This window comes from Streptomyces sp. Tu 3180, assembly GCF_009852415.1.
GTDB lineage: Bacteria > Actinomycetota > Actinomycetes > Streptomycetales > Streptomycetaceae > Streptomyces.
Genome location: NZ_WOXS01000002.1, coordinates 5501038 through 5558050, shown reverse-complemented (window position 1 = coordinate 5558050; position 57013 = coordinate 5501038). Strand labels below are relative to the sequence as shown.

Here is a 57013-nt window from a genome sequence, read left to right as displayed (position 1 = left end):
CGGGTCTCCGCCTTCGCCTCGCGGGCTTCGGCGTTGCGGGCGTGGTCGGAGGAGAGGAGCAGCAGGCCGTCCGAGGAGACCACCGCGACCGAGAGGATGCCGGGCACCTCCTCGACGAGGTTGGTCAGCAGCCAGTGCAGATTGCGGGCCTCACTGCTCAGTCCGAAGGTACTGGGCGCGGTCAACTGCTTGCCTCCTCGACTGTGCCCCCCGTGGCTTCTTCTGTTGTGCCGGTCGCGGCGGACGGGGCCTCGTGCCGGCCCGTCTGCTCGGCGATCTCCGCCTCGACGTCCCGGCGACCGGCCTCCGCCCCCGGCGGAAGCCGCCGAGACGGCGGCGCAGTGCCTCGGCGTCCACGGAACCGGTGCGCGGCCGTGGTGCCTGGGCGGGTGTGGTGATCTTCGGTGTGCGCTTGGGCAGCCCCTTGGCGGTGACCGGCTCGTCCTCCACCGGCCCGTCGGGCACGCGCGTGTGCTCGGCCCCGGCCTCGCGGGCGGTGCCGGACCCGGGTTCGGGTGCGGCCTCGTCCCCGGCGGCCGTGTGCTCGATCTCGTCGGGGAGGGGGGCGGCCCTGGTCTCCCCGGCGGCCGGCGGCGTGCCCGGCGGTGCCGTCGCGTCGTCGGCCGCGTCCGCCGGGGACGGGATCAGCAGCTCCATCGTGGTCTCGGCGGGCCGCTGGGACGGCGCCTGCGCGCCCTCCCCGTCCGTCTCCCCGTCCGTCTTCCCCGTCGGTCCCGCCGCGGGCTCCGTCCCGGCGTCCCCGGCGGGCTCCCCGCCGCGGTCCGCCGTGGAATCCGTGCCGCGGCCGCCCGCGGGCTCCTCCGCGACTTCCCCTGCGTCGCCGCCCTCGGGCTCCGCGGCGGTTCCCTCCGGGGCGTCCGCCTCCGCGGCCTTCGCCTCAGCGGACTCCTGGTGGCGTACGGCCTTCTCCGCGAGGGCGACCAGCGGGTCGCCGCTCTCCCTGCGGCCGGGCAGCACGTTGGAGTTGGCCTCGGCGTCGGCGCCCGGGAGGGAGAAGGTGTGCGTGCCGCCGGAGACGGGCCCCGAAGCGGGGACCGCGGCGGGCTCGGCGGGCGCGAGCAGGGACTTGGGCAGCACCACGACCGCGGCGACGCCGCCCTGCTTCTGCTTCCGCAGCTGGACCCGCACCCCGTGCCGGTGGGCGAGCCGGGCCACGACGTACAGGCCGAGGCCGAGACCGTCCTCGCCCTCCTGGTCGTAGCCGGCCTCCGGGTCGAACTCGGACAGGCGGGAGTTGAGCCGTTCCAGCCGGTCCGCGGTCATGCCGATGCCCTCGTCCTGCACGGAGAGCATGACCTCGCCGTTCTCCAGCAGCCAGCCGGAGATCTCGACGGGCAGGTCGGGCGGGGAGAACGAGGTGGCGTTCTCCAGGAGTTCGGCCAGCAGGTGGGACAGGTCGTCCGCGGCGAACCCGGCGATGTGCGCGTGCGGCGGCAGCGCGGCGATCCGGACCCGCTCGTACCGCTCGATCTCGCTGACCGCGGCCCGTACGACGTCGACGAGCGGGACGGGGCCCGCCGTGTGCTGGACGTGTTCGGTGCCGGCGAGGACGAGGAGGTTCTCGCTGTGCCGGCGCATGACCGTGGCGAAGTGGTCGAGCTTGAACAGGGTGGCCAGGCGGTCCGGGTCGTCCTCGCGCTCCTCCAGGCTCTCGATCACGCCGAGCTGCCGCTCGACCAGTCCGAGGGTGCGCAGCGCCAGGTTGACGAAGGTGCCGCCGATGCCGGTGCGCAGCCGCTCCAGCTGCGCGGCGGCCCCGTCGAGTTCGGCGCGCAGTTCCTCGCGGGCGTCGGCCATCTTCTGGCGCTGGCCGACGAGGTGCTTGCGGTCGGCCTCCAGGGTGGCGATCCGCTCGGCGAGGCCCGCCGCGTGCGCGCGCAGGGCGTTGACGGAGCGGACGACCTGGGCGAACTCGTCGTTGCGGCCGGTGAAGGTGATCGGCTCCTCGGCGGCCGGGTCCTCCGCCTCGGCGAGGCGGGCGGAACCGCGGCGCAGTACGGAGAGCGGGCGGGTGAGGGTGCGGGCCATCGCGGTGGCGATGCCGACGGCCAGCAGCATCAGGGCGCCGAGGACGGCGATGCGGATCTCCAGTGCGGTGACGTCGTCGTCGCGCAGCTGGGCGAGGTCCTTGGTGCGCTGGTCGAACAGCGCCGACTCCACCCCGCGCATCATCTCGACGCGCGCGGTGAGGGCGGCCCGGAGCTTCTTGACGTCGGTGCCGAGTTCGTCGTCGGAGAGCGTCGGCTCGTCGGCGAGCTTCGCGAGGTACTCGTCGGCGGAGTCGACCTCGGGGCCGGTGACCGTGGAGTCGTAGGAGGTGCGGGCGCTCTTGGGCGCGGTGTCGCGGAAGTCGGCCAGGGCGGCGTCGGAGCGCACCCGGGCCTGGAGCGCGGCGGCGCTCAGCGCGTCGCGCCGCTTGGCCTCGGCGCCCGAGGACGCGGTGGACGTGGACGGCAGGCCGGTGACCGGGTCGATCACGGTCTGCGTGGTGCGCGGCACGCTCAGCGCGGCGAGCAGCAGTCCGCGGGCGGCGGCGGCCTGCTGGACGGCGGAGTCCAGCTCGGCGAGCGCGTGGGCTCCGGAGCCCGCGCGGGACGGGGTCTGCTGGGCGAGCCGCTCGGCGATCCGGTGCAGCTGGGTGATGGCGGTGGAGTACGCCTGGTGCGCCTCGAGCGCGCTGCTCTTGCCGGTGAGCGCGGCGCGGCGGACGGCCGCGATGGCCTCGAGGTCGTCGCGCAGGGCGTCCGAGGTGTCGGTGTCGGCGCGCAGTTCCTCGACCTGCCGGTCGACGCGGGCGCTGTGCTCCTCCGACGGGGCCTTGGACTTGGCACGGCCGGCCGCGATGTAGGAGGTGACGTCGTCGCGCTCGTCGGCGAGGGAGTGGGCCAGGGCGAGGGCGTCCTGGGTCTGCTCGGCGAGCGTCACCAGGTCCTGGGAGTCCTTGAGCTCACCGGAGGCCGTCAGCACGGACGGCGCTCCGGCGCCGGCGATCGCGGCGGCCACCACCACCACGGCCACGATCAGCCGGTTGCGTACGTGAGTGGGGCGGCCCCTGCCGACGGTGGGCGCCTGCTCCGCGTCCCCCGCGGGGGGCGTCTGCTTGGCTGTGCGACGAGGCCGCGACTTCTGCACCGGTGCTCGCATTCCTGACTCGTGTACCCCTGGGTCCGGGTGACGCTCCGTCAACGTGCGCGGACGCTCGCCCCGAGCCGTGGACCGCGCTCGGACAGCAAGGCGCCCCCGTCGCTCCCCGACCCTCCCAGCGCACGTGGGCAGTGGATGCGCATCACCTGACCCGCCACCCGAAGGAGTGAACATCGGACGTGAGTTGGGGAGCAAGTCCCGCCACTTCGCGCGGCGGCCGCGCACGGCACGCCGGTTGGACGTCTGCGGCGGGCGGTGGCAGTATTCGCCGCCACGCGTTCCCGGAGCCCTGCATTCCCTCCCAAACCAGGCACCTGACCTGCACGGCTGCGGCGATCCGGCAACCGGCACCGGTCCTTTGCGGCCCTTGTGAAGGGCTCGTGCAGACTGGCCGGATGCGTACGGAACTTGTTTCGGAGCCCAGCGATCCGGGCCACCCCAACGAGGACTTCGCGAGTGTCGGTCTTCCGGCCTCCGGACAGGGCGGTTCGCTCGTCGTGCTGGACGGGGTCACACCGCCGGCGGACGGGGGCGGCTGTCTGCATTCCGTTCCCTGGTTCACCGCGCGCCTCGGCGGAGCCCTGACCGAACTGACCGTTTCACTCCCGGATGTTCCCCTGGCCGAGCTGCTGTCCCGCGCCCTCATCCGTACCGCCGGGAGCCACGCGGCAACCTGTGACCTTTCTCACCCTCGTACGCCCCAGGCCACGGTGGTGCTGGCCCGTTGGTCACCGGCCTCGGTCGAGTACCTGGTCCTGTCCGACTCGGCCCTGCTGGTCGAGTCCCCCGACGGCACGGTGACCGCGGTGCTGGACGACCGGCTGGCCCGGCTGCCCCCCTCGGCCCTGGCGACGGACGCCCTGGTGGACTCCACGGTGCGCAACAGGGAGGGCGGTTTCTTCACGGCGGCGGCGGATCCCTCGGTGGCGGACCGCGCGGTCACCGGCACCCTGCCGCGCGACGGGGTGCGCGCCCTGGCCGCCCTGACGGACGGGGCGGCGCGCTGGGTGGAGCGGTTCCACGAGGGCGGCTGGGCGGACTGCCTCGCCCTCGTCCGCAAGGAGGGGCCGCGCTCCCTGGTGGACCGCGTACGGACCCTGGAGCGGGCGGACGCGGACCGGCTGCCGCCGCGGCGGGGCAAGACCCACGACGACGCGACGGTGGTCTACGTGGAGCTGTGATCCGGGGGCCCCGGTGACCCCGGGGTTCTGGGCCCCGGGGTTCTGGGCCCCGGGGTTCTGGGCCCCGGGCGCCTGAAACCCTGATTGCCTTTCGGGGCCCCGAGGTCCCGGAGACTTCGGTGGCCCCGGTGGCCCCGGTGGCCCCGGTGGCCCCGGTGGCCCCGGTGGCCCCGGTGGCCCCGGTGGCCCCGGTGGCCCCGGTGGCCCCGGTGGCCCCGGTGGCCCCGGTGGCCCCGGTGGCCCCGGTGGCCCCGGTGGCCCCGGTGGCCTCACCGGTCCGGGCGGCTCCCGAGGCTTCAGCGGCCGTGGCGACTCAGGTGACTCCGGTGGCCTTCGCGGCTCCGGTGGCGGTGCGCGCCCGGGCCCGTCCGGGTCACTTCTCCATTCCGCGGTTCAGCTGGTTCAGCAGCCGGGCGAGTTCCGCGACTTCGGCGGGGTCCCAGTCGGCGAGGCGGCCGGCGTAGCGCGCGCGGCGGGCCTCGCGGACCCTGCTCACCCGTTCGCGCCCCTCCCGGGTGAGGGCGACCAGCCAGGCGCGGCCGTCGGCCGGGTCCGGCTCGCGGGCGACGAGCCCGAGGTCCTCCAGCGCGCGCAACTGGCGCGACATCGTGGCCTTGCCGACACCGATGTAGGCGGCGAGCTCGGTGGCCCGCTGCTTGCCGTACTCATCCAGACGGACGAGCAATCCGTAGGCGGACGACTCCAGGTCGGGGTGGACCTCGCGGGCCATCTCCCCCTGGTTGGCCCGGGCGCGCCGCAGCAGCACCGTCAACTCCCGCTCCAGCGCGAGGAGTCCGGGCTGGTTGGGACCGCTTCCGGGCCCAGGGGTGGCGGCGTGTCCCCCGCCGCCGTTTCCGTCTTCGTGCACGTGAGGCCTGCCTCGGTCTTCCCGGTCCTGAAGGTTTTCGCCAAGTGGCGACGTCGCCGCAGCTCCGCCAGTATTTCGCAGGCGTGGACCAACGGCAGCTTCCGGACGAAACCCTCCCCGTGCCGCGGTCCGCGCGCGCAGTCTCTCTACCAGGCGACTGCGTGGCATGCCCACTACATGCGATGTGGGTCACACACCGGATCCCCCTCGACCAGCCCTTCGGAGACACGCCATGCCCGTGCACAGACCCGGCGTCACCCGTTTACACGTGTACACCGCCGTCGCGGCGGTCCTGCTCGCTCTCTTCTCCCTCCCCCGTACGGCCGCGGCGGACGAGCCCGCCCCCGGCGGTCCCCCGCGCGGCTCCGCCCGCATGGGGATGGGCGTCGTCGCCCACGACGGCCGCGGCGGCGTCCCGACCCGGCGCTCCACCCAGACGGAGGGCGTGGACGTCTCCAGCCACCAGGGCGACGTCGCCTGGCCGGCCCTGTGGAACAGCGGGGTGCGATGGGCCTATGTGAAGGCCACGGAGGGGACGTACTACACCAACCCGTACCACCCCCAGCAGTACGACGGCTCGTACGACGTCGGGATGGTCCGCGGCGCCTACCACTTCGCGACCCCCGACACCGCGAGCGGCGCCGCCCAGGCGGACTACTTCGTCGACCGCGGCGGTGCCTGGTCCGCGGACGGAGGGACCCTGCCGGGCGCGCTCGACATCGAGTGGAACCCCTACGGGGACGCCTGCTACGGCAAGTCGCAGAGCGCGATGGTGAGCTGGATCCACGACTTCCTGGACCAGTACCGGGCGCGCACCGGCCGCAACGCCGTCATCTACACGGCGACCAGCTGGTGGAAGCAGTGCACCGGGAACTACGCCGGCTTCGCCTCCGTCCACCCGCTGTGGATCGCCCGGTACGCCTCCACCGCGGGCGAGCTCCCCGCCGGCTGGGAGACCTACACGATGTGGCAGTACACCTCGACCGGACCGATCGTCGGGGACCACAACCGCTTCAACGGCACGCCCGACCGGCTGCGGTCCCTCGCGCTGGGCTGAGCCGGCCCTCCCCCGGGACGGCGAAGGCCCGGGCCTCCCTCACGGGACCCGGGCCTTCCCTCGTCCGGCCGCCTCCGTCACGCGGCGACCGGAACCTCCGGCGCCGCGCCGTTCACGGCCGGCGACAGCGCCAGTTCGAGCACCTGGCGGACGTCGGTGACGGCGTGGACGTCGAGCTTGTCCAGCACCTGGGCCGGGACGTCGTCCAGGTCGGGCTCGTTGCGCTTGGGGATGATCACGGTGGTGATGCCCGCCCGGTGCGCGGCGAGCAGCTTCTGCTTCACCCCGCCGATCGGCAGCACCCGCCCGGTCAGCGAGACCTCGCCGGTCATCGCCACGTCCGTGCGGACCAGCCGTCCGGAGAGCAGCGAGGCCAGCGCGGTGGTCATCGTGATGCCGGCGCTCGGACCGTCCTTGGGCACCGCGCCCGCCGGGAAGTGGATGTGCACGCCCCGGTCCTTCAGGTCGGCCACCGGCAGTTCCAGCTCGGCGCCGTGGCTGCGCAGGAAGCTCAGCGCGATCTGCGCCGACTCCTTCATCACGTCACCCAGCTGGCCGGTCAGGGTCAGCCCCGCCGCGCCCGTCTCCGGGTCGGCCAGCGACGCCTCCACGTAGAGGACGTCACCGCCGGCGCCGGTCACCGCGAGCCCGGTGGCGACACCGGGGACGGAGGTGCGGCGCTCGGCCGGGTCCTGGGCGGACTCGGGCACGTGGTGCGGCCGGCCGAGCAGGCCCTGCAGGTCGTCCTCGGTCACGGTGAACGGCAGCTCGCGCTCGCCCAGTTCGTGCTGGGCCGCGATCTTGCGCAGCAGCCGGGCGACGGACCGCTCCAGGGTGCGCACGCCCGCCTCGCGCGTGTACTCGCCGGCGAGCCTGCGCAGCGCGCCCTCCTCGATCGTCACCTCGTCCGCGCCGAGCCCGGCGCGCTCCAGCTGGCGCGGGAGCAGGTGGTCCCGGGCGATGACGATCTTCTCGTCCTCGGTGTAGCCGTCCAGGCGGACGACGTCCATGCGGTCCGCCAGCGCCTCCGGGATGGCCTCCAGGACGTTGGCGGTGGCGAGGAAGACCACGTCGGACAGGTCCAGCTCGACCTCCAGGTAGTGGTCCCGGAAGGTGTGGTTCTGGGCCGGGTCGAGGACCTCGAGCAGGGCGGCGGCCGGGTCGCCCCGGAAGTCCGACCCCACCTTGTCGATCTCGTCGAGCAGCACCACCGGGTTCATCGACCCGGCCTCCTTGACGGCGCGGACGATCCGGCCGGGCAGCGCGCCCACGTAGGTGCGCCGGTGGCCGCGGATCTCGGCCTCGTCGCGGACGCCGCCGAGGGCGACCCGGACGAACTTCCGGCCCATCGCGTGGGCGACGGACTCGCCGAGGCTCGTCTTGCCGACGCCGGGCGGTCCGACGAGGGCGAGCACGGCGCCGCCGCGCCGGCCTCCGACCACACCCATGCCCCGCTCCGCGCGCCGCTTGCGCACGGCCAGGTACTCGGTGATGCGCTCCTTCACGTCCTGCAGGCCGGCGTGCTCCGCGTCGAGCACGGCCCGGGCCCCCTGGATGTCGTAGGCGTCCTCGGTGCGCTCGTTCCACGGCATCTCGAGGACCGTGTCGAGCCAGGTGCGGATCCAGGAGCCCTCGGGGGACTGGTCGGAGGCGCGCTCCAGCTTGTCGACCTCCTTGAGCGCGGCCTCACGGACCTTCTCCGGCAGGTCGGCGGCCTCGACGCGGGCGCGGTAGTCGTCGGACTCCTCGCCCTCCTGCTCGCCGTTCAGCTCGCGCAGCTCCTTGCGGACGGCCTCCAGCTGGCGGCGCAGCAGGAACTCGCGCTGCTGCTTGTCGACGCCCTCCTGGACGTCCTTGGCGATGGACTCGGCCACGTCCTGTTCGGCGAGGTGGTCGCGCAGCTGCTGGGTGGCGAGCTTCAGCCGGGCCACCGGGTCGGCGGTCTCCAGCAGGGCCACCTTCTGCTCGGTGGTCAGGAAGGGCGAGTAGCCGGAGTTGTCGGCGAGCGCGGAGACGTCGTCGATGGCCTGGACGCGGTCGACGACCTGCCAGGCGCCGCGCTTGCGCAGCCAGGCGGTGGCGAGCGCCTTGTACTCCTTGACCAGTTCGGCCACCTGTCCCGGCAGCGGATCCGGCACGCTCCCGCCGATCCGGGTGCCCTCGACCCACAGCGCCGCGCCCGGTCCGGTGGTGCCGGCGCCGATCCGCACCCGGTCCCGGCCGCGGATCAGGGCGCCCGGGTCGCCGTCGGCCAGTCTGCCGACCTGCTCGACCGTGCCCAGCACGCCGGTGCCGGCGTAGGTCCCGTCGATCCGTGGCACGAGGAGCACCCGGGGCTTGCCGGGCTCGTTCTTGGCGGCGGCCTGCGCGGCCTCGACCGCGGCGCGCACCTCCGTGTCGCTCAGGTCCAGCGGAACCACCATTCCGGGCAGCACGACCTCGTCGTCCAGCGGCAGCACGGGCAGGGCGAGCGGTGTGGACTCAGTAGCCATGATCTCCCTTTCGGCAGTCAAGTTGAGTTATGCAGACTCAATGCTGCTGAGCCGCCGGATGTTCCCGGGGCCGCGTTCGCTCTCAGCGATCATCGGCCGGCCGCGGCGGGGAGCCGTGCGCCCGAACCCCTGAACCGGGGCGGGGCAACTGCCAAGATGAACGGGTGCCCACCCCGTACGACATTCCCGAAGCCCCCGAAGTCCTGGACCGCCGTGAGGGTCCGTACGGCGAGGTCGTGCTGCGCCGGCACGGCGACCTGCTGCAGATCATCGCGAACGGCTGCTTCCTGATGGACACCTCCGACGGCCGCTCGGAGCGCCGGCTCGTCGACGCCGCCCTGGCCGCGCTGGACGCCGCCGACGCGCACGGGGGCCACGACCCGCGCCCCGGCCCGCGCGTCCTCATCGGCGGGCTCGGCGTCGGCTTCTCGCTCGCACACGCCGCCGCCCAGCCCCGCTGGGGGCGGATCACCGTGGTGGAGCGCGAGCCGGCCATCATCGGCTGGCACCGCGAGGGGCCCCTGGCCGCGCTCTCCGCCGCGGCCCTCGCCGACCCGCGCACGGAGGTCGTCGAGGCGGATCTCGTCACCTACGTCAATGAGACATCCGACACGTTCGACGCGCTGTGCCTCGACATCGACAACGGCCCCGACTGGACCGTCACCGAGGGCAACGACGGGCTCTATTCACCGGCCGGACTGGCCCACTGCGCAAGGGCGTTGAGGCCCCGCGGGGTGCTCGCCGTGTGGTCGGCCAAGCCCTCCCCGGAATTCGAGGGAACCTTGCGGAATGCCGGGTTCCAGCAGGTGCGTACCGAAGAGATCCCCGTTGCCCGGGGCGTTCCGGACGCCGTGCACCTCGGCATCCGCCCTGGATAGCAAACACGCGGTAACTCCCCGTACGCTGCTGCCCTGACGCAGATCATTCAAGCGTCAATCGCAGTCATGCGCAGATGACGGATCACCCCACGGATTCCGGAAAGCACACATCAGGGGCGGGCGATGGAGCAGACACACACCTCCCACAACGGCACGGCGGCGACCACTCCCGGCGCACAGCGACGGGTCCTCGTGGTCGAGGACGACGCGACGATCGTGGACGCCATCGCGACCCGCCTTCGCGCCGAGGGATTCCTCGTGCAAACGGCGGGCGACGGCCCGTCCGCGGTCGACACGGCGGAGGCCTGGCAGCCCGACCTGCTGATCCTCGACATCATGCTGCCGGGCTTCGACGGCCTGGAGGTCTGCCGGCGCGTGCAGGCCCAGCGGCCCGTGCCGGTGCTGATGCTCACCGCGCGCGACGACGAGACCGACATGCTGGTCGGACTGGGCGTCGGCGCCGACGACTACATGACGAAGCCCTTCTCCATGCGGGAGCTGGCGGCCCGCGTGCACGTGCTGCTGCGCCGCATGGAGCGGGCGGCCCTCGCGGCCACGACCCCGCGCAGCGGCATCCTGCGCCTGGGCGAACTGGAGATCGACCACGCGCAGCGCCGGGTGCGGGTGCGCAGCGAGGACGTCCACCTGACGCCCACCGAGTTCGACCTCCTGGTGTGCCTGGCGAACACCCCCCGCGCGGTGCTCTCCCGCGAGCAGCTGCTGGCCGAGGTCTGGGACTGGGCGGACGCCTCCGGCACCCGGACCGTCGACAGCCACATCAAGGCGCTGCGCCGCAAGATCGGCGCCGAGCGCATCCGCACCGTGCACGGCGTGGGCTACGCCCTGGAGACGCCGACGCCATGAGCGACGGGCCGGCCGGACGCACGGACCCCGGGAGACACCCCTGGGGCGGTGTACGCCCGTTCTCGATCAAGACCAAACTGGGCGCGCTGGTCGTCATATCGGTGCTGATCACCACCGGGCTGTCGGTGGTCGCCGTGCACACCGAGACGGAACTGCGCTTCATCACGGTCTTCTCGATGATCGCCACCCTGCTCATCACGCAGTTCGTGGCGCACTCGCTCACCGCGCCGCTGGACGACATGAACGCGGTGGCCCGGTCCATCTCGCACGGCGACTACACCCGCCGGGTGCGCGAGAACCGCCGCGACGAGCTGGGCGACCTGGCCCAGACGATCAACGCCATGGCCGACGAGCTGGAGGCCCAGGACCGCCAGCGCAAGGAACTGGTGGCCAACGTCTCGCACGAGCTGCGCACCCCCATCGCGGGCCTGCGCGCGGTGCTGGAGAACATCGTCGACGGGGTCACCGAGGCCGACCCCGAGACGATGCGCACGGCCCTGAAGCAGACCGAGCGGCTGGGACGCCTGGTGGAGACCCTCCTCGACCTGTCCCGCCTGGACAGCGGCGTCGTCCCGCTGAAGAAGCGGCGGTTCGAGGTGTGGCCGTACCTGTCCGGCGTGCTGAAGGAGGCCAACATGGTCGCCTCCGCCCGTGCGGGCATGGCCACGGGATCCGGCAGCCACACGCGCACGGACGTCCATCTGCACCTCGACGTGACGCCGCCCGAGCTGACCGCGCACGCCGACCCGGAGCGCATCCACCAGGTCGTCGCCAACCTCATCGACAACGCGGTCAAGCACAGCCCGCCGCACGGACGCGTGACGGTCAGGGCGCGGCGCGGGCCGCAGCCGGAGTCGCTGGAGCTGGAGGTCCTGGACGAGGGGCCCGGCATCCCGCGGACCGAGTGGCACCGCGTCTTCGAGCGGTTCAACCGCGGCAACGCCGACCGGCCGCACGGTCCGGGCAGCGACGGCGGCACCGGTCTGGGCCTGGCGATCGCCCGTTGGGCCGTCGATCTGCACGGCGGCCGGATCAGGGTGGCCGAATCCGAGCGGGGTTGCCGAATTCTTGTCACTCTTCCAGGGGCTGCACCCGCGTCAAGTTGACGTACAGTTCGAAGCGGAGCCACAAGATCCACTCGCGTCCGCGCTGACGGACACGTGTGATCAGGCACAGGCCCCGCGCCAGGTGCGCGCCGGGTCCGATCGAGCGATCCCTGAAGTGGCCCGAAGAAGTGGAACCAGGCTTGTTTCCCGCCATTTCCAGCGCCGAAACACCCTCTGAGATGTGACTTACGCGACGATGAACGGGCCCGGCCTGACCTTCTCGCACTCGGGGGCGTAGCCTTGATTCCCGCTGTCCATCACCTTGTGAAGCGGAAGAGGGCGGTTGCCGCCGTGTCGCCACAGTCCCCCAGTAACTCGAGCATGTCGACCGAAACCGACCAAGCGGGCAAGAACCCCGCCGCGGCGTTCGGTGCCAACGAGTGGCTAGTCGACGAGATCTATCAGCAGTACCTCCAGGATCCGAACTCGGTGGACCGAGCCTGGTGGGACTTCTTCGCCGACTACAAGCCGGGCGCGCCCGCGGCCTCGGCCCCGGCGGGTACCGCGGCCGCGGGGGCGGCGGGCACCACCACGGCTCAGCCCACCGCTCCGGCCCAGCCCGCCGCCGCTCCCGCGGCCGCCGCGCAGCCCGCGGCCGCCGCCCCGGCCCGGCCGGCCGGCCGGGCCCCCGCCCCGCAGGCCCAGGTCCCCGCCCCGGCCCCGGCTCCCGCCCCGGCGAAGGCCGCCGCTCCCGCCGCCAAGCCGGCCGCCGCGAAGGCCGAGCCCGCGGGCGAGGCGAAGGAGGGCCCCGAGCAGGTGACCCTGCGCGGCCCGTCCGCCGCCGTCGCGAAGAACATGGACGCCTCGCTGGACCTGCCCACGGCCACGTCCGTGCGCGCGGTCCCGGTGAAGCTGCTGTTCGACAACCGCATCGTCATCAACAACCACCTCAAGCGGGCCCGCGGCGGGAAGATCTCCTTCACGCACCTCATCGGCTACGCCATGGTCCAGGCCATCAAGGCGATGCCGGCCATGAACTGGTCCTACGCGAAGGTGAACGGCAAGCCGACCCTGGTCAAGCCGGAGCACGTCAACCTCGGCCTCGCCATCGACCTGGTCAAGCCCAACGGCGACCGCCAGCTGGTCGTCGCGGCCATCAAGAAGGCCGAGACGCTGAACTTCTTCGAGTTCTGGCAGGCCTACGAGGACATCGTCCGTCGCGCCCGCGACAACAAGCTGACGATGGACGACTTCACCGGCGTCACGGTCTCCCTGACCAACCCCGGCGGTCTCGGCACCGTCCACTCCGTGCCGCGCCTGATGCCCGGCCAGTCGGTCATCATGGGCGTCGGCTCCATGGACTACCCGGCGGAGTTCCAGGGCACCAGCCAGGACACCCTGAACAAGCTCGGCATCTCGAAGGTCATGACGCTCACGTCGACCTACGACCACCGGGTGATCCAGGGCGCCGCCTCCGGCGAGTTCCTCCGCCAGGTCGCCAACCTCCTGCTCGGCGAGAACGGCTTCTACGACGACATCTTCGAGGCGCTGCGCATCCCCTACGAGCCGGTCCGCTGGCTCAAGGACATCGACGCCTCCCACGACGACGACGTCACCAAGGCCGCCCGCGTCTTCGAGCTGATCCACTCCTACCGGGTCCGCGGCCACGTCATGGCCGACACCGACCCGCTGGAGTACCGCCAGCGCAAGCACCCCGACCTGGACATCGTCGAGCACGGCCTCACCCTGTGGGACCTGGAGCGCGAGTTCGCCGTCGGCGGATTCGCCGGCAAGTCGATGATGAAGCTGCGCGACATCCTCGGCGTGCTGCGCGACTCGTACTGCCGCACCACCGGCATCGAGTTCATGCACATCCAGGACCCCAAGCAGCGCAAGTGGATCCAGGACCGCGTGGAGCGCTCGCACTCCAAGCCGGAGCGCGAGGAGCAGCTGCGCATCCTGCGCCGGCTGAACGCCGCCGAGGCCTTCGAGACCTTCCTGCAGACCAAGTACGTCGGCCAGAAGCGCTTCTCCCTGGAGGGCGGCGAGTCCGTCATCCCGCTGCTCGACGCGGTGCTGGACTCGGCCGCCGAGTCCCGCCTGGACGAGGTCGTCATCGGCATGGCCCACCGCGGCCGCCTGAACGTCCTCGCGAACATCGTCGGCAAGTCGTACGCGCAGATCTTCCGCGAGTTCGAGGGCAACCTCGACCCGAAGTCGATGCACGGCTCCGGCGACGTGAAGTACCACCTGGGCGCCGAGGGCACCTTCACCGGCCTGGACGGCGAGCAGATCAAGGTCTCCCTGGTCGCCAACCCCTCCCACCTGGAGGCCGTCGACCCGGTCCTGGAGGGCGTCGCCCGCGCCAAGCAGGACATCATCGGCAAGGGCGGCACGGACTTCACCGTCCTGCCGGTGGCGATCCACGGCGACGCGGCCTTCGCGGGCCAGGGCGTGGTGGCCGAGACCCTGAACATGTCGCAGCTGCGCGGCTACCGCACCGGCGGCACGGTCCACATCGTCATCAACAACCAGGTCGGCTTCACCGCGGCCCCCGAGTCCTCGCGCTCCTCCATGTACGCGACGGACGTGGCCCGCATGATCGAGGCCCCGATCTTCCACGTGAACGGCGACGACCCGGAGGCGGTCGTGCGCGTCGCGCGCCTGGCCTTCGAGTTCCGCCAGGCGTTCAACAAGGACGTGGTGATCGACCTCATCTGCTACCGCCGCCGCGGTCACAACGAGTCGGACAACCCGGCCTTCACCCAGCCGCTGATGTACGACCTGATCGACAAGAAGCGCTCGGTGCGCAAGCTCTACACCGAGTCCCTGATCGGTCGCGGCGACATCACCCTGGAAGAGGCCGAGCAGGCGCTGCAGGACTACCAGGGCCAGCTGGAGAAGGTCTTCACCGAGGTCCGCGAGGCCACCTCGCAGCCGGGCTCGGTCGACACCCCGGACCCGCAGGCCCAGTTCCCGGTCGCCGTGAACACCGCGGTCTCCGCCGAGGTCGTCAAGCGGATCGCCGAGTCCCAGGTCAACATCCCCGACCACATCACCGTCCACCCGCGCCTGCTGCCGCAGCTCCAGCGCCGGGCGGCGATGGTCGAGGACGGCACCATCGACTGGGGCATGGGCGAGACCCTCGCGTTCGGCTCGCTCCTCCTGGAGGGCGTCCCGGTCCGTCTGGCGGGCCAGGACTCGCAGCGCGGCACGTTCGGCCAGCGCCACGCGGTCATCATCGACCGCGAGACGGGCGAGGAGTACACGCCGCTGCAGTACCTCTCCGAGGACCAGGCGCGGCTGAACGTCTACAACTCCCTGCTGTCCGAGTACGCGGCCATGGGCTTCGAGTACGGCTACTCGCTGGCCCGCCCGGACGCTCTCGTGCTGTGGGAGGCCCAGTTCGGCGACTTCGTCAACGGCGCCCAGACGGTCGTGGACGAGTTCATCTCGTCGGCGGAGCAGAAGTGGGCCCAGACCTCCGGTGTGGTCCTGCTCCTCCCGCACGGCTACGAGGGCCAGGGCCCGGACCACTCCTCGGCCCGCCCGGAGCGGTTCCTGCAGCTCTGCGCCCAGAACAACATGACGGTCGCGATGCCGACCTCGCCGTCGAACTACTTCCACCTCCTGCGGTGGCAGGTGCACAACCCGCACCACAAGCCGCTGGTCGTCTTCACCCCGAAGTCGATGCTGCGCCTGAAGGCCGCCGCGTCGAAGGCGGAGGAGTTCACCACGGGCCAGTTCCGCCCGGTCATCGGCGACGCCTCGGTCGACCCGGCCGCGGTGAAGAAGGTCGTCTTCTGCGCCGGCAAGGTCTACTACGACCTGGAGGCCGAGCGGCAGAAGCGCGGTGCGACGGACACGGCGATCATCCGCATCGAGCGCCTGTACCCGCTGCCGGGTGCGGAGCTCCAGGCGGAGATCAAGAAGTACCCGAACGCCGAGAAGTACCTGTGGGCCCAGGAGGAGCCGGCGAACCAGGGTGCCTGGCCGTTCATCGCGCTCAACCTGATCGACCACCTCGACCTGGCGGTCGGCGCCGACCTCCCGCACGACGAGCGTCTGCGGCGCATCTCGCGCCCGCACAGCTCGTCCCCGGCGGTCGGCTCCGCGAAGCGCCACCAGGCCGAGCAGGAGCAGCTGGTGCGTGAGGTGTTCGAGGCGTAGGACCGACGCCCTCACGGGTCGTGCGCGGCCGGGCCGCATCCCCTCCCCGGGGGTGCGGCCCGGTCGTTTTCCCGCACCTATCCTTGTCCTCATGTACTTCACGGACCGTGGCATCGAGGAACTGGAGAAGCGGCGCGGCGAGGAGGAGGTCACCTTCGAGTGGCTCGCCGAGCAGCTGCGGACCTTCGTCGATCTCAACCCCGACTTCGAGGTGCCGGTGGAGCGCCTGGCGACGTGGCTGGCGCGGCTGGACGACGAGGACGAGGAGTAGACGTTCCGACGTGCCGACGTCCTGACGGGACGTCCCGGCGGACTTTTCGACGTCCCCCGGGAACGTCCCCGGGAGTCGGCCGCCCGGCCCGACCGGCGGGGCGTTTGCGGAGCGGGCGTCCTCGGAGCGGGGCGCCCTGGGGAGCCGGGGACGCGGACGATCACCGGATCCTCCGCGGGAGGGGCCCGACGAGGGCGTTCCGCGCGTTCCTGAGCGCGCTCGGCGTCGACGCGCCGGCGGTCGCGACCCCTGCCGCCGGCCCGGACGTCCGGCCCGGCGGGGAGCTGCGGTACCGGACCGTCGTCACGGGCGGGGGCGCCGCGGTGCCGTGGGCCCCGGCGGTCGGCGGGAGGCCGACGGCGGTGGGCCCGCCGGGGACGAGTCCCACGGGCGCGGCAGGGCTTCTGCGCGCGTCGGCACGGCCGTGCACCGGGCCGGTCCGCCTGTTTCGGGGGCGACCGATCACCACAACGAGTGTCTTGACTTTCCCGGGGCGCGATATATCGTGAATCACGTAAGACGCGATATGGCGCGTCGCCGGGTTCGTTCCAGGAGGTCGTCCCATGTCCGAGTGGTCCGTCGCGGAGCCCTCGAAGCTCACCTTCGACGCCCCCGTGAGCGAACTCCACGTACGCATCGTCAACGGAACGGTGAACGTGGTGGGCACCGACGAAGGTTCCGCCCGCCTTCAGGTGTCCGAGATCGAGGGACCGCCCCTGGTGGTCACCCAGAAGGACGGCACCCTCACGGTGGCCTACGACGACCTGCCGTGGAAGGGCTTCCTCAAGTGGCTGGACCGGAAGGGCTGGCGCCGCAGCGCGGTGGTCTCCCTGGCGGTTCCGGCACAGACCCGGGTCGAGGTGGGCGTGGTCGGCGCGGGCGCCGTGGTCTCCGGGATCCGGGGCCCGGCGGTGGTGAAGGGAGTCGCGGGCGACACCACCCTGGTCTCCCTCTCCGGCCCGGTCCGGGCGGATACGGTGTCCGGAAACCTGGAAGCCCAGTCGGTCACCGGTGACCTGCGCTTCACCTCCGTCTCCGGCGACCTCACGGTCGTCGAGGGATCCGGCTCCTCCGTGCGGGCGGACTCGGTCAGCGGCTCCATGATCGTGGACCTCGATCCCGACGGCCCGACCGACGTCCGGTTGACCAGCGTCTCCGGCGAGATCGCGATCCGGCTGCCGGATCCGGCGGACGCCGAGGTGGAGGCGAACACCGCGAGCGGTGCCGTCTCCAACGCCTTCGACGACCTGCGGGTGCACGGCCAGTGGGGTGCCCACAAGATCACCGGTCGTCTGGGCGCGGGCAGCGGCAAGCTGCGGGCCACCACCGTCTCCGGTTCCATCGCCCTGCTGCGCCGCCCGGCCGGGGAGGACGAGCCCGAGCCGGCGGACGGACCGGTGGACGGACCGGCGGACGGCTCGGGCAGCGGACCGCAGGACGCTTCGGGGGACAATCCTCCTACCGGCAGGGGCGAGGGCGCAGCCGACGCCCCGGCCGACGGCACGACCGACAAGAAGGTGCTCTGACATGCCTCCCGTCTTCGCCCACGGACGCCTCCGCCTGTACCTGCTGAAGCTGCTGGACGAGGCGCCGCGCCACGGCTACGAGGTGATCCGCCTCCTCGAAGAGCGTTTCCAGGGGCTGTACGCGCCGTCGGCCGGCACGGTCTACCCGCGCCTGGCCAAGCTGGAGGCGGAGGGCCTGGTCACCCACACCACCGAGGGCGGCCGCAAGGTCTACTCGATCACGGACGCCGGGCGCGCCGAACTGGCCGACCGCAGCGGTGAACTGGCCGACCTGGAACTGGAGATCAGGGAATCGGTCGCCGAGCTCGCCGCCGAGATCCGGGCCGACGTCAGCGGCGCGGCGGGCGATCTGCGCCGTGAGATGCGAGCCGCGGCGAGCAGGGCCCGCCAGAGCCACAGAAACGGGACGTCCGGCGAGGAGGAGGGCGGCCTCGGCGACTTCACGGGCCTCGGCGACAAGGACGCCTGGCGTGCCGCCAAGGAGGAGATGCGCCGCGCCAAGCAGGAGTGGAAGGACCAGGCCCGGCGCGCCAAGGACGAGAGCCGCCGCGCCCGTGAGGAGGCCCAGCGCGCCCGTCGCCAGGCCAAGGAGGCCCAGGACCGGGCGCAGGAGGAGGTGCAGCGCATCGCACGCCGGGTCCAGGAGCAGGTGCAGGACCACTTCGCCCGGGGCGACTGGCCGACGGGACTGCGCGAGGGCCTGAGCGAACTGGCCAAGGAGGTGGGCGAGTTCGGCAAGGACTTCGCCTTCGGCCGCACCGGCGCGGGGACCTCCGGCCGGACCTCCCAGCCGTCGTACTCCCACACCCCCGAGGACCTCCCCGCCGACTACACCCCGGCCTGGGCGCACGAGGGCGCCACGGACTCCACCGGTGACCCGGCCCGCGACCTGGACCGGCTGCTGGACCGCTTCCGGGACGACATCCGCGACGCGGCCCGCGACCACGGCGTCACCCCGGAGCAACTCCGCGACACCCGCCGCCATCTGTCCACGGCGGCGGCCCACATCGGGGTGATACTCCGCACGCCGAGGTCCTGAGCCCGACGGCGGGCCCCGGACCCGACGGCAGGGCGGAGCCCGGCGGCGCGGCGGGGGCCCGGCCCACCCGACGGGGGTCCGGCCCGTGCGCTTGGGCCCCGGCCCATGAGGCTGGGACCCGGCGGCACGGTCGGATCCCTCACCCGTGCCGCCGGGTGGGCTCCCTCCGCATCAGGCGCACGCCTCCCCCGCGTCGCCGAGCACCCTGGTCAGCGACGCGTGGGTCACCCCGTGGTCGGCGAGCACCTCGGCGGGGACGCCGGGACGGACGGTCAGGGCGAGGAGGATGTGTTCGTCCCCGATGTGCCGCTCGCGCCGGGCGAGGGCGACGCGCAGGGCGTTCTCCAGCACCTTCTTGGCGTCCTTGCCGAAGCTGGGGCGCCCCGGCCGCCGGCCCTCGCCCTTCCGGTCGCCCGACATCGCGCCGACGCCGTGGGCCTCCTCCACCCGGGCGACGATCTCCGAGACGTCGATGCCCAGTCCGGCGAGGGCGTCGGTCTCGGCCTGCGACAGACCGGCCCGGCGCCGCGCCTCCTCCAGGGCCCGCCGCACCGACTCCTTGCGCTCGCCGGCCCCGAGCGCCGCCAGCGCGAAGGAGGCGCGGCTGCCCTCACGCTCCAGCAGGGCGAGCAGCAGGTGCTCGGCGCCGACGGTCCGCGCCCGTGCCCCTTCGGCGCGCTCGACCGCCCCCTTCACCACCGCGCGGGCGTCCTTCGTGAACCGCTCGAACATCAATGCCTCCCGTACTTCTTGTGCACGGCCTGCCTGCTGACTCCGAGCTCGGTGGCGATCTCCTGCCACGACCAGCCCTGATGGCGCGCGTTGCGCACCTGCACGGCCTCCAGTTGTTCCAGCAGCCTGCGCAGCGCGGCGACGGCCCGCAGGCCGACCCGTGGGTCGCGGTCGCCCGCGCGCTCGGCGAGGTCGGTTGCCTCAGTCATGATGTCAACCTACGTTGACATCACCCCTACGTCAACCCCGGTTGACATGCCGACGGCCGGCCCGGAGACCCGGACCGGCCGTCGAGAGGCGCGTCGAACCCCGCCGTCAGGGATGCGTGAGCACGATCTTGCCGAACTGCTCGCCGCTCTCCATCCGTTCGAACCCCTCCCGGGCCCGGTCCATGGGCAGCACCTCGTCGATGACGGGGCGCACACCGGTGGCGGCGCAGAAGGAGAGCAGGTCCTCCAGTTCGTCCTTGGTCCCCATCGTCGACCCGACGACCTTGAGCTCCAGGAAGAAGATCCGGGTCAGCTCGGCGTGCGAGGGCCGGTCCCCGCTCGTGGCGCCGGAGATGACGAGCGTGCCGCCGGGCCGCAGCGACTTCACCGAGTGGGACCAGGTCGCGGCCCCCACGGTCTCGATGACCGCGTCGACCCGCTGCGGCAGCCGCGCACCGGACTCCAGCGCCTCCACGGCGCCCAGCTCCAGCGCCCGCTTGCGCTTGGCCTCGTCCCGGCTGGTGGCGAAGACCCGCAGGCCCGCGGCCTTCCCCAGCACGATCGCGGCCGTGGCGACTCCCCCGCCGGCCCCCTGCACCAGTACCGAATCGCCCGGGCGGACCCCGGCGTTGGTGAACAGCATCCGGTACGCGGTCAGCCAGGCCGTGGGCAGGCAGGCCGCCTCCTCGAAGGACAGCTCCTTCGGCTTGGGCAGCACGTTCCAGGTGGGCACGGCGACCTGTTCGGCGAAGGTGCCCTGGTAGCGCTCGGTCAGGATGGACCGGGGCTCCTTCGGTCCCACACCGTGGCCGCTCTGGCCGATGACCGAGTGCAGGACGACCTCGTTGCCGTCCTCGTCGACGCCGGCGGCGTCGCAGCCGAGGATCATCGGCAGTCTGTCCTCCGCGAGGCCTACGCCGCGCAGGGACCAGAGGTCGTGGTGGTTGAGGGAGGCGGCCTTGACCGTGACGGTGCTCCAGCCGGGACGGGCCTCGGGAGCCGGACGCTCTCCCGACTCCAGACCGTTGAGCGGCTGGTCGCGGTCGATCCGGGCGGCGTAGACAGCGAACATGACCTTGACGATAGGTTCCCCGCCCCGCGGAGGGAACCACGGCCCGCTGTGAGACACGCCCTCTTGCCATGGAGCCGGAACCGACTCGCCATGGAACCGGAACCGACTCGCCGTGGAGCCCGGACCGCCATCCGGCCGGCCCGGCACCCGGGCAAAAGGTCGGCCCCGTCCACCGGGGACGGGGCCGACGTGAACCGCACGCCTCAGCGGCGGGCGACGCCTTCCGCCCGGGCGGCCGCGGCCACCGCCGCCGTCACCGCGGGGGCGACCCGCTCGTCGAACGGGGACGGGATGACGTAGTCGGCGGCGAGGTCGTCCCCCACCACCGCGGCCAGCGCCTCGGCGGCGGCCAGCTTCATCCCCTCGGTGATCCGGGAGGCCCGCACCTGCAGCGCCCCCGCGAAGATCCCCGGGAACGCCAGCACGTTGTTGATCTGGTTCGGGAAGTCCGACCGCCCGGTGGCCACCACCGCCGCGTACTTGTGCGCGACCTCCGGATGCACCTCCGGGTCGGGGTTGGCCATGGCGAAGACGAACGCGCCCTCGGCCATCGACGCCACCGCCGTCTCCGGCACCGTGCCGCCGGAGACGCCGATGAAGACGTCGGCCCCGGCCAGCGCGGCCTCCAGCGAGCCGGAGAGGCCGGCCTTGTTGGTGAACGACGCCAGTTCCCGCTTGATCGGCGTGAGGTCCTCGCGGTCCCGCGACACGACGCCCTTGCGGTCGGCCACCGCGACGTCCCCGATCCCGGCCTCGACCAGCATCTTGGCGATCGCCACGCCGGCCGCGCCCGCACCCGAGATCACGGCCCGCAGATCGCCCAGCGGGCGCCCGCTCAGCCGCGCGGCGTTGCGCAGCGCCGCCAGCGTGACGACCGCCGTGCCGTGCTGGTCGTCGTGGAAGACCGGGATGTCCAGCCGCTCCTGCAGCCGCTTCTCGATCTCGAAGCACCGGGGGGCGGAGATGTCCTCCAGGTTCACCCCGCCGAAGGACGGGGCGAGCCGGACCACGGTCTCGACGATCTCGTCCACGTCGGTGCAGCTCAGGGCGATCGGGACGGCGTCCACGCCCCCGAACTGCTTGAAGAGGATCGCCTTGCCCTCCATCACCGGGAGGGAGGCCTCGGGCCCGATGTCCCCGAGCCCGAGCACGGCCGTACCGTCCGTCACGACGGCGACGACCGACGACTTCCACGTGTAGTCGTGGACGAGGTCCGGCTGCTCGGCGATCGCGCTGCACACCTTCGCGACGCCGGGCGTGTAAGCCAGGGACAGATCGTCCTTGTCGCGGACCGGCACGGTGGCCTGCACGGCCATCTTGCCGCCGCGGTGCAGCGCGAACGCCGGGTCGAAGGAATCGAGGGGCTCTGCCCCGCTCTCCCGCTCCGTATGACCCGGCAGGCTTTCGCTGTCGCTGCGAGGATTGACAATCTCCGCTGCCACTTGGTTTTACCCCTTAAGTGTTTCGGTTTGAGGGTTGCCGCTCCTGGTGAGGAACGGGCGGGACCGCGCAAGGCCCGGAGGGTTGATGCGTACGGGCCGAACACGACGGGCGCGCCGCACACGCGCCCTGATCCCCGGATGAGGGGTGTAAAGAACCTTCTTACCGGACGGACGCCGTCGGCGACGAGTCCATAACGCGAAGGTCACATGACGGCGTCCGGAATCATCGCCCGATATCAGGACAAGACCTGGACGAACTCCCGGCAAGCCCACAAGTGCAGCAAAGGGCACGGCGAACACGTCCGCATCCCGGGATATGCCGAAGATCTTCCGGCTGGAATGCTTGATTCCCGCAGAGTCTCCGGTCGTGATGTACCGGAGTGGTGCGGTTCGAGCGTCACCCGTTATCCGATTTTGACATCGCGAGCCCCCTGAATAGCTCAGTCCGAATGGCAAGATGCGGTAATCACACGAGGTCGCGACACTCGAAGGCGTGTGCTCTCGTCGACCCGCGGCGACGCCGCACAGGCAGTCGCCGGCCCCATCGGCAACTCCACCCATCCGCCGGAGGAACCCACCATGACCGCAAGCACCACCCGTCGTACCACCGCCGCGCAGTCCCGGCTAGCAGCGGTCGGCGCGATCGCGGTCGCAGGCGCACTGCTTCTCACCGGCTGCGGTGACCAGACCAAGGACAACGGCTCCGGCAGCACCGACACCACGTCCGCCGCCGCGGCCCCGCTCGCCGACAAGCTGCCCCAGGCGATCCGTGACAAGGGCGTCATCAAGGTCGGTTCGGACATCGCCTACGCTCCGGTCGAGTTCAAGGACGACTCCGGCAAGACGGTCGGCATCGACCCCGACCTCGCGGCCGCCATGGGCAAGCAGCTCGGCGTGACGTTCGAGTTCGAGAACGGCACCTTCGACACCCTGATCACGGGTCTGCGCTCCAAGCGGTACGACATCGCCATGTCCGCGATGACCGACACCAAGGACCGCCAGGAGGGCATCGACTCCGAGACCGGCAAGAAGGTCGGCGAGGGCGTCGACTTCGTCGACTACTTCACGGCCGGCGTGTCGATCTACACCAAGAAGGGCGACGACCAGGGCATCAAGACCTGGTCCGACCTGTGCGGCAAGAAGGTCGTGCTGCAGCGCGGCACGGTCTCCGAGGACCTCGCCAAGGCCGAGAACGAGAAGTGCCCGAAGGGCCAGAAGATCTCCATCGAGTCCTTCGACAACGACCAGCAGGCCCAGACCCGTCTGCGCGCGGGCGGCGCCGACGCCGGTTCCTCCGACTTCCCGGTCGCCGCGTACGCCGTGAAGACCTCCGGCGGCGGCAACGACTTCCAGCTGGTCGGCGAGCAGGTCGAGGCCGCCCCGTACGGCATCGCGGTCGCCAAGAACAACGCCGAGCTGCGTGACGCCCTCAAGGCCGCGCTGGACGCCATCATCGAGAACGGCGAGTACCAGAAGATCATGGAGAAGTGGGGCGTCGCGGAGGGCGCCGTCGAGGAAGCCACCATCAACGGCGGCAAGTGACCGCGGCCGAGCGGCACTGAAAGGCAACACCCGTGACTGTTGACATCGACAAGACGACGGGTCCGGCCGACACTCCCCCGGCCGGACCGGAGGCCATCAAGGCCATCCCGGTCCGGCACTACGGGCGGTACGTCTCCGCCGTCGTCGCGCTCGCCCTGCTGGGCGGGGTCATCTACGCGTTCTCCCAGGGCCAGATCAACTGGGGGACGATCCCGGACTACTTCTTCGACGACCGCGTCCTCAGCGGTGTCGGCAAGACGCTGCTGATCACCGTGCTCGCCATGGCGATCGGCATCTTCGGCGGCATCATGCTCGCCGTGATGCGCCTGTCGAAGAACCCTGTGACCTCGGCGATCGCGTGGTTCTACATCTGGTTCTTCCGCGGCACCCCGGTCCTGGTGCAGCTGGTGGTCTGGTTCAACCTGGGCCTGGTCTTCGAGTACATCAACCTCGGGCCGTTCTACAAGGACGAGTGGTCGGACTTCATGACCCCGTTCCTGACGGCGCTGCTGGGCCTCGGCCTCAACGAGGCCGCGTACATGGCGGAGATCTGCCGGGCCGGCCTGCTCGCGGTCGACGAGGGGCAGACCGAGGCGTCGCACGCGCTGGGCATGAGCCACGCCAAGACGCTGCGCCGGATCGTCATCCCGCAGGCGATGCGCGTGATCGTGCCGCCGACGGGCAACGAGGTCATCAACATGCTGAAGACGACCTCGCTGGTCTCGGTCGTCCAGTACTCCGAGTTGTTCCGCGTGGCACAGGACATCGGTCAGACCTCCGGCGCCCCGGCCGAGATGCTGTTCCTGGCGGCGGCCTGGTACCTGCTGCTGACCTCGGTCTTCAGCGTCGGCCAGTACTACCTGGAGCGCTACTACGCGAAGGGTTCCACGCGTCAGCTGCCGGCGACGCCGTGGCAGAAGGTGAAGGCGAACATGCTGTCGCTGTCGAACCGCTCCCGCACGGGAGGTGGCACCGCATGACCCTCATGGTGAAGGCCGAGGGCGTCCACAAGTCCTTCGGCCTCGTAGAGGTCCTCAAGGGCATCGACCTGGAGGTCAAGAAGGGCGAGGTGTTCTGCCTCATCGGCCCTTCCGGCTCCGGCAAGTCCACCTTCCTCAGGTGCATCAACCACCTCGAGAAGATCAACGCCGGGCGTCTGTACGTCGACGGCGAGCTCGTCGGCTACCGCCAGAAGGGCGACAAGCTGTACGAGCTCAAGGACAGCGAGGTCGCCCTGAAGCGCCGGGACATCGGCATGGTCTTCCAGCGCTTCAACCTGTTCCCGCACATGACGGCCGTCGAGAACGTCATGGAGGCGCCGGTCCAGGTCAAGGGCGTGAGCAAGGCGCAGGCCAAGGAGCGCGCGATGCAGCTCCTGGAGCGCGTGGGCCTCGGCGACAAGGCCGGGAACTACCCCTCGCAGCTCTCCGGTGGCCAGCAGCAGCGCGTGGCGATCGCCCGGGCGCTGGCCATGGACCCGAAGCTGATGCTGTTCGACGAGCCGACCTCGGCCCTCGACCCGGAGCTGGTCGGTGACGTCCTCGACGTCATGCGCGACCTCGCCGAGTCCGGCATGACGATGGTCGTCGTCACCCACGAGATGGGCTTCGCCCGCGAGGTGGGCGACAGCCTGGTCTTCATGGACGGCGGCGTGGTGGTCGAGTCGGGCAACCCGCGCGACGTCCTGACCGACCCGCAGCACGAGCGCACGAAGGCGTTCCTGTCCAAGGTGCTCTGAGCCGATGCGCGAAGGGGCGGTACGGAGTCCGTACCGCCCCTTCGCGTTCCCCTCCGGCTACTTCAGCGCGAGCAGCAGGGTGTCCGAGGGCGAGCACCACACCGGCCGCGCCTCGCCGAAGCCCTTCTCCCGGAGCACGCGCGCGTGCCAGGCCGCGGACGGCGCGTCGCCGTCGGCGTGGTCGCCGTAGATCTCGAAGCGGCGGGCCGTGGGCTCGGCGAGGACCGGGTCCTTGGCCGCGAGCTGCCACCACTCGGTCCAGTCGAGGGCGCCGTCCCGCTTGGCCCGGTCCTGCCGGGCGTGGCGCCGGGCACGCTCGGCCGCGTTGATCCGGGGCGTGGTCTCGTCGATCATGTGGTCCGCGTTCATGAAGACACCGCCGTCGCGGACCAGGCCCGCGACGTGCCCGTAGAGGTCCGCGAGAGGTTCCCGGTGCAGCCAGTGGAGGGCGGTCGCGGTCAGCACGGCGTCGTAGGAGTCGTGCGGCAGCGCCGCCGCCCAGTCGGGGTCCTTGAGGTCGGCGGTGACGAGGGTGACCCGCTCGTCGCCCGCGAAGGTGCCCTCGGCGATGGCGAGCAGCGCCGGGTCCAGGTCGACGCCGGTGCTGGTGGCGTCCGGGAACCGGGCGAGCAGCCGGGCCGTGATACTTCCCGTGCCGCACGCGAGGTCCAGCACGCGCGGGGAGGTGCCGACGAGGGCCTCCACCATGTCGAGCATGACCCGGAACCGCTCCTCGCGGTCGGGCATGTACCACTCCTGCTGCCGGTCCCAGCTCTCCTGCCAGGCGTGCCAGTCGGCGGCGGCCGTGGTGGCGTCCGCGTCCGTCATCGAGCCCCTCCCTCACGCACGTCACGTAATACCCTGGAAGCACGATCGTCTGTTACCCGACCGCACGCACGACCATAGAGCCCCTGCGTAAGGACTACAAGTGGAACTGGCCTATTACTCGGACTATGCCGTACGTCTCGTCAACACCGAGGAACCGGCCCGGGGGAAGGACGCCCTGACGTCGATCGACGCGGTCCGCGACCTCTTCGGGGGCAACCAGTCGGCGGCGCGCCGCGCGACCGAGGCGGACGTGACCCGGTTCCGCTCGGTGCGGGCCCGGCTGCGCGCGGTCTTCGAGGCGGCGGACGGCGGCGACGAGACGCTCGCCGTGGACCTGCTGAACTCGCTGCTGCTGGAGTTCCCGGTGAGCCCGCAGATCTCCGGGCACGACTTCCGGGACGACGACGGCAGCCCGCTGTGGCACATGCACCTGGCCGACCACCCGTCCAACGCGACCGCCGGTTACGCCGCCATCGCGGCGATGGGCCTGGCCTTCCACCTCACCGAGTACGGCGTGGACCGCCTCGGCCTGTGCGAGGCGCCGCCCTGCCGCAACGCCTACCTGGACACCTCGACCAACCGCTCCCGGCGCTACTGCTCCGACCGCTGCGCCACCCGCGCCAACGTGGCGGCCTACCGCGCCCGCAAACGCCTGGAGGCCGACCGGGCCGACCGCCCGGAGAACACCGGCCGGGCCGCCGACAGCGCCCACACCACCACGGCCGGCAAGGAGCGCTGAGCCGGCCTGCGCGGCCGGTACCGGAAGCGGACCCTGCCGAGCACCAGCTCGTCGGGGACGACTCCGTAGTCGGTGCTGTCGCCCCCGGCGTACGTGTTGTCGCCGAGCACCCACCAGCCGCCCTCGCGCCGCTCCGCGGCCCGCTTCACGACGAGCAGGTCCTGCTGGAACGGATGCCGCAGCACGATCACGTCGCCGCGTTTGACCCGGGCCCCGTAGTGCACCAGGAGCCGGTCCCCGTGGTACAGCGTGGGCACCATGGACGGCCCCGTCACCTCGGCCACCCCGAAGGGCAGCGGCGCCCTCACCCGCTCGGCGTCCTGCGACAGCTCCGGCATCACCCGGCACCTCCCCGTCTTTCCTCCACCAGTCCCAGTCTGACCCCGGACTTTTGTCCTAAGCCCACGGGGGCACTCGCGAAAACCGCTCCGCCACGGAGTAATGTCCCCTGTGAGAAGACGATCACGAGGAAGGAATGCTCCATGCTTTCCCGCCTGTTTGCCCCCAAGGTCAAGGTCAGCGCGCACTGCGACCTGCCCTGCGGTGTGTACGACCCTGCCCAGGCCCGCATCGAGGCGGAGTCGGTGAAGGCCGTCCAGGAGAAGATGGCCGGCAACGACGACCCGCACTTCCAGGCGCGTGCCACCGTCATCAAGGAGCAGCGCGCGGAGCTCGCGAAGCACCACGTCTCCGTGCTCTGGAGCGACTACTTCAAGGCCCCGCACTTCGAGAAGTACCCGGAGCTGCACCAGCTGGTCAACGACACCCTGAAGGCCCTCTCGGCCGCCAAGGCGTCGACCGACCCGGCGACCGGCCAGAAGGCGCTGGACTACATCGCCCAGATCGACAAGATCTTCTGGGAGACCAAGAAGGCCTGACCCGGCCGACCCTTTCACGACGACCGGCGATCGGTGCACCATCGCGGGTCAGCGGGCACCCCGAGGGGCCCGGCCGGCTGCCGTCCGGCCGGGCCCCTCCGGCGTCCCCGGCGGTGTGCGGGTGCTTCCGGGCCCCCGCCGGCGAGCCGTACGGGTCCTAGGATCGGGTGATGGACATCCGCTGGACGTACGCGTTCATCGACCGGCCCGCCCCCCACGCCGACCGGGCGGGAGAGTTCTGGACGGCCGTCACGGGGACGCGGCGGTCCGCGGCCCGCGGGGACGGCGGGGAGTTCACGACCCTGCTGGCGGACGGCTCCGATGCCTGCGTCAAGGTGCAGGGGGTCGCCTCGGGCGGGGGCGGCGCCCACCTCGACCTCTGCGTGGACGACGTGGCGGGGTTCGCCGCGTCGGCGCTGCGGCTGGGCGCGGGAACCGTCGCCGAGCACGACGGGTGGGCCGTACTGCGGTCGCCCGCCGGGCAGTTGTTCTGCGCGGTGCCCTGGCACGGGGAGTCGGTCCGGCCGCCCGTGGTGCGGGGCAGCCGGCTGGACCAGGTGTGCGTCGACGTCCCCCCGTCCGCCTACGACGCCGAGGTCGCCTTCTGGGGCGGGCTGCTGCCCGGCTGGGACGCGCCGCCCGCCCTGCTCCCGGAGTTCCACGTGCTCATGCCACCGGCCGGACTGCCCGTGCGCCTCCTGCTCCAGCGGCTGGAGGAGGAACGGCCCGTCTCCGCCCACCTGGACCTCGCGTGCGCGGACGTCGGCGTGACCCGGGCACGGCACGAGGAGCTCGGCGCCACGTTCGCGGCCGCGTTCGACCACTGGACGGTGATGCGCGATCCGGCGGGCGGCACGTACTGCCTGACCGGCCGCGATCCGGAGACCGGCCGACCGCCCGGCCGGCCCGGCGGGTCCTGACCGGGCCGTCGCGCACACTCAGGCGCGGGCCGCCCGGCCGTCCCCGGTACGTCCCCGGCGCGCGGTTCCGGGCCGGGGGCGCATCCCGCGGCGCGGACCCCCGCTCACCACGCCCCACGCCGACCGGCCCGCTCCGTCAGGCGTTCCCCGCGGTGGTCCGCCCCGGCTCCTGCGCGGGCGCGGCTCCCTCGGAGCCTCCGGATCCTGCGGGCCCCGTGGCGCGCCGGGCGTCCTCCGCCCGGCCGGTCCCGCCGGGTTCCCGGGCGACGTGGACCTCGCACTTCGGGTTGCGGCACGGTCCCCGCACCCACACCGGCACCCACGCGCCCAGCGTCTTGTGGCGCCGGACGACCCTGTCCACCGGCTGTCCGCAGGCGGGACAGACGGGTTGTTCGCTGCCCATGCCCTCAGAGTAGGCCCGTCGGCGGTCCGGCGCTTCCTGCCGTCCGTCCGCACCACCGCGGGAGGGCGCGGTCCCCGGGCGTTTCCGTCCCGAGGAGGCCGAGGAGCTCCCCGGGCGGGGAGCACGGCCGACGCGTCACCGGGACGCTACCCCGGACGCCGTCCGCGGTCCGCCGCGGTGCGGCGGGACGTACGGGTGTGCCGGACGGCGAGCGCGAGGAAGAGGCCCACGACCGCGGCGGGGACGGCGACCACCGCCACGGGGAGTGCGGTGGCCGCCGTCCCGTACCGGCCGCCCCCGGCCCCCAGGGCCGCCGCCAGGGCGGCTCCCGCCGCCGGTCCGGCGACGACCAGGCCGGCGACCGCTCCGCGGGGACGGTACGGGTCGGCGGGCAGCGGCCCGTGCGGCAGCTGCGCCCACTGCCGGGCCGCCTCCCGCCGCTCACCGGCGCGCCGCACGGCGGCACGGATCCGCAGGGCGACGGCGGCCGGGCCGCCCGCGGCCGCCACGGCCCCCGGCACCCACCACGCCGTGGTCACGAGCAGTGCCAGGGCGACCGTCCCGAGCGTGCCCCAGCCGGTCAGGCAGGCGAGCGCCGCGGTGCGGCGGGACAACGGCCGGTCGGCTCCGGCCCGCAGGTCGGCGAACGCCGGCAGGTACCAGACGCAGCCGGCGGCCGTCACCACCGCGCACCCCAGGGCCGGAACGGGCTGCGGCACGGTTCACCCCGCCGTCTCGAGCGCGGCGGTCCCCGGGTGGTGCAGGTCGAACGCCGGGGACTCGCTGCGGATCTTCGGCAGGGTGAGGAAGTTGTGCCGCGGGGGCGGGCAGGAGGTCGCCCACTCCAGGGAGCGGCCGTAGCCCCAGGGGTCGTCGACGCCGACCGGCTCGCCGTACCTGGCCGTCTTCCAGACGTTGTGGAAGAACGGCAGCACCGACAGGCCGAGCAGGAACGACCCGATCGAGGAAAGGGTGTTCAGGGCGGTGAAGCCGTCGGCCGCCAGGTAGTCGGCGTACCGGCGCGGCATGCCCTCGGCACCCAGCCAGTGCTGGACCAGGAAGGTGCCGTGGAAGCCGGTGAACAGCGTCCAGAAGGTGATCTTGCCCAGGCGCTCGTCGAGCATCTTGCCGGTGAACTTCGGCCACCAGAAGTGGAAGCCGGCGAACATCGCGAACACCACCGTGCCGAAGACCACGTAGTGGAAGTGCGCCACCACGAAGTACGAGTCCGTGACGTGGAAGTCCAGCGGCGGCGCGGCCAGGAGCACACCGGTCAGACCTCCGAACAGGAAGGTGACCATGAAGCCCAGGGACCACAGCATCGGCGTCTCGAAGCTCAGCGAGCCCTTCCACATGGTGCCGATCCAGTTGAAGAACTTCACCCCGGTCGGGATCGCGATCAGGAAGGTCATGAAGGAGAAGAACGGCAGCAGCACACCGCCGGTGGCGTACATGTGGTGCGCCCACACCGTGACGGAGAGGCCGGCGATGGCGATGGTGGCGCCGATCAGGCCCATGTAGCCGAAGATCGGCTTGCGGGAGAAGACCGGGACGACCTCGCTGACGATGCCGAAGAACGGCAGCGCCAGGATGTAGACCTCGGGGTGCCCGAAGAACCAGAACAGGTGCTGCCACAGCAGCGCACCGCCGTTGGCCGGGTCGAAGACGTGGCTGCCGAACTTCCGGTCGCACTCCAGCGCGAACAGCGCCGCGGCCAGCACCGGGAACACGATCAGCACCAGCAGCGCCGTCAGCAGCACGTTCCAGGTGAAGACCGGCATGCGGAACATCGTCATGCCCGGGGCGCGCATGCAGATGATCGTGGTGATGAAGTTGACCGCGCCCAGGATCGAGCCGAACCCGGACAGGGCCACGCCCATGATCCACAGATCGGCGCCGATGCCCGGCGAGTAGACCTCGTTGGACAGCGGGGCGTACAGGAACCAGCCGAAGTCGGCGGCTCCGCCCGGGGTGAGGAAACCGGCGGCCGCGATCGTGGAGCCGAACAGGAACAGCCAGAGGGCCAGCATGTTCAGCCGCGGGAACGCCACGTCGGGCGCGCCGATCTGCAGCGGCATGATCCAGTTGGCGAAGCCGGTGAACAGCGGCGTCGCGAACATCAGCAGCATGATCGTGCCGTGCATCGTGAACGCCTGGTTGAACTGCTCGTTCGACATGATCTGCAGACCCGGCCGGGCCAGCTCCGCGCGCATCACCAGCGCCATGAGCCCGCCGACGACGAAGAACACGAACGCGCTGACCAGGTACAGCGTCCCGATCTTCTTGTGGTCGGTGGTCGTCAGCCAGTCCACCCACGCGGCCCGGCGCACCGCGGGCGCCCCCGCGGCGGTCCCCTCCCGTGCGGCGGTCCCCGCGCCCGGCACGGGACGTGTCCGCCCGTCCTTCGCGGTCCTGGCGTTCTCCATGCGTATCTCGTCCACCGGACGTCTTCCTCCCCATCCTGTTCCGCGCGCCCATGATCAGCGGCGGGACGGGGGGGTCCACATGGGCCGAACAGTCCCTGCGGGGGACCTCGGCGGGGACCGATGGTCCCTGTCCCCACCGGTCGCCGGGCGGGTCCGGCGACCGCCGGTACGGCCGGAGCGGCGCGCGGTGATCAGCGGGGTGGCGCCGCCCGTCGCCGCGGTCCGCGTTCCGCGCCGGTCGCGGGCATCGCCTCCCGGGCGGCTCCCGCGGGCCACACGACCTCCACGCGGACGCCGTGCGCGCGGGCGTACGTCACCAGGTGGGCCGTGGCGTCGCGGCCGTCGGACGGGGAACCGTCCCAGACGGCGAGGAGGAGACCGCTGGAGGCGACCAGCCGCTCGTCCGCGCCGACACAGGAGTCACGGTCGACCGGGTCGTACGACAGCAGCCGCACCTGGTCGGCGAGGGTCAGCAGTTCGCCGGTCGCCATCCGGTCGCGCCGGGGCGGCATGACGGGCACCCCGTTCCGCGTGGGGATCACCACGGCCAGCGGGCACCCCGACGCCCGCGCGGCCCGGCCGGACGCCAGCGGTGCCCCCGCGCCGGAACGCACCGTGGCCACGGCCCTCGCGGGGCGCCGCGCCAGCCGCGCCCGCAGCGCGGACTCCACCAGCGCGAGCGTGTCCGGGGTCAGATCGGCGTGCCCGACCACCGCGATGTCCCCGCTCGCCGTCCCGTCGTCGCCCACCGCCGCGCTCATCCCGCCCCTGGCCGCCCTCGTCGTCCGCCGCCCCGCCGGCCCCTCGGGGCGTCGGCGGGCGTTCTTCGCGAGGCCAGTGAAGCCGGGACGCGCGTCGGCGACCAGGGCCGAACGTCCCTGCCGGGGGCGGGGACGAGGGCGCGGGAGGTCACCCGCCCAGCCCGTCCCGCGAACCGGCCGTCCGGGGCTCGCGCCACATGGGCCACATGCACGGGCCGTCCGGGAGGGCCAGGGGTGCACCGGCCGGGGCGAAGCCGAGGCGCTCGTACAGTCGGCGGCTGCGTTCGCTGCTCGCCTCGAGATAGGCCGGCCGCCCCTCCCGGTCGCAGCGGTCGAGGGCCGAACCGATCAGCGCGGTGCCGAGTCCCTCGCCCTGGCGGGCGGGCGCGACGCCGATCATCCACAGGTACTCGTGGGCCCGCCCCGAGGGATGGACGCCCGCCGTCAGCCGGCCGATCAGCTCCACGCGCTCGTTCCCCGGGTCGACGGCCCGGCGCACCTGTGCCGGGCCGTCGTCGTCCGCCCCGCCGTCACCGTCCCCGTGGCCGTCCGCGGGGACGGACATCCACAGCGCGCACGCCGATCCGTCCTCGGTGACGTCGATGCGCCCCTCGGCGAGCACGATCCCGGTGAACGCGGCCATGAGCCTGTGGTGCGTCGTACGGCGGTACTCCTCGCCGGGGAAGACCCAGCCGCTCACCGGGTCGTCCTGGAACGCCTCGTCCAGGAGCCGGACGACCAGCTCCCGGTCCTCGTCCCCAGCCGTCCGGATCGCCACGCCCATGTCCGCCCCTTCGCCCCAACCTTCACCGACCGTACGGGTGTTGAGCCTAACGGGGCGCCCCGGCGGCCGCGTCCCGGAGGCGGGCGCGGGCGCACGGAACCGGACCGGTCCGGACGGGACCGGTGGCGTGGGGAGGGCGGGCCCCGCACCTCGTGGGGGAGTGCGGGACCCGCCGGACCGGAGCCACGGAGGCCGTGCGGGGTCAGGAGCCGCACGGTTCCGGTGGGTCCGGGGACAGGGCGACGGCCGCACGGGGACGGCCGGGGACACCTGCTCCGGTACCCCTCGGCCGTCCCCGGCGAGCCGTCAGGTGCCGCGCCGCGTCACGAACTCGGCCAGGGCCAGCAGCCCGCCCGCCGCCTCCGGGTCGGGTACCGCGCGGGCCACTTCCTGCATCGCGCGGGCCATCCGGTCGGCCGCCTCGGCCTGCGCCCAGTCACGGCCGCCCGCGCGTTCCACGGTCAGGGTGATCCGCTCCAGGTCCTCCTCCCGGTGCGCACGCGCGTACAGGACGGCGAGTTCGGCGGCCGCCGGGGTCCCCGAGGCGAGCGCGGCGACCACCGGCAGCGACTTCTTGCGGGCGGCCAGATCCGCTCCGGCCGGCTTGCCGGTGCGGCGGGGGTCGCCCCATATGCCGATCACGTCGTCGATGAGCTGGAAGGCCAGTCCCGCCTCGCGGCCGAACGCGTCCAGGGCCGCCACGTCCGCGTCCCCGGCCTTCGCGTACAGCGCACCGATCGCGCAGGCGCATCCGAGCAGGGCCCCGGTCTTGGCCTCGGCCATGGCCAGCGTCTCGGCGAGGGTGACCTCGCCGGGACCGCGCCGCTCCATGGCCGTGTCCGCGTGCTGCCCCGCGCACAGCTCGACGACACAGTCCGCGAGCCGGGCCGCGGCGGCCGGGGCCGCCGGGTGCGTGTCCTCGGCGAGCAGCCGCAGGGCGAGCGCCTGGAGGGTGTCCCCGGCGAGGATCGCGTCGGCGTCGCCGAACAGCGTCCACGCCGTGGGGCGGTGGCGGCGGGTGGCGTCCCGGTCCATCACGTCGTCGTGCAGCAGCGTGAAGTTGTGGACCAGTTCCACCGCGGCCGCCGCCCGTACGGCCGCCGTCCGGGCCTCGGGCCCGCCCAGGGCGGAGGCCGCGGCGAGCACCAGGGCGGGGCGGATCGCCTTTCCCGGACTCCCCTCGGCCGGAGTGCCGTCCGCGTGTTCCCAGCCGAAGTGGTACAGCGCGATCCGGCGCATCGGGCCGGGCAGCGAGTCGAGGGCGGCCCGCAGCACGGGGTGGACCGCGGCCCGCGCCCGCTCCAGCAACGCCGTCGCCTCGTGCCCCTCGCCGGGGTGCTGCTCCGGCTCCGTCGTGCGCGGTGCCGGGCGCTCCGCCGCGGACCCCGTTCTCGGCTCCGTCACGGACTTCGTCATCGACTCACCCCCGGGACCGGCTCGTGGAACGGAGGGACGGCGTCTGCGCCGCCGCCGGGCACGTACCCCCGAGGTCTACCCGCCCGGACGGGCGGGGACACGGCGGGCGCACCGGGAGCTCGCGGACGGTCACCGCCAACGGCCGATCTCGACGTTCTCCAGGACACCGAGCGCGTCCGGTACCAGGACCGCGGCCGAGTAGTAGGCCGTGACCAGGTACTTGATGATGGCTTGTTCGTTGATGCCCATGAACCGCACGGACAGGCTCGGCTCGATCTCGTCGGGGATCCCCGCGGCCCGCAGCCCGATGACGCCCTGGTCCTCCTCACCGGTGCGCAGGGCGATGATGGAGGTCGTCCGGGCCTCGGTCACCGGGATCTTGTTGCACGGGAAGATCGGCACGCCCCGCCAGGTGGGGATGCGGTTGCCGCCCATGTCGATGGTCTCCGGGACGAGTCCCCGCTTGTTGAGCTCGCGGCCGAACGCGGCGATCGCGCGCGGGTGGGCGAGGAGCAGCCGGGTGCCGCGCCGCCGGCTGAGCAGTTCGTCCATGTCGTCGGGGCTCGGCACGCCGTCGTGCGGCTGGATCCGCTGGTCGTACTCGCAGTTGTGGAGCAGGCCGAAGTCGCGGTTGTTGACGAGTTCGTGCTCCTGACGCTCCTTCAGCGCCTCGACGGTCAGCCGGATCTGCTGTTCCGTCTGGTTCATGGGCTGGTTGTAGAGATCGGCCACGCGCGTGTGGATGCGCAGCACGGTCTGGGCGACGCTGAGCTCGTACTCGCGCGGCCTGGCCTCGTAGTCGACGAAGGTGTGCGGGATGTCCGGCTCCCCGGTGTGACCGGACGCGAGGTCGATCTCCTTCTCCCCGTACCTGTTCGTGCGCTGCCCGGGGACCGTGCGGATCCGCCGCAGCTGCTCGCGCAGGGTCCCGGACCGTTCGGCGATCTGGACGACGGCCTCGCGGGGCAGGGTGAGCACGGTGCAGGCGGTGAGCGTGCGCGCCGTGTACTCCCAGATGGCGTCCTCGTCCAGCAGCGCGTGGTCGCCGAAGTAGGCGCCGTCGGCGAGCACGCCGAGGGACTCGTCCTCGCCGTAGGGGCCGGTGCCGACCTTCTCCACCCTGCCGTGCGCCAGCAGGTACACCTCGTCGGCCGGGCTGCCGAACGAGGCGATCACCTGGCCCGCCCCGATCTCCCGCTGCCGGCAGCGGGCGGCCAGCTCGGACAGCACCTCCTCGTCGTCGTACGACCGCAGGGCCGGCAGCTCGCCCAGTTCCGCGGGGATGACCTCGACGCGGTCACCGGTCTTCACGAACGTCATCCGGCCGTCGCCCACGGCGTACGTCAGCCGCCGGTTGACGCGGTAGGTGCCGCCCTGCACATCGACCCAGGGCAGCATGCGCAGCAGCCAGCGCGAGCTGATCTCCTGCATCTGCGGCACGGACTTGGTCGTGGTGGCCAGGTTCCGCGCGGCCGCCGTGCCGAGGCTCTGCTGTTGCCTGGCCTGCTCCGCGCCGACCTCTTCGCCTACCGACATAGAGAATTGTCCTCCCCGGTTGTGATCCACGTCCGTCTGTGCCGGACGCCGGACTGCGTGATCAAGCGTTCCTCACACGGAGTGCTCGCGCCATTACCCGAACGAGCGGGAATGGATCTTGACTGGTCTGGGCACACATGGGGCCGCTCGACGGCGCCCCACCGGAAGGAGAATGTCCGGATCGGCTCGTACGGGATCCGAACGAGTAGTTGAACACGCTCCTTTCAGGTATAGGCCCGGTAGGAGGCGGTTGCGACGGGCGGCCGCCGCCCGGCACGAAGGAGGGTGGCCATGGCACCACCCATGTCCGCGAGCGCGTTCCTGCGCGCTCTGAGGGCGGAGGGACTCACGGTCGTCGAGGTCGGCGACTGGCGCGACCACAACCGCAACCACAAGGGCCCGTGGGGGCCGGTCCACGGCGTGATGATCCACCACACGGTGACCAAGGGCAGCGCCCGGACCGTGGAGCTCTGCCGCAAGGGCTACGCGGACCTGCCGGGGCCCTTGTGCCACGGCGTCATCACCAAGGACGGCCGGGTCCACCTCGTCGGCTACGGCCGGGCCAACCACGCCGGTCTCGGCGACGACGACGTGCTGCGCGCGGTGATCGCCGAGACGCGGCTGCCGGCGGACAACGAGCAGAACACCGACGGCAACCGGCACTTCTACGGCTTCGAGTGCGAGAACCTGGGCGACGGCGAGGATCCCTGGCCGGCGGCGCAGCTGGAGGCCATCGAGAGGGCCTCGGCCGCGGTGTGCCGCCACCACGGCTGGACCGAGCGGTCGGTGATCGGGCACAAGGAGTGGCAGCCGGGGAAGGTGGACCCGCGCGGATTCACGATGGGTTCGATGAGGGAGCGGATCCGTGACCGCCTGAGATGACCCGGCGGCGCGACGGCGCACGCGGCCGCCGGTGGCGACGACCCGCCGGGATCCGTCGCCCGCTCCCCCGAGACCGGCGGAGCCCGCTCCCGGCGTGCCGGTCCACCGGTCCGGCGCCCTCCCCTCCGGGCGACAATGACCCCGTGACCGGCTCCGGCGAACCCGCCTCCCTCCCCCTCACCGGCCTGCGCCCGCGGCTGCCCTCGCCACTGCAGGAGGTGGCGGACGAGCGGTTCGCCCGGCGCGGGGTCCGGCTGCTGCTGAAGCGGGACGATCTGATCCACCCCGAGCTGGTCGGGAACAAGTGGCGCAAGCTGGCCCCGAACCTCGCCGCGGCGGCCGGGCGGACGGTGCTCACCTTCGGCGGCGCCTACTCCAACCACCTGCGGGCCACGGCCGCCGCCGGCCGACTGCTCGGCCTGCGCACGGTCGGCGTGGTGCGCGGCCAGGAACTCGCCGGCCGCCCGCTCAACCCCTCGCTGGCCCGGTGCGTGTCCGACGGCATGCGGCTGCACTTCGTCGACCGGTCGACCTACCGCCGCAAGGCCGAGCCGGAGACCCTCGCGGCCGTCCTGCGCGCGGCGGACGCCGAGGACGCGTACGTCGTGCCCGAGGGCGGCAGCAACTCCCTCGCGGTGCGCGGCTGCCGGACGCTCGGTGCGGAGCTGGCCGGCCGGGCCGACGTGGTCGCGGTGGCCTGCGGCACCGGCGGCACGCTCGCCGGCCTGGCCGCCGGACTCGGTGCCGGCGGGCACGCGCTGGGCGTTCCGGTGCTGAAGGGCGGCTTCCTGACCGGGGAGATACGGGCCCTGCAGAACGAGGCGTTCGGTGGTCCGCGCGGCGACTGGAGCCTCGACGAGCGCTTCCACTTCGGCGGCTACGCCCGTACCGCCGAGGAACTCGACGCGTTCGCCGAGGACTTCGGGCACCGGCACGGCATACCCGTCGAACGTCTCTATGTCGCCAAGTTGCTCTACGCCCTTGTCGCCCTGGCGGAGGAGGGCGCCTTCCCGCGCGGGAGCACGGTCGCCGCGGTGATCACCGGTCGCCCCTTCCCCTGAACCTGCCCGCTCCGGACGGGAGGTCCTGGTTCGCCTCCCGGTACGCCGCCGCCTCCTCCAGGTCCAGTCGGCGCAGCAGCGTCCGCAGCATCTCGTCGTCGATGTACCGGCCGTCGCGCAGCCTGACGAACACCTCGCGCTCCGCGCCGATCATCTTCCGCGACAGCCGCCGGTAGGTGTCGTCCACCGTCTCCCCGGTGACCGGGTTGACCTGGCCGAGCCGCTCCCAGACGGCGTTGCGGCGGCGCTCCAGGACGGTGCGCAGCCGGTCGGCGAGCGGTGCGGGCAGGGCGTTGCGCTCGTCGGCCAGGAGCTCGTCCAGCCGCCGCTCGGCGGCCCGGGAGGCCTGCGCCTGGGCGTTGGCCTCCGCCAGGGTCTCGGCCTGCGCGTCGCGTCCGGGGAACCTCAGCACGCGGATCAGCGGGGGCAGGGTCAGCCCCTGCACGACCAGGGTGCCGATGACGGTGGTGAAGGTCAGGAAGAGCAGCAGGTTGCGCTGCGGGAAGTCCTCGCCCTCGGCGGTGATCGGGATGGAGAAGGCGATGGCCAGCGAGACCACGCCCCTCATCCCGGCCCACGCGATGACGAACGGCTTCTTCCAGCCGGGTCTCCCCTCGCGCTCCCGGATCCGCGCCGACAGCACCGGGGGCAGCCAGATCGCCGGGTACACCCACACGAACCGCGCGACGACGACCACCGCGAAGACCGCGAGCGCGTACAGGGCGGCGTCGGTGCCCGCGTACTCCCCGAGCCCCCCGAGGACGACCGGCAGTTGCAGTCCGATGAGCGCGAAGACCGCGGACTCCAGCACGAACGCGACCATCTTCCACACCGCCTCCTCCTGGAGGCGGGTGGCGAAGTCGACCTCCCACGCGCGGTGCCCCAGATAGAGGGCGACGACCACGACGGCGATGACGCCGGAGGCGTGCACCTGCTCGGCGGCGGCATAGGCGACGAACGGGATCAGCAGGGAGAGCGTGTTCTGCAGCAGCGCCTCCTTCACGTGCGTGCGCAGCCAGTGCAGGGGGGCCATCAGCACCAGGCCGAACGCCACCCCGCCGACCGCCGCGAGCAGGAACTCCCCGACTCCCCCGGCCCAGGTGGCGCCCTCGCCGACCGCCGCCGCCACGGCCACCCGGAACGCGGTGATCGCGGTGGCGTCGTTCAGCAGGGACTCGCCCTGGAGGATGGTGGTGACCCGGGACGGCAGCCCGACCCGGCGCGCCACCGCCGTCGCCGCGACCGCGTCCGGCGGGGCCACCACGGCGCCGAACACCAGGGCCGCGGTCAGGGGCAGGCCGGGCACGATCAGGTACAGGGCCCAGCCGACGACGAAGGTCGCGAACAGCACGTACCCCACCGACAGCAGCGCCACCGGCCGCACCTGCGCCCGCAGGTCCAGGTAGGAGCTGTCGGTGGCCGCCGTGTGCAGCAGAGGGGGCAGGACGAGCGGCAGCACGATGTGCGGGTCGAGCGTGTACTCGGGCACGCCGGGGACGTAGCTGACCGCCAGGCCGGCCGCGACCAGCAGCAGCGGCGCCGGCACCCAGGTGCGCCGGGCGGCCGCGGCGATCGCGGCGCTGCCCGCCACCAGCAACAGCAGGGGCATCACGTCCATGTCCGGCCCGCTCTCGTTTTCTGCGCGGTCTTCCGCGCGCCCGTCGTAATCTGGCCACCATGAAACAGTGCACGCATGCCGGCGCGCTCCCGCACCCGGAACCCGTCCCGCTCAGTGAGACGTGCCCGGAGTGCCTGCGGGACGGCACGGACCCGGTGCAGCTGCGCCTGTGCCTGAGCTGCGGCCACGTCGGCTGCTGCGACTCCTCGCCGGGACGGCACGCGGCGGAGCACCACAGGGAGTCGGGTCACCCCGTGATGCGGACCCACGAACCGGGCGAGGACTGGCGCTGGTGCTTCGTCGATCACGTACTCGTGTGACCCGACGGGACTCCGGTGCCGGACGGTTCGACCGCCTGACGACCGGGTACGTCAATCCGGCGCGCGCTCTTCCCATTTGGGCCCGCAGACCCCTAGCCACGGAGCGTATTCATAGTTTTACTATGAGTGACAGCAGTCGCCGGGGTCCCGGGGACAGGATCGCCGGGAGCGCGATAGCGTCACCGCTGAACCACGTAGCGCGTTGTCCGGGGGGCGACCCCGGCCCTGTAACGCTTGTACCACCTTGGAGGTGAGGGTGTCCCAGATCGCAGGCGAGCCCGCGACCCAGGACTTCGTGGAAGTCCGGCTGCCGGCCGCGGGGGCCTACCTGTCGGTGCTGCGTACGGCCACGGCCGGGCTCGCGGCCCGTTTGGACTTCACCCTCGACGAGATCGAGGACCTGCGCATCGCGGTCGACGAGGCCTGCGCGATCCTGCTCCAGCAGGCCGTGCCGGGATCGGTGCTCAGTTGCGTCTTCCGGCTCGTCGACGACTCGCTCGAGGTCACGGTCTCGGCGCCGACCACGGACGGTCACGCCCCCTCGCGGGACACCTTCGCCTGGACCGTCCTGTCCGCGCTCGCGGGCAAGGTCTCCTCGGCGGTGGACGAGGACAAGACCGTTTCGATCAGCCTCTACAAACAGCGCGGCGCGGGACCCGGGCCGGCGTGAGGAACGAGGACGGGCCGGTGCGGGACGAAGAACGCGGTACGAGGGAGCTGCCGGCCGGGCGCGTGCCGGACGGCATCGACGGCATCCCCGAGCAGGCCCGGCCGCATCCGGAGGACGACTCCACGGAGACCGGCTCCGCGGGCGGCGGGCGGCCCGGCGGTGCCGTGCGGAGCAGGCCTCCGGGCGGGTCGGCCGGGGTCGCTCCCGGCCACGGGGGCGCCCCCGCTCGAGCGAAGCCGGCGGCGGGGGACGAGGCGAGCGCTCGGGGAAGGGCGACGGGCGGGACGATGAGCGAGCACGAGCGACACGCCGAGGACGAGGCGCCGCGGGCGCCGAGTGCCCGGGGTGCCAGGAGCACACCGGGCGGCCAGAACGCGCACGGCGCACAGCACGACGCGCAGGACCGCAGCGGGGCGCGTGCCATGTTCCTCGAGCTGCGCTCGCTGCGGGACGGCAGCCCCGAGTACGCGGAACTGCGCAATCAGCTGGTCCGCATGCACCTGCCGCTCGTCGAGCACCTCGCCCGCCGCTTCCGCAACCGCGGCGAGCCGCTGGACGACCTCACCCAGGTCGCCACCATCGGGCTGATCAAGTCGGTCGACCGCTTCGACCCGGACCGCGGCGTGGAGTTCTCGACGTACGCGACCCCGACGGTCGTCGGCGAGATCAAGCGGCACTTCCGCGACAAGGGCTGGGCGGTGCGCGTGCCGCGCCGGCTGCAGGAGCTGCGCCTGTCGCTGACGACGGCCACGGCCGAGCTCTCGCAGCTGCACGGCCGCTCCCCCACGGTCCACGAGCTGGCCGAGAAGCTGTCGATCTCGGAGGAGGAGGTCCTGGAGGGCCTGGAGTCCGCCAACGCGTACTCCACGCTGTCCCTGGACGTCCCCGACACCGACGACGAGTCCCCCGCGGTCGCCGACACCCTCGGCGCCGAGGACGAGGCGCTGGAGGGCGTGGAGTACCGGGAGTCGCTCAAGCCGCTGCTGGAGGACCTCCCGCCGCGCGAGAAGCGGATCCTGCTGCTGCGCTTCTTCGGCAACATGACCCAGTCGCAGATCGCGCAGGAGGTCGGCATCTCGCAGATGCACGTCTCGCGGCTGCTGGCCCGCACGCTCGCCCAGCTGCGGGAGAAGCTGCTCGTGGAGGAGTGAGGGGACGCGGCCGCCGGGGTCTTCCGTCCGGACCGGGCCGGACCCCGCGGGCCCGGGGCCTGGTCCACGCGAGAGCCCTGGCTACTTCCCGGTGTTCCCGGGGCCCCGGATGCCGAGGGCCCGGGTCGTCTCGGGGTTGAGCAGCAGGACGAGCGCGGTGACGGCCACCACGGCGAGCACGATCCCGGCCGGGATGGCCGTGCTGTCGGCCTTCAGCAGGGTGTAGGCCACCGGCAGCGCCATGATCTGCGTGATGACGGCGGGGCCGCGGCTCCAGCCGCGCCGGCCGAGCAGCCCCCGCGCGGCGACGAGCGGCAGCAGCGCGAGCACGATCAGCGTCACCCCGCCGGTGACGGCCTGCCGGCGGTCGTCCGGCTCGCCCGTGACACCGAGGACCAGCATCCAGATCCCGCCGACCACCAGTGCGAGCCCCTCCAGGGCGGCCAGCACCGCGGCGTACGTCAGACGGCGCGGGCGGGGGCCGGTGGTGTCCGGGGCGGTGGGGGTCCGTTCACTGCTCACCCCTGAAGGGTAGCCCTCTCCTCATCCGCCCCGTGTCGAGGTTCACGCACCGCCCCCCGGCCCGATCCGCACCTCGGTCTGGGCCCGGTACCGCCCAGTAGGTACCCTGCACGTCATGCGTGCACTTCTTGTGGTCAATCCGGCGGCAACCACCACGAGTGCGCGCACGCGCGACGTACTGATCCACGCGCTCGCCAGCGAGGTGAAGCTGGAGGCGGTCACCACCGAGTACCGCGGGCACGGGCGCGACCTGGGCCGGCAGGCGGCGGAGAGCGACGACATCGACCTGGTCGTGGCCCTCGGCGGCGACGGCACGGTCAACGAGGTCGTCAACGGCCTCCTGCACGCCGGCCCCGACCCGGAACACCTGCCCGGGCTCGCCGTGGTCCCCGGCGGCTCCACCAACGTCTTCGCCCGCGCCCTGGGGCTGCCCAACCAGCCCGTGGAGGCCACCGGCGTCCTGCTGGACGCGCTGCGCGAGGGCCGCGAACGCACCGTGGGCCTGGGCCTGACCTCGGGGACCCCGGGCTCGGAGGACGAGGCGGTGCCGGCCCGCTGGTTCACCTTCAACGCGGGACTGGGCTTCGACGCCGGTGTGGTCGGCCGGGTGGAGCAGCACCGCGAGCGCGGCAGGAAGTCCACCCACGCGCTGTACGTGCGCCAGGTCGTGCGCCAGCTGTTCGGCGAGCCGCACCGCCGGAACGGGGTGATCACCCTGGAGCAGCCGGGCGAGGACCCGGTCACCGATCTGGTGCTCTCCATAGTCTCGAACACCTCGCCGTGGACGTTTCTCGGCAATCGCCCGATCTATGCGTCACCTAAGGCCTCGTTCGACACGGGCCTGGACATCTTCGGTCTGAGCCGGCTGTCCACCGCCGCGGTTGCCCGGTATGGCACCCAGTTGCTCACTTCGTCCCCGGAGCGCGGCCCCCAGGGCAAGCACGCCGTCTCCCGGCACGATCTGACGCAGTTCACCTTGCATTCGAAGGTGCCGCTGCCCCTTCAGATGGACGGTGACCACCTGGGGCTGCGCACCAGCGTGACGTTCACAGGCGTACGCCGTGCACTGCGTGTGATTGTGTGAGCAGAAAGGGCCAAAGTCCTTTCACTCGAACGTTTAGACCAGGATCCACCCCATGGAAGTACGGCTGTGACCTAGTCGACACCGAAGAATCAAAAAAAACTTTCCGGAAGGGGTTGTATCCGCCGCCGAGGTTTGCGAGTCTCTACGTGGCGATCAGGACGGCCCGCAACACCGGCCTCCACGGATCACCGGAACCCCTCTTCAAATCCAAGGACCACGCCAGGGAACCTGGCGGTCGGCCCTTCACTTGTTGGGGGATTCGTGAAAGCGTTCACATTCACAAGCAAACCCTGCAGTAATACCAAGGAGAGGTAGCAGCCATGGACTGGCGTCACAACGCCGTTTGCCGCGAGGAAGACCCCGAGCTCTTCTTCCCCATCGGCAACACCGGTCCTGCGCTGCTGCAGATCGAGGAAGCCAAGGCCGTCTGCCGTCGCTGCCCGGTGATCGAGCAGTGCCTGCAGTGGGCGCTCGAGTCCGGTCAGGACTCCGGCGTCTGGGGTGGTCTCAGCGAGGACGAGCGTCGCGCGATGAAGCGCCGCGCCGCCCGCAACCGGGCCCGTCAGGCCTCCGCCTGACAACCCCGCCCCTGCTGACAGCCTGAGCTTGGCGGCGCGTGCAGCGAGTACGCATCTCCCGCCCCCGAGCCGCAGCGCGCAGTTCCCCCGAATTCTCGACTTCGCTCGAGCAGGGGGTAACCCCATCGCATGAGCATGAGCCCCGGCCGTCTCCACCGGTCCGGGGCTTTTCGCTGTCCCCGTCCCTCCGGGACGCCGAGGGCGCCCGACATCACGTCAGGCGCCCTCTGTGCATGAGTACTTGAGCTACTTCCCCGACTGCACCGGGACGTCGAGGATCACCCGGGTCCCCCGGCCGGGGGCCGGAACCATGTCGAAGGTGCCGCCCAGCTCGCCCTCCACCAGGGTCCGCACGATCTGCAGGCCGAGGTTGCCGGCGGTGTGCGGGTCGAAGCCTTCGGGCAGACCCACGCCGTCGTCCTGCACGGTGACCAGCAGGCGCGCCTCCTTCGTGGTGCCGCCGCGGACCGCGGAGACCTCGACGGTGCCGGTCTCGCCCTCGCGGAAGCCGTGCTCCAGGGCGTTCTGCAGGACCTCGGTCAGCACCATGGACAGCGGGGTGGCGACCTCCGCGTCGAGTATGCCGAAGCGGCCGGTGCGCCGGCCGGTGACCTTGCCCGGGGAGATCTCGGCGACCATCGCCAGGACGCGGTCGGCGATCTCGTCGAACTCCACGCGCTCGTCGAGGTTCTGGGAGAGCGTCTCGTGCACGATCGCGATGGATCCGACGCGGCGCACCGCCTCCTCCAGCGCCTCCCGGCCGCGCTCGGACCCGATCCGCCGGGCCTGGAGCCGCAGCAGCGCCGCCACCGTCTGGAGGTTGTTCTTCACCCGGTGGTGGATCTCCCGGATGGTCGCGTCCTTGGTGATCAACTCACGTTCGCGGCGGCGAAGTTCGGTGACGTCACGGAGGAGGACCAGTGATCCGATGCGCGTCCCCTTCGGCTTGAGCGGGATCGCCCGGAACTGGATCACCCCGTCGTTCGCCTCGATCTCGAACTCGCGCGGGGCCCAGCCGCTGGCGACCTTGGCCAGCGCCTCGTCCACCGGGCCGCGGGAAGGGGCCAGTTCGGCGGTGGTCCGGCCGAGGTGGTGGCCGACCAGGTCGGCGGCCAGGCCCAGCCGGTGGTAGGCGGAGAGGGCGTTCGGGGAGGCGTACTGGACGATGCCGTCGGCGTCGAGCCGGATCAGCCCGTCGCCGACGCGGGGCGAGGCGTCCATGTCGAGCTGCTGGTTCGCGAACGGGAAGGCGCCCGCCGCGATCATCTGCGCGAGGTCGGAGGCGCTCTGCAGGTAGGTGAGCTCCAGCCGGCTCGGGGTGCGCACGGTGAGCAGGTTGGTGTTGCGCGCGATCACCCCGAGGACGCGGCCTTCGCGCCGGACGGGGATGGACTCGACGCGGACCGGGACCTCCTCGCGCCACTCCGGGTCCCCCTCGCGCACGATCCGGCCCTCGTCCAGGGCCGCGTCCAGCATCGGCCGGCGTCCGCGCGGGACGAGGTGGCCGACCATGTCGTCCTGGTACGAGGTGGGGCCGGTGTTCGGCCGCATCTGGGCGACGGAGACGTAGCGGGTGCCGTCACGGGTGGGAACCCACAGGACCAGGTCGGCGAAGGAGAGGTCGGAGAGCAGCTGCCACTCCGAGACCAGCAGGTGGAGCCACTCGAGGTCGGTGTCGTCGAGGGCGGTGTGCTGGCGTACGAGTTCGTTCATGGAGGGCACGTCAGCGAGCGTACCCGGGGCCGTACCGGCCCTGAGAACACCCGCGGGCCGCGGCGCCTGGGAGGGACCCTCAACCCTCCCGGCACCGCAGCCCGGAGCAATATCGGCCGCGGGGTGTGCGGTCCCGGTCGGCCGAGCGATGAGGAGCCGGGGCAGTCAGGGCAGAGAGCTCCGGATCCTCGATCCGCCTTCCTGTGCGGGGAAGGCAGGCTTTGTGTCTGCTGTGCATTGTGGACTAGACCACTGCCGGTGTCCATGCGCGGAACATTGTTCGTCGATGTCACGTCGCGAGGTGCCGCGTCGTGGATCGTCGCGCCGCCCCGCCGGACGCACAGGCGTCCACCACGCAGCCTAACCCGTGGGGGTTCCCGCGCGGGGCCAGACGGACAGGGCAATTTCGGCGAGCGACTCCAGCTCCTCCCGGCTCGCTCCGTCCCGCGCCTGCTGCGACATGCCCTGGATCATCGCCCCGGTGTACCGGGCGAGCGCGCCGGCGTCGGTGTCCGCGGGCAGCACCCCGGCGGCGACGTCGTCCCGGATCCGGCGCTCGAACGCGGCGATGTTGGCCGTGCGGCGCTCCCGCAGGGACCGCTCGACCTCGGGGTTCGAGCAGTTCGCGGCGGCGTGGATGACGAGGCAGCCGTGCGGGTGGCCGGGTTCGGTGTACGCGGTGGCGGCCTCCCGCAGTATCCGCTCGACGGCGGCCCGGGCGGTGGGCTCCTCGGCGAGGGCACGGTCGGTGAAGGAGCCGTACCGCGCGCCGTAGACCCGGACGACCTCGTCGAACAGGGAGCGCTTGTCGCCGAAGGCCGCGTAGAGGCTCGGGGCGCCGATGTCCATGACGCGGGTGAGGTCGGAGACCGACGTGGCCTCGTAGCCGTGCTCCCAGAAGGCGAGGAGCGCCTTCTCCAGCGCGGTTTCCCGGTCGAAGGAGCGGGGACGGCCGCGGGGTCTGCGCGCGGGTCCGGCCCCGGTGCGGGCGGTCCCGCTCCGCCCGGCGTCCTCGTCCCTCACCACGCGATCCCTCCTCGTCCGCCGGGGGGCCTGCGCCCCGTCCGTCCCGCGGTCCGCCCGCGTCCCCCCGTGGGGTGCATTTTATAGCGGGCACTAGAAAAAGTCGGCGGGCCGGCGTACGGTTTTTTTCTGTAGCGACCACTACGGAAATCAGGAGGGCGTCGGCATGGGTGTGCTCACGGGCAGGACGGCACTCGTCACGGGAGCGAGCAGGGGCATCGGGCGGGGCATCGCCGAGCGGCTGGGGCGCGACGGAGCACGGGTCGCGGTGCACTACGGCCGGAACGAGGCGGCGGCGAAGGAGACGGTCGCCGCGATCGAGGCGGCGGGCGGCTCGGCGTTCGCGATCGGCGTGGTGCTCGGCGTCCCCGGGGACGCCGAGGCGCTGTGGGAGGAGTTCGACCGGCACGCGGACGGCCTGGACGTGCTGGTGAACAACGCGGGGATCGGGACCTCACGGCCGATCGAGGAGATCCGGGAGGAGGAGTACGACGCGCTCTTCGCGGTGAACGTGAAGGCGCCCTTCTTCATCGTCAAGCACGGCATGACGCGGCTGCGGGACGAAGGGCGGATCATCAACGTCTCCTCGGGGCTCGCCCGGACCGCGGCGATGCCGGGAAACGTGGCGTACGCGATGACCAAGGGGGCACTGGACGTCCTCTCCCGGGACCTGTCCAAGATCCTGGGCCGGCGGGGCATCAGGGTGAACTCGGTGGCACCGGGGCTGATCGACACCGACAACACGGCCCCGTTCCTGCACGGCACGGAGGACGGCTGGGCGTGGGCCGAGGAGATATCGGCGCTCGGGAAGGTGGGGACCCCGGCGGAGGTCGCGGACGTGGTGGCGTTCCTGGCCTCGGACGCGGGCCGATGGGTGACGGGGAGCTGGGTGGACGCCACCGGAGGGTCACTGACGTAGCACCGCGCGACGGGCCGGGTCCGCCCGGCCCTGGGATGCTGAAGGGGGCGGGAGGAGGGCCGCCCCGCGCCGCTCGCCCGGGAGGGCGGCGCCCGCTCTGCTAGATTGATTGGTCTAAACCACATGGTCCCTTCCGGGTCCAGTTCCAGTCGAGCCCTCCTCATCAGATCGGCAGGCCCAGCGTGGAAGTTGTCATCGTTGCGGACGCCAAGGCCGGCGGCGAACTCATCGCCGAGGCCATGGCTCAACTCCTGCGGCGCAAGCCCGACGCCCTGCTCGGCGTGGCCACCGGCTCCACGCCACTGCCCATCTACCAGGCACTGGCGGCCAAGGTGCGCGACGGTGCCGTGGATGCCTCGCGGGCACGCATCGCCCAGCTCGACGAGTACGTGGGGCTGCCCGCCGACCACCCCGAGTCCTACCGCTCGGTGCTCCGGCGCGAGGTGCTGGAGCCGCTCGGGATCGGCATGGACGCCTTCATGGGGCCCGACGGCACGGCCGAGGACGTGCAGGGCGCGTGCGAGGCGTACGACAGGGAACTGGCCGTGGCCGGCGGTGTGGACCTCCAGCTGCTGGGGATCGGGACGGACGGGCACATCGGGTTCAACGAGCCCTGCTCCTCGCTCGCCTCACGCACCCGGATCAAGACGCTGACCGAGCAGACCCGGGTGGACAACGCGCGCTTCTTCGACGGCGACATCGACCAGGTCCCGCACCACGTCATCACCCAGGGCATCGGGACCATCCTGGAGGCCCGCCACCTGGTGCTGCTCGCCACCGGGGAGGGCAAGGCGGACGCCGTCGCCGCGACCGTCGAAGGACCGGTGGCGGCGGTGTGCCCGGCGTCCGCGCTGCAGCTGCACCCGCACGCCACGGTGGTCGTCGACGAGGCGGCCGCCTCCAAGCTGAAGCTCGCCGACTACTTCCGGCACACCTACGCCAACAAGCCGGAGTGGCAGGGGCTCTGAGCCCGTCGCACGGGCCGGGGCCGATCGTGGACTAGACCAGCCCTGATACCGGGGGTATACAGAAGGGATCACGGAGGGTGCGGGGCACACCCCGTCCCGGGCCGTGCCACGATGTGAGCCGTGGCCGACGGGATGTCGGCCGCTTCGGGACTCGGAGCCGGGAAGGCAGAGCATGAGCACCGACGTCAGCAGTGCGGAGAACGAGGGCGGGACTGCGGTCCGTACGGCGCGCGTGCCCAAGTACTACCGGCTGAAGAAGCACCTGCTCGACATGACCGAGACGGCGTCCCCCGGCACCCCGGTCCCGCCCGAGCGCACGCTGGCGGCGGAGTTCGACACCTCGCGCACCACCGTCCGCCAGGCCCTCCAGGAGCTGGTGGTCGAGGGACGCCTGGAGCGCATCCAGGGCAAGGGCACCTTCGTCGCCAAGCCCAAGGTCTCGCAGGCGCTGCAGCTCACCTCGTACACCGAGGACATGCGCGCCCAGGGTCTGGAGCCCACCTCGCAACTGCTGGACATCGGCTACATCACCGCCGACGACCGGCTCGCCGGACTGCTCGACATCACGCCCGGCGGACGGGTGCTGCGCATCGAGCGGCTGCGCATGGCCAACGGCGAGCCGATGGCCATCGAGACCACCCACCTGAGCGCGAAGCGCTTCCCGGCACTGCGCCGCAGCCTGGTCAAGTACACGTCCCTCTACACCGCCCTCGCGGAGGTGTACGACGTCCATCTGGCGGAGGCCGAGGAGACCATCGAGACCTCGCTGGCCACCCCGCGCGAGGCCGGCCTGCTCGGCACGGACGTCGGCCTGCCGATGCTGATGCTCTCCCGGCACTCGCTGGACCGGGACGGACAGCCGGTGGAGTGGGTGCGGTCGGTGTACCGGGGCGACCGGTACAAGTTCGTCGCGCGGCTGAAGCGTCCGCAGGACTGAGCCCGGGAGCCCCGGCGAAACGGACGGTTGACGGGGATTTCGCTGCCGGTGCCTCTCGGTTGAGTGGAATTCGAGGTACCGGTATACGGACGAGGGGTTACGGACGAGCCACCCCCTGACCTAGATTTCCTGCGCACTACCGCCGGTGATCAGTGAGGGGACGGAGCCGTCTGATGTCACAAGCCCCAGGAACCGGCAGGGGGCCGGTGGTGACGCCCGTGCGCGTCGTCATCGCCCTCTGTCTCGTCGCACCCTTCGTGGCCATGCTGTGGGTCGGGTCGTACGCGAAGACCGACCCCGTCGTCATCGGCATCCCGTTCTTCTACTGGTACCAGATGGCGTGGGTGCTGATCTCCACCCTGCTGACCATGGTCGCGTACAAGCTCTGGCAGCGTGACCAGCGCGCCCGCAGGGCCCCGAAGGGAGGTGCGGCGCAGTGAACGACGGCGTGAACGGCGTGGCGCTCGCCGTCTTCGTCTTCTTCTTCGTGCTCGTCACGGTCATGGGCTTCCTGGCCGCGCGCTGGCGCAAGGCGGCGAACGAGCACAGCCTCGACGAGTGGGGCCTGGGCGGCCGGTCCTTCGGCACCTGGGTGACCTGGTTCCTGCTCGGCGGCGACCTGTACACCGCGTACACCTTCGTGGCCGTCCCGGCGGCGATCTACGCGGCGGGCGCGGCCGGCTTCTTCGCGGTGCCGTACACGATCCTCGTGTATCCGCTGATCTTCACCTTCCTGCCCCGCCTGTGGTCGGTGTCGCACAAGCACGGCTACGTGACCACGTCCGACTTCGTGCGCGGCCGGTTCGGTTCGAAGGGGCTGTCGCTGGCCGTCGCGGTCACCGGCATCCTGGCGACGATGCCGTACATCGCGCTCCAGCTGGTCGGCATCCAGGCCGTGCTGGACGTGATGGGCGTCGGCGGCGGCGAGGACACCAACTGGTTCGTCAAGGACCTGCCGCTGCTGATCGCCTTCGGCGTGCTGGCGGCGTACACCTACTCCTCGGGTCTGCGGGCGCCCGCGCTCATCGCGTTCGTGAAGGACACGCTGATCTACCTCGTCATCGCGGTGGCGATCATCTACATCCCGATCAAGCTGGGCGGCTTCGACGAGATCTTCGCCTCGGCGAACGAGGCGTTCGGCCAGACCAACCCGGCCACGGGCGCGCCGCGCGGTGCGCTGGTGCCGGGCGACGCGGGCCAGTGGACGTACGCGACGCTGGCGCTGGGCTCGGCGCTCGCGCTGTTCATGTACCCGCACTCCATCACGGCGACGCTGTCCTCGCGCAGCCGCGAGGTGATCCGCCGCAACACCACGATCCTGCCGCTGTACTCCCTGATGCTGGGTCTGCTGGCGCTGCTGGGCTTCATGGCGATCGCGGCGGGCGTGAAGGTGCAGAACGGCCAGCTGGCGATCCCGCAGCTGTTCGAGGACATGTTCCCCGACTGGTTCGCGGGCGTCGCCTTCGCGGCGATCGGCATCGGCGCCCTCGTCCCCGCGGCCATCATGTCCATCGCGGCGGCGAACCTGTTCACCCGCAACATCTACAAGGACTTCATCAGGCCGGACGCCACACCGGCCCAGGAGACCAAGGTCTCCAAGATCGTCTCCCTGCTGGTGAAGGTGGGCGCGCTCGCCTTCGTCCTGACCATGGACAAGACCGTCGCCATCAACTTCCAGCTGCTGGGCGGCATCTGGATCCTGCAGACCTTCCCGGCCCTGGTCGGCGGCCTGTTCACCCGCTGGTTCCACCGCTGGGCGCTGCTCGCGGGCTGGGCGGTCGGCATGCTCTACGGCACGGTCGCCGCGTACGGCGTCGCCTCCCCGACGCAGAAGCACTTCGGCGGCTCCTCGAAGGAGATCCCCGGCATCGGCGAGATCGGCTACATCGGCCTCACCGCCTTCGTCATCAACGTCCTGGTCACGGTCGTCCTGACCTTCGTCCTGAGGGCCGCCAAGGCCCCCGAGGGCGTCGACCAGACCAAGCCGGAGGACTACACGGCGGACGCGGGCGACCCGGGCGTCCAGGTGGAGCTCCCGCCGGCCACGGCGGGCAGCGCGCACTGACGCCGCAGCCGTGAACCACGGGCCGCCGGAGAAATCCGGCGGCCCGTCGTCGTATCCGTCAAGCACACTCTCCCCCCATGGGCGTCGCCGTCCGGCCGGCGGAGCCCGGCGAGCACGGGGAACTCGGTGAGACCACCGCGCAGGCCCACCTCCGGGACGGGCTGCTCGGCCTCGGGGGGCGCGACGCGTGTCCCGGTGAGCCGGGGGCACGCGGCGACGCGGGCGGCGGTCACCGAGGTGCCGGCCGCCGTGGAGCACGGCGGCGTGCCGGGCGGGGTGACGTTCGTACCGGGCAGCGGACCGATGGCCTGCATGGCCGGGCCCGGCGAGGCCGGGATCCGGATGCTCGCGGTCGCCCATGCGGCCCGGGGCCGCGGTGTCGGGGAGGCCCTCGTCCGCGCCTGCGTCGGCCGGGCACGGGCCGTCGAGGGCTGCGTCCGGGTCGTGCTGCCGGCCCGGCGCACCGTGCACTCCGCCCCCCGCGTCCACGAGCGGCTGGGTTCCGTCCGCACGCCCGGGCGCGACCGGAAGTCCCTCCCGCACCTGGACGACATCACGCTCTTCACCTATGAGTTGACACTCTGACACCATCGAGACACAACATATGGGCCTGCCGACAGCACCCGGCACAAGATGTATGCTCGTGCTCGCTGTCGCCGCAGGGGAATCCGGTGCGAATCCGGAACTGTCCCGCAACGGTGTACTTGTGCGTGTTCGCGTCATGGCGCGGGCGCGCACGGGCTTCAGTCCGAGGACCTGCCGACAGTGCGCCCGGCCGTCCGGTCCGGGTGCCCTGACGTCCGGGCCTCGTGGAATGGGCCGGTGGACGCGACGCCGCGTGCGTTCGTGTGCTGCCCCCCGCCCTCGGCGAGGCCCCCGTGCCGAGCGAGGGAGAGCCCCACGTGACCATCGCGCCAGCCGATCCGGCTTCAGCGGTCGACGTGACAGAGCAGAGCGACGGCCCCGGTGCCGCGCTGCTGCGGACCCTGACCGAGCTGACCGCCGACCTGCCCGACGCGGACCCCGGCCGGGTCGCCGCCGCCGCGCTGCGCGGCCGGTCCGCCCGCGCCGACGAGACGGAGCTGCGGGAACTGGCCACCGAGGCCGCGGCCGGGCTCATCTCCGAGGACCCCGCCTACTCCCGGCTGGCCGCCCGGCTGCTGACCGTCGGCATCCGCGCCGAGGCCGCCTCGCAGGGCGTCACGTCGTTCACCGGGTCCGTCGCGACCGGGCACCGCGAGGGCCTGATCGCCGACCGCACCGCCGCGTTCGTCCGGCTGCACGCGGACCGGCTCGACGCGCTGATCGACACCCGGGCCGACGACCGCTTCGGCTACTTCGGCCTGCGCACCCTCCACAGCCGCTACCTGCTGCGGCACCCGATCACCCGCAAGGTCGTCGAGACGCCCCAGCACTTCCTGCTGCGGGTCGCCGCCGGTCTCGCCGAGGACGACAGCGTGCGGTCGGTGGACGAGGTCGCCGCGCTCTACGGGCTGATGAGCCGCCTGGACTACCTGCCCTCCTCCCCCACGCTGTTCAACTCCGGCACGCGGCACCCGCAGATGTCGTCCTGCTACCTGCTGGACTCCCCCAAGGACGAGCTGGACTCGATCTACGACCGCTACCACCAGGTGGCCCGCCTCTCGAAGCACGCCGGCGGCATCGGCCTGTCCTACTCCCGCGTCCGGGCCCGCGGTTCGCTGATCCGCGGCACCAACGGGCACTCCAACGGCATCGTCCCGTTCCTGAAGACGCTGGACGCCTCGGTCGCCGCCGTGAACCAGGGCGGACGGCGCAAGGGCGCGGCGGCGGTCTACCTGGAGACCTGGCACTCCGACATCGAGGAGTTCCTGGAGCTGCGCGACAACACCGGTGAGGACGCCCGCCGCACGCACAACCTGAACCTCGCGCACTGGGTGCCGGACGAGTTCATGCGCCGGGTGGACGCCGACGGCCGGTGGTCGCTGTTCTCCCCGGTGGACGTGCCGGAGCTGGTCGACCTGTGGGGCGAGGAGTTCGACGCCGCCTACCGGGCCGCCGAGGAGAAGGGGCTGGCCAGGAAGACCCTCCCCGCGCGCGAGCTGTACGGCCGGATGATGCGCACCCTCGCGCAGACCGGCAACGGCTGGATGACCTTCAAGGACGCCGCCAACCGCACCGCCAACCAGACCGCCGAGCCGGGCCACGTCGTCCACTCCTCCAACCTCTGCACGGAGATCCTGGAGGTCACCGACGACGGGGAGACGGCGGTCTGCAACCTGGGGTCGGTCAACCTCGGCGCGTTCGTCGACACGGCCGCCGGCGACCTCGACTGGGCGCGGCTGGACGCGACCGTGCGCACGGCCGTCACGTTCCTCGACCGGGTCGTGGACATCAACTTCTACCCGACCGAGCAGGCGGGCCGCTCCAACGGCCGCTGGCGCCCCGTGGGTCTGGGCGTCATGGGGCTGCAGGACGTCTTCTTCAAGCTGCGCCTGCCCTTCGACTCGCCCGAGGCCCGGCGGCTGTCCACCCGGATCGCCGAGCGGATCATGCTGGCCGCGTACGAGACCTCCGCGGACCTCGCCGAGCGCAACGGTCCCCTGCCCGCCTGGGAGAAGACCCGCACCGCCCGGGGCGTTCTGCACCCGGACCACTACGCCGCGGACCTGACCTGGCCGGAGCGCTGGGCGGCGCTGCGCGAGCGGATCGCGGCCGTCGGGATGCGCAACTCGCTGCTCCTCGCCATCGCGCCCACCGCCACCATCGCCTCGATCGCGGGCGTGTACGAGTGCATCGAGCCGCAGGTGTCCAACCTGTTCAAGCGCGAGACGCTGTCCGGGGAGTTCCTCCAGGTCAACTCCTACCTCGTCGACGACCTCAAGCGCCTCGGCGTGTGGGACGCGCGCACCCGCGAGGCGCTGCGTGAGGCGGGCGGCTCGGTGCAGGACTTCGCGTGGATCCCCGAGGAGGTGCGCCGGCTGTACCGCACGGCGTGGGAGATCCCGCAGCGCGCGCTGATCGACATGGCCGCCGCCCGCACCCCGTTCCTCGACCAGGCGCAGTCGCTCAACCTGTTCCTGGAGACGCCGACCATCGGCAAGCTCTCCTCGATGTACGCGTACGCCTGGAAGCAGGGCCTGAAGACGACGTACTACCTGCGTTCGCGTCCGGCGACCCGGATCGCGCGCGCCGCACGGGCGCAGACCGCCGTCCCCGTCCCGCAGCCGGCCCCCGAAGAGGCCGTCGCCTGCTCCCTCGAGAACCCCGAGTCCTGTGAGGCCTGTCAGTGATGACCAGCACCACCCGTCCCCAGAACCTGCTCGACCCGGGCTTCGAGCTCACGCTGCGCCCGATGCGCTACCCCGACTTCTACGAGCGCTACCGGGACGCCATCAAGAACACCTGGACCGTGGAGGAGGTCGACCTCCACTCCGACGTGGCCGACCTCGCGAAGCTGAGCCCCGCCGAGCAGCACCTCATCGGCCGGCTGGTGGCGTTCTTCGCCACCGGTGACTCGATCGTGGCGAACAACCTGGTGCTCACGCTGTACAAGCACATCAACTCCCCCGAGGCGCGGCTGTACCTGTCGCGGCAGCTCTTCGAGGAAGCGGTCCACGTCCAGTTCTACCTGACCCTGCTGGACACCTACCTGCCCGACCCGGACGACCGGGCGGCCGCGTTCGCGGCGGTGGAGAACATCCCCTCCATCCGGGAGAAGGCCGAGTTCTGCTTCCGGTGGATGGACTCGGTGGAGAAGCTCGACCGGCTCGAGACGCAGGCGGACCGCCGCCGCTTCCTGCTCAACCTGATCTGCTTCGCCGCGTGCATCGAGGGCCTGTTCTTCTACGGGGCCTTCGCCTACGTCTACTGGTTCCGCAGCCGGGGCCTGCTGCACGGGCTGGCGACCGGCACCAACTGGGTGTTCCGCGACGAGACGATGCACATGTCCTTCGCCTTCGACGTGGTCGACACCGTGCGCAAGGAGGAGCCGGAGCTGTTCGACGACCGGCTCGGGCAGCAGGTGACGGACATGCTGCGGGAGGCGGTCGAGGCGGAGCTGCAGTTCGCGCGCGACCTGTGCGGCGACGGGCTGCCGGGGATGAACACCGAGTCGATGCGGCAGTACCTGGAGTGCGTCGCCGACCAGCGCCTGACCCGGCTGGGCTTCGCCCCGGTGTACGGCTCCGAGAACCCGTTCTCCTTCATGGAGCTCCAGGGCGTGCAGGAGCTGACCAACTTCTTCGAGCGGCGCCCGTCCGCGTACCAGGTCGCCGTGGAGGGCACGGTCGACCTGGACGAGGACTTCTAGGGGGTTCCCCACAGGGCGCCGGTCCGGGTGCCACCTCGCCTCACGCCGCCCGCGCGGTGCGGTGCGAGGTGGCGTCCCGCGCGGCACGGCGCGACGCGGCGCCCCGTGCGGTGCGGGCCGGTGCGGCGGTGTCGCGCCGTTCCGCGGCGGCGCGGCCCGCCTCCGCCCGCCTGATCTGCCGGTCGATCCGCCGGTCGCGCACGATGCCGATCACGGCGGGGAGGACCATCAGGACCAGCAGGCCGAGGACGGTCAGCGTTCCGATCAGTGCTTCCATGCGTGTCGTATCCATGGACACCACTGTCGCGCCGAACACTCCTTACCGGCAGTGGCAGGACTGCCGTAGAACCTCGATTTACTGCCAGCGGTGAGGCACACTGACGGCATGCTCCACGACGTGGCGGCCGTCCTCCTCGACGGTGTGAACCCCTTCGAGCTCGGTGTCGTCTGCGAGGTCTTCGGCGTCGACCGCAGCGACGACGGCCTGCCGGTCTACGACTTCGCCGTCGCCTCGGCCGAGGGCCGCGCGCTGCGCAGCAACACGGGGTTCTCCCTCCAGGTCGAGCACGGCCTGGAGCGCCTGGAGACGGCGGACCTCATCGCCGTGCCGGCCGGCTCCCGCTACGAGTCGCGGGACTTCCCGCCGGAGCTGCTGGACGCCCTGCGCCGGGGCGTGGACCGGGGCGCCCGGGTGCTCAGCGTCTGCTCCGGCGTGTTCGTGCTCGCCGCCGCCGGGCTCCTCGAGGGCCGGCGCGCCGCCGCCCACTGGCGTCACGCGGAGGACCTGACCAGGCGGTACCCCCATCTGACCGTCGAACCGGACGTGCTCTACGTCGACGAGGACCCGGTGATCACCTCCGCGGGCACCGCCGCCGGCATCGACGCCTGTCTGCATCTGGTGCGCAAGGAGCAGGGGCCGGAGGTCGCCAACAGGATCGCCCGGCGGATGGTCGTGCCCCCGCACCGCGACGGCGGCCAGGCCCAGTACATCGAGCGCCCGCTGCCGCGGTCCGGGGGCGACACGGTCTCCGGGGTGCTGGTGTGGATGGAGCGGCACCTCGACGAGGAGGTCACCGTCGAGCAGCTGGCCGCCCGCGCCCACATGTCCCCGCGCACCTTCGCCCGCCGCTTCCGGCAGGAGACCGGCACCACGCCCTACCGCTGGATCCTGCGCCAGCGCGTCCTGCTGGCCCAGCGCCTGCTGGAGGCGACGGACGAGACGGTGGAC

Annotated in this window: 51 protein-coding genes, 2 pseudogenes and 1 riboswitch (2 of these 54 running past the window's edge); of the genes and pseudogenes, 31 read left to right on the top strand and 22 right to left on the bottom strand. The window is 72.1% G+C overall.

All coding sequences use genetic code 11. The annotated features are described in order from the left end of the window. Together GL259_RS26100 and GL259_RS26095 are read right to left on the bottom strand one after the other, a co-directional pair. Positions 1 to 185 carry the 5' end (the start) of a roadblock/LC7 domain-containing protein gene (locus GL259_RS26100; protein WP_159535756.1) on the bottom strand. It extends 319 nt beyond the left edge of the window, so 185 of the gene's 504 nt are visible here — the first part of the coding sequence; its start codon is at positions 183 to 185; its stop codon lies beyond the left edge, outside the window. Next, positions 182 to 3153, bottom strand: a pseudogene (locus tag GL259_RS26095) (nitrate- and nitrite sensing domain-containing protein). Before GL259_RS26095 ends, GL259_RS26100 begins: the two are co-directional and overlap by 4 nt. Before the next feature lie 407 nt (positions 3154 to 3560). Between GL259_RS26095 and GL259_RS26090 the strand changes: the two are divergent. Further along, a complete protein-coding gene (locus GL259_RS26090; RefSeq protein WP_159535754.1) occupies positions 3561 to 4346 on the top strand; it encodes a protein phosphatase 2C domain-containing protein in 786 nt (261 codons plus the stop codon). Positions 4347 to 4719: 373 nt separating this feature from the next. On the opposite strand, the gene GL259_RS26080 is transcribed toward GL259_RS26090, so the two are convergent. Next, positions 4720 to 5214: a MarR family transcriptional regulator gene (locus GL259_RS26080; RefSeq protein WP_159535753.1), complete on the bottom strand. Its 495-nt coding sequence runs from the start codon at positions 5212 to 5214 to the stop codon at positions 4720 to 4722. Positions 5215 to 5446: 232 nt separating this feature from the next. Here GL259_RS26080 and GL259_RS26075 point away from each other — a divergent pair, with 232 nt between their 5' ends. After that, positions 5447 to 6271, top strand: coding sequence for a lysozyme (locus GL259_RS26075; protein ID WP_159535752.1), 825 nt, complete (start codon positions 5447 to 5449; stop codon positions 6269 to 6271). 77 nt (positions 6272 to 6348) lie between these two features. Here the strand turns inward: GL259_RS26075 and lon are convergent, their stop codons facing one another. Further along, complete coding sequence (gene lon, locus GL259_RS26070) at positions 6349 to 8763, bottom strand: endopeptidase La (protein ID WP_159535751.1); 2415 nt, start codon at positions 8761 to 8763, stop codon at positions 6349 to 6351. A gap of 164 nt (positions 8764 to 8927) precedes the next feature. On the opposite strand from lon, the gene GL259_RS26065 reads away from it, so the two are divergent. The 7 genes from GL259_RS26065 (at position 8928) to GL259_RS26035 (ending at position 18557) form a co-directional block, all read left to right on the top strand. After that, a complete protein-coding gene (locus GL259_RS26065) occupies positions 8928 to 9641 on the top strand; it encodes a spermidine synthase (protein WP_159535750.1) in 714 nt (237 codons plus the stop codon). Positions 9642 to 9764: 123 nt separating this feature from the next. Further along, on the top strand, positions 9765 to 10505 hold the full coding sequence (locus GL259_RS26060) for a response regulator transcription factor (RefSeq protein ID WP_159535749.1): 741 nt from the start codon (positions 9765 to 9767) through the stop codon (positions 10503 to 10505). Beyond that, entirely contained in the window at positions 10502 to 11611 is a 1110-nt protein-coding gene (locus GL259_RS26055; protein ID WP_159535748.1) for an ATP-binding protein, read from the top strand. The genes GL259_RS26060 and GL259_RS26055 overlap by 4 nt, the downstream gene beginning before the upstream one ends. Before the next feature lie 291 nt (positions 11612 to 11902). Beyond that, a complete protein-coding gene (locus tag GL259_RS26050) occupies positions 11903 to 15721 on the top strand; it encodes a multifunctional oxoglutarate decarboxylase/oxoglutarate dehydrogenase thiamine pyrophosphate-binding subunit/dihydrolipoyllysine-residue succinyltransferase subunit (protein ID WP_159535747.1) in 3819 nt (1272 codons plus the stop codon). 91 nt (positions 15722 to 15812) lie between these two features. Then, the gene (locus tag GL259_RS26045) at positions 15813 to 15992 is read left to right on the top strand and encodes a DUF6104 family protein (RefSeq protein ID WP_023586593.1); all 180 of its coding nucleotides are present in this window, start codon (positions 15813 to 15815) and stop codon (positions 15990 to 15992) included. A gap of 563 nt (positions 15993 to 16555) precedes the next feature. Next, positions 16556 to 17518 carry a DUF4097 family beta strand repeat-containing protein gene (locus GL259_RS26040; protein WP_159535746.1) on the top strand — a complete coding sequence of 321 codons (963 nt, stop codon included), beginning with the start codon at positions 16556 to 16558 and terminating at the stop codon, positions 17516 to 17518. A gap of 1 nt (position 17519) precedes the next feature. Beyond that, entirely contained in the window at positions 17520 to 18557 is a 1038-nt protein-coding gene (locus GL259_RS26035) for a PadR family transcriptional regulator (RefSeq protein ID WP_159535745.1), read from the top strand. A 171-nt stretch (positions 18558 to 18728) separates the two neighbouring features. Here GL259_RS26035 and GL259_RS26030 read toward each other — a convergent pair whose 3' ends face one another. From GL259_RS26030 to GL259_RS26015, 4 genes are all read right to left on the bottom strand, one after another. Next, entirely contained in the window at positions 18729 to 19289 is a 561-nt protein-coding gene (locus GL259_RS26030; RefSeq protein WP_159535744.1) for a Clp protease N-terminal domain-containing protein, read from the bottom strand. After that, positions 19289 to 19498, bottom strand: a complete 210-nt coding sequence (locus GL259_RS26025; protein ID WP_159535743.1) for an HTH domain-containing protein — start codon at positions 19496 to 19498, stop codon at positions 19289 to 19291. The genes GL259_RS26030 and GL259_RS26025 overlap by 1 nt, the downstream gene beginning before the upstream one ends. A gap of 106 nt (positions 19499 to 19604) precedes the next feature. Continuing rightward, entirely contained in the window at positions 19605 to 20570 is a 966-nt protein-coding gene (locus tag GL259_RS26020; RefSeq protein ID WP_159535742.1) for a zinc-binding dehydrogenase, read from the bottom strand. A 203-nt stretch (positions 20571 to 20773) separates the two neighbouring features. Continuing rightward, positions 20774 to 22012: an NADP-dependent malic enzyme gene (locus GL259_RS26015; RefSeq protein ID WP_159535741.1), complete on the bottom strand. Its 1239-nt coding sequence runs from the start codon at positions 22010 to 22012 to the stop codon at positions 20774 to 20776. Positions 22013 to 22591: 579 nt separating this feature from the next. Between GL259_RS26015 and GL259_RS26010 the strand changes: the two genes are divergently transcribed. Genes GL259_RS26010 through GL259_RS26000 form a run of 3 tightly spaced genes read left to right on the top strand, consistent with a single transcriptional unit; the run spans position 22592 to position 25292 of the window. Next, positions 22592 to 23554: an ABC transporter substrate-binding protein gene (locus tag GL259_RS26010; protein ID WP_159535740.1), complete on the top strand. Its 963-nt coding sequence runs from the start codon at positions 22592 to 22594 to the stop codon at positions 23552 to 23554. Positions 23555 to 23586: 32 nt separating this feature from the next. Further along, positions 23587 to 24534, top strand: coding sequence for an amino acid ABC transporter permease (locus GL259_RS26005; protein ID WP_159535739.1), 948 nt, complete (start codon positions 23587 to 23589; stop codon positions 24532 to 24534). After that, complete coding sequence (locus tag GL259_RS26000; RefSeq protein ID WP_159535738.1) at positions 24531 to 25292, top strand: amino acid ABC transporter ATP-binding protein; 762 nt, start codon at positions 24531 to 24533, stop codon at positions 25290 to 25292. Before GL259_RS26005 ends, GL259_RS26000 begins: the two co-directional genes overlap by 4 nt. 57 nt (positions 25293 to 25349) lie before the next feature. Here GL259_RS26000 and GL259_RS25995 read toward each other — a convergent pair whose 3' ends face one another. Continuing rightward, positions 25350 to 26120, bottom strand: coding sequence for a class I SAM-dependent methyltransferase (locus tag GL259_RS25995; RefSeq protein ID WP_159535737.1), 771 nt, complete (start codon positions 26118 to 26120; stop codon positions 25350 to 25352). A gap of 100 nt (positions 26121 to 26220) precedes the next feature. Between GL259_RS25995 and GL259_RS25990 the strand changes: the two genes are divergently transcribed. After that, complete coding sequence (locus GL259_RS25990) at positions 26221 to 26859, top strand: CGNR zinc finger domain-containing protein (protein ID WP_159535736.1); 639 nt, start codon at positions 26221 to 26223, stop codon at positions 26857 to 26859. On the opposite strand, the gene sodX is transcribed toward GL259_RS25990, so the two are convergent. Continuing rightward, positions 26754 to 27197, bottom strand: coding sequence for a nickel-type superoxide dismutase maturation protease (gene sodX, locus GL259_RS25985; protein ID WP_159535735.1), 444 nt, complete (start codon positions 27195 to 27197; stop codon positions 26754 to 26756). The genes GL259_RS25990 and sodX overlap by 106 nt on opposite strands. Before the next feature lie 144 nt (positions 27198 to 27341). On the opposite strand from sodX, the gene sodN reads away from it, so the two are divergent. Continuing rightward, positions 27342 to 27737 (top strand): superoxide dismutase, Ni, encoded by a 396-nt coding sequence (gene sodN, locus GL259_RS25980; RefSeq protein WP_014674929.1) that lies wholly within the window; start codon positions 27342 to 27344, stop codon positions 27735 to 27737. Positions 27738 to 27907: 170 nt separating this feature from the next. After that, complete coding sequence (locus GL259_RS25975; RefSeq protein WP_159535734.1) at positions 27908 to 28657, top strand: VOC family protein; 750 nt, start codon at positions 27908 to 27910, stop codon at positions 28655 to 28657. A gap of 136 nt (positions 28658 to 28793) precedes the next feature. Here GL259_RS25975 and GL259_RS25970 read toward each other — a convergent pair whose 3' ends face one another. From GL259_RS25970 to GL259_RS25940, 7 genes are all read right to left on the bottom strand, one after another. After that, positions 28794 to 29060, bottom strand: a complete 267-nt coding sequence (locus tag GL259_RS25970) for a hypothetical protein (RefSeq protein ID WP_159535733.1) — start codon at positions 29058 to 29060, stop codon at positions 28794 to 28796. Between the two features lie 146 nt (positions 29061 to 29206). Further along, a complete protein-coding gene (locus tag GL259_RS25965; protein WP_159535732.1) occupies positions 29207 to 29779 on the bottom strand; it encodes a hypothetical protein in 573 nt (190 codons plus the stop codon). 3 nt (positions 29780 to 29782) lie between these two features. Further along, positions 29783 to 31501: a cytochrome c oxidase subunit I gene (gene ctaD, locus GL259_RS25960; protein ID WP_159535731.1), complete on the bottom strand. Its 1719-nt coding sequence runs from the start codon at positions 31499 to 31501 to the stop codon at positions 29783 to 29785. A 176-nt stretch (positions 31502 to 31677) separates the two neighbouring features. Next, complete coding sequence (locus GL259_RS25955; protein ID WP_159535730.1) at positions 31678 to 32247, bottom strand: hypothetical protein; 570 nt, start codon at positions 32245 to 32247, stop codon at positions 31678 to 31680. Between the two features lie 148 nt (positions 32248 to 32395). After that, positions 32396 to 33031, bottom strand: a complete 636-nt coding sequence (locus tag GL259_RS25950; RefSeq protein ID WP_159535729.1) for a GNAT family N-acetyltransferase — start codon at positions 33029 to 33031, stop codon at positions 32396 to 32398. 306 nt (positions 33032 to 33337) lie between these two features. Next, a complete protein-coding gene (locus GL259_RS25945) occupies positions 33338 to 34447 on the bottom strand; it encodes a family 2 encapsulin nanocompartment cargo protein polyprenyl transferase (RefSeq protein ID WP_159535728.1) in 1110 nt (369 codons plus the stop codon). 129 nt (positions 34448 to 34576) lie between these two features. Next, positions 34577 to 35983, bottom strand: coding sequence for a family 2B encapsulin nanocompartment shell protein (locus GL259_RS25940; protein WP_159535727.1), 1407 nt, complete (start codon positions 35981 to 35983; stop codon positions 34577 to 34579). A 291-nt stretch (positions 35984 to 36274) separates the two neighbouring features. Here GL259_RS25940 and GL259_RS25935 point away from each other — a divergent pair, with 291 nt between their 5' ends. Next, complete coding sequence (locus tag GL259_RS25935; RefSeq protein ID WP_166461558.1) at positions 36275 to 36865, top strand: N-acetylmuramoyl-L-alanine amidase; 591 nt, start codon at positions 36275 to 36277, stop codon at positions 36863 to 36865. A 143-nt stretch (positions 36866 to 37008) separates the two neighbouring features. Beyond that, positions 37009 to 37926 carry a pyridoxal-phosphate dependent enzyme gene (locus GL259_RS25930; protein WP_159535726.1) on the top strand — a complete coding sequence of 306 codons (918 nt, stop codon included), beginning with the start codon at positions 37009 to 37011 and terminating at the stop codon, positions 37924 to 37926. On the opposite strand, the gene GL259_RS25925 is transcribed toward GL259_RS25930, so the two are convergent. After that, positions 37904 to 39544 (bottom strand): Na+/H+ antiporter, encoded by a 1641-nt coding sequence (locus GL259_RS25925; RefSeq protein ID WP_159535725.1) that lies wholly within the window; start codon positions 39542 to 39544, stop codon positions 37904 to 37906. The genes GL259_RS25930 and GL259_RS25925 overlap by 23 nt on opposite strands. A gap of 59 nt (positions 39545 to 39603) precedes the next feature. Between GL259_RS25925 and GL259_RS25920 the strand changes: the two genes are divergently transcribed. The 3 genes from GL259_RS25920 (at position 39604) to GL259_RS25910 (ending at position 41685) form a co-directional block, all read left to right on the top strand. Continuing rightward, positions 39604 to 39864, top strand: a complete 261-nt coding sequence (locus tag GL259_RS25920) for a UBP-type zinc finger domain-containing protein (protein ID WP_159535724.1) — start codon at positions 39604 to 39606, stop codon at positions 39862 to 39864. Between the two features lie 256 nt (positions 39865 to 40120). Next, positions 40121 to 40534 carry an anti-sigma regulatory factor gene (locus GL259_RS25915; protein ID WP_004925829.1) on the top strand — a complete coding sequence of 138 codons (414 nt, stop codon included), beginning with the start codon at positions 40121 to 40123 and terminating at the stop codon, positions 40532 to 40534. A gap of 17 nt (positions 40535 to 40551) precedes the next feature. Then, entirely contained in the window at positions 40552 to 41685 is a 1134-nt protein-coding gene (locus tag GL259_RS25910) for an RNA polymerase sigma factor SigF (protein ID WP_159535723.1), read from the top strand. Between the two features lie 81 nt (positions 41686 to 41766). Here GL259_RS25910 and GL259_RS25905 read toward each other — a convergent pair whose 3' ends face one another. After that, positions 41767 to 42207, bottom strand: coding sequence for a hypothetical protein (locus GL259_RS25905; RefSeq protein WP_159535722.1), 441 nt, complete (start codon positions 42205 to 42207; stop codon positions 41767 to 41769). A gap of 115 nt (positions 42208 to 42322) precedes the next feature. Here GL259_RS25905 and GL259_RS25900 point away from each other — a divergent pair, with 115 nt between their 5' ends. Continuing rightward, positions 42323 to 43291, top strand: coding sequence for a diacylglycerol kinase family protein (locus GL259_RS25900; protein ID WP_159535721.1), 969 nt, complete (start codon positions 42323 to 42325; stop codon positions 43289 to 43291). Between the two features lie 320 nt (positions 43292 to 43611). Then, on the top strand, positions 43612 to 43869 hold the full coding sequence (locus tag GL259_RS25895; RefSeq protein WP_003992873.1) for a WhiB family transcriptional regulator: 258 nt from the start codon (positions 43612 to 43614) through the stop codon (positions 43867 to 43869). Between the two features lie 246 nt (positions 43870 to 44115). Here GL259_RS25895 and GL259_RS25890 read toward each other — a convergent pair whose 3' ends face one another. Together GL259_RS25890 and GL259_RS25885 are read right to left on the bottom strand one after the other, a co-directional pair. Continuing rightward, positions 44116 to 45582, bottom strand: coding sequence for a PAS domain-containing sensor histidine kinase (locus GL259_RS25890; RefSeq protein WP_159538978.1), 1467 nt, complete (start codon positions 45580 to 45582; stop codon positions 44116 to 44118). Positions 45583 to 45942: 360 nt separating this feature from the next. Next, complete coding sequence (locus GL259_RS25885; protein WP_159535720.1) at positions 45943 to 46608, bottom strand: TetR/AcrR family transcriptional regulator; 666 nt, start codon at positions 46606 to 46608, stop codon at positions 45943 to 45945. Between the two features lie 163 nt (positions 46609 to 46771). On the opposite strand from GL259_RS25885, the gene GL259_RS25880 reads away from it, so the two are divergent. The 8 genes and pseudogenes from GL259_RS25880 to GL259_RS25845 all read left to right on the top strand — a co-directional run bounded on the left by GL259_RS25880 (position 46772) and on the right by GL259_RS25845 (position 55785). Then, entirely contained in the window at positions 46772 to 47524 is a 753-nt protein-coding gene (locus GL259_RS25880) for an SDR family oxidoreductase (RefSeq protein WP_159535719.1), read from the top strand. A gap of 182 nt (positions 47525 to 47706) precedes the next feature. Continuing rightward, positions 47707 to 48492 (top strand): glucosamine-6-phosphate deaminase, encoded by a 786-nt coding sequence (gene nagB, locus GL259_RS25875; protein ID WP_159535718.1) that lies wholly within the window; start codon positions 47707 to 47709, stop codon positions 48490 to 48492. Positions 48493 to 48664: 172 nt separating this feature from the next. Then, on the top strand, positions 48665 to 49429 hold the full coding sequence (locus tag GL259_RS25870; RefSeq protein WP_159535717.1) for a GntR family transcriptional regulator: 765 nt from the start codon (positions 48665 to 48667) through the stop codon (positions 49427 to 49429). Between the two features lie 173 nt (positions 49430 to 49602). Next, positions 49603 to 49869, top strand: a complete 267-nt coding sequence (locus GL259_RS25865) for a DUF3311 domain-containing protein (RefSeq protein WP_159535716.1) — start codon at positions 49603 to 49605, stop codon at positions 49867 to 49869. After that, positions 49866 to 51494 (top strand): sodium:solute symporter family protein, encoded by a 1629-nt coding sequence (locus tag GL259_RS25860; protein WP_159535715.1) that lies wholly within the window; start codon positions 49866 to 49868, stop codon positions 51492 to 51494. Before GL259_RS25865 ends, GL259_RS25860 begins: the two co-directional genes overlap by 4 nt. Positions 51495 to 51571: 77 nt before the next feature. After that, positions 51572 to 52079: pseudogene (locus GL259_RS25855) on the top strand (GNAT family N-acetyltransferase). Between the two features lie 35 nt (positions 52080 to 52114). Next, a riboswitch (cobalamin riboswitch) is annotated at positions 52115 to 52273 on the top strand. A gap of 123 nt (positions 52274 to 52396) precedes the next feature. Next, complete coding sequence (locus GL259_RS25850; RefSeq protein ID WP_159535714.1) at positions 52397 to 54766, top strand: ribonucleoside-diphosphate reductase subunit alpha; 2370 nt, start codon at positions 52397 to 52399, stop codon at positions 54764 to 54766. Next, positions 54766 to 55785: a ribonucleotide-diphosphate reductase subunit beta gene (locus GL259_RS25845; RefSeq protein ID WP_159535713.1), complete on the top strand. Its 1020-nt coding sequence runs from the start codon at positions 54766 to 54768 to the stop codon at positions 55783 to 55785. Before GL259_RS25850 ends, GL259_RS25845 begins: the two co-directional genes overlap by 1 nt. 40 nt (positions 55786 to 55825) lie before the next feature. On the opposite strand, the gene GL259_RS25840 is transcribed toward GL259_RS25845, so the two are convergent. Next, a complete protein-coding gene (locus GL259_RS25840; protein ID WP_243762388.1) occupies positions 55826 to 56062 on the bottom strand; it encodes a hypothetical protein in 237 nt (78 codons plus the stop codon). A 108-nt stretch (positions 56063 to 56170) separates the two neighbouring features. Between GL259_RS25840 and GL259_RS25835 the strand changes: the two genes are divergently transcribed. Next, a protein-coding gene (locus GL259_RS25835) for a helix-turn-helix domain-containing protein (RefSeq protein ID WP_159535711.1) crosses the window boundary here: on the top strand, positions 56171 to 57013 show its 5' portion. 120 nt of this gene lie beyond the right edge of the window; the window shows 843 of its 963 coding nt (coding positions 1-843); it begins with the start codon at positions 56171 to 56173; its stop codon lies beyond the right edge, outside the window.

Coding starts and splice junctions, on each gene's coding strand:
- GL259_RS26090 (WP_159535754.1), top strand. CDS start 3,561: ATGCGTACGGAACTTGTTTCGGAGCCCAGCGATCCGGGCCACCCCAAC.
- GL259_RS26075 (WP_159535752.1), top strand. CDS start 5,447: ATGCCCGTGCACAGACCCGGCGTCACCCGTTTACACGTGTACACCGCC.
- lon (WP_159535751.1), bottom strand. CDS start 8,763: ATGGCTACTGAGTCCACACCGCTCGCCCTGCCCGTGCTGCCGCTGGAC.
- GL259_RS26060 (WP_159535749.1), top strand. CDS start 9,765: ATGGAGCAGACACACACCTCCCACAACGGCACGGCGGCGACCACTCCC.
- GL259_RS26055 (WP_159535748.1), top strand. CDS start 10,502: ATGAGCGACGGGCCGGCCGGACGCACGGACCCCGGGAGACACCCCTGG.
- GL259_RS26045 (WP_023586593.1), top strand. CDS start 15,813: ATGTACTTCACGGACCGTGGCATCGAGGAACTGGAGAAGCGGCGCGGC.
- GL259_RS26040 (WP_159535746.1), top strand. CDS start 16,556: ATGTCCGAGTGGTCCGTCGCGGAGCCCTCGAAGCTCACCTTCGACGCC.
- GL259_RS26035 (WP_159535745.1), top strand. CDS start 17,520: ATGCCTCCCGTCTTCGCCCACGGACGCCTCCGCCTGTACCTGCTGAAG.
- GL259_RS26030 (WP_159535744.1), bottom strand. CDS start 19,289: ATGTTCGAGCGGTTCACGAAGGACGCCCGCGCGGTGGTGAAGGGGGCG.
- GL259_RS26025 (WP_159535743.1), bottom strand. CDS start 19,498: ATGACTGAGGCAACCGACCTCGCCGAGCGCGCGGGCGACCGCGACCCA.
- GL259_RS26020 (WP_159535742.1), bottom strand. CDS start 20,570: ATGTTCGCTGTCTACGCCGCCCGGATCGACCGCGACCAGCCGCTCAAC.
- GL259_RS26010 (WP_159535740.1), top strand. CDS start 22,592: ATGACCGCAAGCACCACCCGTCGTACCACCGCCGCGCAGTCCCGGCTA.
- GL259_RS26000 (WP_159535738.1), top strand. CDS start 24,531: ATGACCCTCATGGTGAAGGCCGAGGGCGTCCACAAGTCCTTCGGCCTC.
- GL259_RS25995 (WP_159535737.1), bottom strand. CDS start 26,120: ATGACGGACGCGGACGCCACCACGGCCGCCGCCGACTGGCACGCCTGG.
- sodX (WP_159535735.1), bottom strand. CDS start 27,197: ATGCCGGAGCTGTCGCAGGACGCCGAGCGGGTGAGGGCGCCGCTGCCC.
- sodN (WP_014674929.1), top strand. CDS start 27,342: ATGCTTTCCCGCCTGTTTGCCCCCAAGGTCAAGGTCAGCGCGCACTGC.
- GL259_RS25975 (WP_159535734.1), top strand. CDS start 27,908: ATGGACATCCGCTGGACGTACGCGTTCATCGACCGGCCCGCCCCCCAC.
- GL259_RS25970 (WP_159535733.1), bottom strand. CDS start 29,060: ATGGGCAGCGAACAACCCGTCTGTCCCGCCTGCGGACAGCCGGTGGAC.
- GL259_RS25955 (WP_159535730.1), bottom strand. CDS start 32,247: ATGAGCGCGGCGGTGGGCGACGACGGGACGGCGAGCGGGGACATCGCG.
- GL259_RS25950 (WP_159535729.1), bottom strand. CDS start 33,031: ATGGGCGTGGCGATCCGGACGGCTGGGGACGAGGACCGGGAGCTGGTC.
- GL259_RS25945 (WP_159535728.1), bottom strand. CDS start 34,447: ATGACGAAGTCCGTGACGGAGCCGAGAACGGGGTCCGCGGCGGAGCGC.
- GL259_RS25940 (WP_159535727.1), bottom strand. CDS start 35,983: ATGTCGGTAGGCGAAGAGGTCGGCGCGGAGCAGGCCAGGCAACAGCAG.
- GL259_RS25935 (WP_166461558.1), top strand. CDS start 36,275: ATGGCACCACCCATGTCCGCGAGCGCGTTCCTGCGCGCTCTGAGGGCG.
- GL259_RS25925 (WP_159535725.1), bottom strand. CDS start 39,544: ATGGACGTGATGCCCCTGCTGTTGCTGGTGGCGGGCAGCGCCGCGATC.
- GL259_RS25920 (WP_159535724.1), top strand. CDS start 39,604: ATGAAACAGTGCACGCATGCCGGCGCGCTCCCGCACCCGGAACCCGTC.
- GL259_RS25900 (WP_159535721.1), top strand. CDS start 42,323: ATGCGTGCACTTCTTGTGGTCAATCCGGCGGCAACCACCACGAGTGCG.
- GL259_RS25895 (WP_003992873.1), top strand. CDS start 43,612: ATGGACTGGCGTCACAACGCCGTTTGCCGCGAGGAAGACCCCGAGCTC.
- GL259_RS25890 (WP_159538978.1), bottom strand. CDS start 45,582: ATGAACGAACTCGTACGCCAGCACACCGCCCTCGACGACACCGACCTC.
- GL259_RS25880 (WP_159535719.1), top strand. CDS start 46,772: ATGGGTGTGCTCACGGGCAGGACGGCACTCGTCACGGGAGCGAGCAGG.
- GL259_RS25870 (WP_159535717.1), top strand. CDS start 48,665: ATGAGCACCGACGTCAGCAGTGCGGAGAACGAGGGCGGGACTGCGGTC.
- GL259_RS25865 (WP_159535716.1), top strand. CDS start 49,603: ATGTCACAAGCCCCAGGAACCGGCAGGGGGCCGGTGGTGACGCCCGTG.
- GL259_RS25845 (WP_159535713.1), top strand. CDS start 54,766: ATGACCAGCACCACCCGTCCCCAGAACCTGCTCGACCCGGGCTTCGAG.
- GL259_RS25840 (WP_243762388.1), bottom strand. CDS start 56,062: ATGGAAGCACTGATCGGAACGCTGACCGTCCTCGGCCTGCTGGTCCTG.